Origin of the sequence: Escherichia sp. MOD1-EC6819 (assembly GCF_002965765.1) — a bacterium.
Lineage (GTDB): Bacteria > Pseudomonadota > Gammaproteobacteria > Enterobacterales > Enterobacteriaceae > Escherichia > Escherichia ruysiae.
Genome location: NZ_PTRG01000012.1, coordinates 56696 through 114366, shown reverse-complemented (window position 1 = coordinate 114366; position 57671 = coordinate 56696). Strand labels below are relative to the sequence as shown.

53 protein-coding genes (2 of these 53 running past the window's edge) are annotated in these 57671 nt (G+C 51.1%); 27 read left to right on the top strand and 26 right to left on the bottom strand.

The features are described from left to right. Together bcr and A7Z06_RS17845 are read left to right on the top strand one after the other, a co-directional pair. A protein-coding gene (gene bcr, locus A7Z06_RS17855) for a multidrug efflux MFS transporter Bcr (RefSeq protein WP_000213383.1) crosses the window boundary here: on the top strand, positions 1-763 show its 3' portion. The gene continues 428 nt to the left of window position 1, outside the view; 763 of the gene's 1191 nt are visible here — the last part of the coding sequence; the start codon falls outside the window, past its left edge; the stop codon is at positions 761-763. A gap of 333 nt (positions 764-1096) precedes the next feature. Next, complete coding sequence (locus A7Z06_RS17845; protein ID WP_000202796.1) at positions 1097-1441, top strand: YejG family protein; 345 nt, start codon at positions 1097-1099, stop codon at positions 1439-1441. Positions 1442-1444: 3 nt separating this feature from the next. On the opposite strand, the gene yejF is transcribed toward A7Z06_RS17845, so the two are convergent. From yejF to yeiP, 10 genes are all read right to left on the bottom strand, one after another. Beyond that, positions 1445-3034, bottom strand: coding sequence for a microcin C ABC transporter ATP-binding protein YejF (gene yejF / locus A7Z06_RS17840; RefSeq protein ID WP_000194902.1), 1590 nt, complete (start codon positions 3032-3034; stop codon positions 1445-1447). A 1-nt stretch (position 3035) separates the two neighbouring features. Then, positions 3036-4061, bottom strand: a complete 1026-nt coding sequence (locus A7Z06_RS17835; RefSeq protein WP_105279519.1) for a microcin C ABC transporter permease — start codon at positions 4059-4061, stop codon at positions 3036-3038. Next, a complete protein-coding gene (locus A7Z06_RS17830; protein WP_000501604.1) occupies positions 4061-5155 on the bottom strand; it encodes a microcin C ABC transporter permease YejB in 1095 nt (364 codons plus the stop codon). The genes A7Z06_RS17835 and A7Z06_RS17830 overlap by 1 nt, the downstream gene beginning before the upstream one ends. Then, positions 5156-6970, bottom strand: coding sequence for an extracellular solute-binding protein (locus A7Z06_RS17825; RefSeq protein WP_010347235.1), 1815 nt, complete (start codon positions 6968-6970; stop codon positions 5156-5158). 81 nt (positions 6971-7051) lie between these two features. Next, complete coding sequence (locus A7Z06_RS17820) at positions 7052-8608, bottom strand: cyclic di-GMP phosphodiesterase (protein WP_000470616.1); 1557 nt, start codon at positions 8606-8608, stop codon at positions 7052-7054. 178 nt (positions 8609-8786) lie between these two features. Continuing rightward, a complete protein-coding gene (mepS, locus tag A7Z06_RS17815; protein WP_000241011.1) occupies positions 8787-9353 on the bottom strand; it encodes a bifunctional murein DD-endopeptidase/murein LD-carboxypeptidase in 567 nt (188 codons plus the stop codon). 411 nt (positions 9354-9764) lie between these two features. Continuing rightward, positions 9765-10478, bottom strand: a complete 714-nt coding sequence (gene lpxT, locus A7Z06_RS17810) for a Kdo(2)-lipid A phosphotransferase (RefSeq protein ID WP_010347233.1) — start codon at positions 10476-10478, stop codon at positions 9765-9767. 38 nt (positions 10479-10516) lie between these two features. Beyond that, positions 10517-11503 (bottom strand): zinc-binding GTPase YeiR, encoded by a 987-nt coding sequence (gene yeiR, locus A7Z06_RS17805; protein ID WP_000198832.1) that lies wholly within the window; start codon positions 11501-11503, stop codon positions 10517-10519. 117 nt (positions 11504-11620) lie between these two features. Continuing rightward, a complete protein-coding gene (locus A7Z06_RS17800; RefSeq protein ID WP_001091945.1) occupies positions 11621-13087 on the bottom strand; it encodes a mannitol dehydrogenase family protein in 1467 nt (488 codons plus the stop codon). Positions 13088-13310: 223 nt separating this feature from the next. Then, positions 13311-13883 (bottom strand): elongation factor P-like protein YeiP, encoded by a 573-nt coding sequence (yeiP, locus tag A7Z06_RS17795; RefSeq protein ID WP_001136827.1) that lies wholly within the window; start codon positions 13881-13883, stop codon positions 13311-13313. Positions 13884-14037: 154 nt separating this feature from the next. Here yeiP and A7Z06_RS17790 point away from each other — a divergent pair, with 154 nt between their 5' ends. Beyond that, positions 14038-14292: a YkgJ family cysteine cluster protein gene (locus A7Z06_RS17790; RefSeq protein ID WP_024165195.1), complete on the top strand. Its 255-nt coding sequence runs from the start codon at positions 14038-14040 to the stop codon at positions 14290-14292. Here A7Z06_RS17790 and setB read toward each other — a convergent pair. Continuing rightward, on the bottom strand, positions 14289-15470 hold the full coding sequence (gene setB / locus A7Z06_RS17785) for a sugar efflux transporter SetB (protein WP_032225709.1): 1182 nt from the start codon (positions 15468-15470) through the stop codon (positions 14289-14291). The two genes, A7Z06_RS17790 and setB, sit on opposite strands and share 4 nt — an antisense overlap. Before the next feature lie 367 nt (positions 15471-15837). Between setB and fruB the strand changes: the two genes are divergently transcribed. The 6 genes from fruB (at position 15838) to A7Z06_RS17755 (ending at position 23250) form a co-directional block, all read left to right on the top strand. After that, positions 15838-16968, top strand: a complete 1131-nt coding sequence (gene fruB / locus A7Z06_RS17780; protein ID WP_000487271.1) for a fused PTS fructose transporter subunit IIA/HPr protein — start codon at positions 15838-15840, stop codon at positions 16966-16968. Further along, entirely contained in the window at positions 16968-17906 is a 939-nt protein-coding gene (gene fruK / locus A7Z06_RS17775) for a 1-phosphofructokinase (protein WP_000091270.1), read from the top strand. Before fruB ends, fruK begins: the two co-directional genes overlap by 1 nt. A 16-nt stretch (positions 17907-17922) precedes the next feature. Next, on the top strand, positions 17923-19614 hold the full coding sequence (fruA, locus tag A7Z06_RS17770) for a PTS fructose transporter subunit IIBC (protein ID WP_000854460.1): 1692 nt from the start codon (positions 17923-17925) through the stop codon (positions 19612-19614). Positions 19615-20038: 424 nt separating this feature from the next. Then, the gene (locus tag A7Z06_RS17765) at positions 20039-20980 is read left to right on the top strand and encodes a pseudouridine kinase (protein ID WP_001207111.1); all 942 of its coding nucleotides are present in this window, start codon (positions 20039-20041) and stop codon (positions 20978-20980) included. After that, positions 20968-21906, top strand: a complete 939-nt coding sequence (gene psuG, locus A7Z06_RS17760) for a pseudouridine-5'-phosphate glycosidase (RefSeq protein WP_001292473.1) — start codon at positions 20968-20970, stop codon at positions 21904-21906. Before A7Z06_RS17765 ends, psuG begins: the two co-directional genes overlap by 13 nt. Positions 21907-21999: 93 nt before the next feature. After that, a complete protein-coding gene (locus tag A7Z06_RS17755; RefSeq protein WP_000353890.1) occupies positions 22000-23250 on the top strand; it encodes a NupC/NupG family nucleoside CNT transporter in 1251 nt (416 codons plus the stop codon). Between the two features lie 70 nt (positions 23251-23320). Here A7Z06_RS17755 and A7Z06_RS17750 read toward each other — a convergent pair whose 3' ends face one another. Continuing rightward, the gene (locus A7Z06_RS17750) at positions 23321-24019 is read right to left on the bottom strand and encodes a transcriptional regulator YeiL (protein ID WP_000658562.1); all 699 of its coding nucleotides are present in this window, start codon (positions 24017-24019) and stop codon (positions 23321-23323) included. 130 nt (positions 24020-24149) lie between these two features. Between A7Z06_RS17750 and rihB the strand changes: the two genes are divergently transcribed. Next, the gene (rihB, locus tag A7Z06_RS17745) at positions 24150-25091 is read left to right on the top strand and encodes a ribosylpyrimidine nucleosidase (protein WP_000415410.1); all 942 of its coding nucleotides are present in this window, start codon (positions 24150-24152) and stop codon (positions 25089-25091) included. Positions 25092-25145: 54 nt separating this feature from the next. Here the strand turns inward: rihB and A7Z06_RS17740 are convergent, their stop codons facing one another. The 3 genes from A7Z06_RS17740 to A7Z06_RS17730 form a co-directional block, all read right to left on the bottom strand. Then, positions 25146-26234 carry a sugar kinase gene (locus A7Z06_RS17740; RefSeq protein ID WP_001065007.1) on the bottom strand — a complete coding sequence of 363 codons (1089 nt, stop codon included), beginning with the start codon at positions 26232-26234 and terminating at the stop codon, positions 25146-25148. A 2-nt stretch (positions 26235-26236) separates the two neighbouring features. Beyond that, positions 26237-27094, bottom strand: a complete 858-nt coding sequence (gene nfo / locus A7Z06_RS17735) for a deoxyribonuclease IV (protein WP_000873880.1) — start codon at positions 27092-27094, stop codon at positions 26237-26239. Between the two features lie 73 nt (positions 27095-27167). Next, entirely contained in the window at positions 27168-28217 is a 1050-nt protein-coding gene (locus A7Z06_RS17730; protein ID WP_000182060.1) for a YeiH family protein, read from the bottom strand. A 98-nt stretch (positions 28218-28315) separates the two neighbouring features. On the opposite strand from A7Z06_RS17730, the gene yieE reads away from it, so the two are divergent. The 3 genes from yieE to cirA all read left to right on the top strand — a co-directional run bounded on the left by yieE (position 28316) and on the right by cirA (position 33155). Continuing rightward, a complete protein-coding gene (yieE, locus tag A7Z06_RS17725; RefSeq protein ID WP_000548303.1) occupies positions 28316-29197 on the top strand; it encodes a DNA-binding transcriptional regulator YeiE in 882 nt (293 codons plus the stop codon). Positions 29198-29401: 204 nt separating this feature from the next. After that, positions 29402-30871, top strand: a complete 1470-nt coding sequence (lysP, locus tag A7Z06_RS17715; protein ID WP_000253268.1) for a lysine-specific permease — start codon at positions 29402-29404, stop codon at positions 30869-30871. A 292-nt stretch (positions 30872-31163) separates the two neighbouring features. Beyond that, on the top strand, positions 31164-33155 hold the full coding sequence (cirA, locus tag A7Z06_RS17705; protein ID WP_000489215.1) for a catecholate siderophore receptor CirA: 1992 nt from the start codon (positions 31164-31166) through the stop codon (positions 33153-33155). Positions 33156-33186: 31 nt separating this feature from the next. On the opposite strand, the gene yeiG is transcribed toward cirA, so the two are convergent. After that, complete coding sequence (yeiG, locus tag A7Z06_RS17700) at positions 33187-34023, bottom strand: S-formylglutathione hydrolase (RefSeq protein WP_000425474.1); 837 nt, start codon at positions 34021-34023, stop codon at positions 33187-33189. Positions 34024-34280: 257 nt separating this feature from the next. On the opposite strand from yeiG, the gene folE reads away from it, so the two are divergent. The 6 genes from folE (at position 34281) to mglC (ending at position 41190) form a co-directional block, all read left to right on the top strand. Continuing rightward, positions 34281-34949 (top strand): GTP cyclohydrolase I FolE, encoded by a 669-nt coding sequence (folE, locus tag A7Z06_RS17685; protein WP_105279518.1) that lies wholly within the window; start codon positions 34281-34283, stop codon positions 34947-34949. A 16-nt stretch (positions 34950-34965) separates the two neighbouring features. Further along, positions 34966-36123 carry a DUF418 domain-containing protein YeiB gene (yeiB, locus tag A7Z06_RS17680; RefSeq protein ID WP_000440929.1) on the top strand — a complete coding sequence of 386 codons (1158 nt, stop codon included), beginning with the start codon at positions 34966-34968 and terminating at the stop codon, positions 36121-36123. 141 nt (positions 36124-36264) lie between these two features. Further along, on the top strand, positions 36265-37305 hold the full coding sequence (gene galS / locus A7Z06_RS17670; protein WP_000628680.1) for an HTH-type transcriptional regulator GalS: 1041 nt from the start codon (positions 36265-36267) through the stop codon (positions 37303-37305). Between the two features lie 279 nt (positions 37306-37584). Then, entirely contained in the window at positions 37585-38583 is a 999-nt protein-coding gene (mglB, locus tag A7Z06_RS17665) for a galactose/glucose ABC transporter substrate-binding protein MglB (RefSeq protein WP_001036964.1), read from the top strand. Positions 38584-38643: 60 nt separating this feature from the next. Continuing rightward, positions 38644-40164, top strand: coding sequence for a galactose/methyl galactoside ABC transporter ATP-binding protein MglA (gene mglA, locus A7Z06_RS17660; protein ID WP_000255048.1), 1521 nt, complete (start codon positions 38644-38646; stop codon positions 40162-40164). 15 nt (positions 40165-40179) lie between these two features. Continuing rightward, on the top strand, positions 40180-41190 hold the full coding sequence (mglC, locus tag A7Z06_RS17655) for a galactose/methyl galactoside ABC transporter permease MglC (protein WP_001275122.1): 1011 nt from the start codon (positions 40180-40182) through the stop codon (positions 41188-41190). A 152-nt stretch (positions 41191-41342) separates the two neighbouring features. Here mglC and preA read toward each other — a convergent pair whose 3' ends face one another. The 8 genes from preA to A7Z06_RS17615 form a co-directional block, all read right to left on the bottom strand. Next, positions 41343-42578, bottom strand: a complete 1236-nt coding sequence (gene preA, locus A7Z06_RS17650) for an NAD-dependent dihydropyrimidine dehydrogenase subunit PreA (protein WP_000956051.1) — start codon at positions 42576-42578, stop codon at positions 41343-41345. Continuing rightward, positions 42572-43810, bottom strand: a complete 1239-nt coding sequence (locus tag A7Z06_RS17645; protein WP_001136353.1) for an NAD(P)-dependent oxidoreductase — start codon at positions 43808-43810, stop codon at positions 42572-42574. The genes preA and A7Z06_RS17645 overlap by 7 nt, the downstream gene beginning before the upstream one ends. Before the next feature lie 264 nt (positions 43811-44074). Next, positions 44075-44314 (bottom strand): DUF2542 family protein, encoded by a 240-nt coding sequence (locus A7Z06_RS17640; RefSeq protein ID WP_000383083.1) that lies wholly within the window; start codon positions 44312-44314, stop codon positions 44075-44077. A 2-nt stretch (positions 44315-44316) separates the two neighbouring features. Next, positions 44317-45036, bottom strand: a complete 720-nt coding sequence (gene sanA / locus A7Z06_RS17635) for an outer membrane permeability protein SanA (RefSeq protein ID WP_000920075.1) — start codon at positions 45034-45036, stop codon at positions 44317-44319. A gap of 184 nt (positions 45037-45220) precedes the next feature. Further along, on the bottom strand, positions 45221-46105 hold the full coding sequence (gene cdd / locus A7Z06_RS17630; protein ID WP_000553573.1) for a cytidine deaminase: 885 nt from the start codon (positions 46103-46105) through the stop codon (positions 45221-45223). 130 nt (positions 46106-46235) lie between these two features. Beyond that, a complete protein-coding gene (locus A7Z06_RS17625) occupies positions 46236-46931 on the bottom strand; it encodes a CidB/LrgB family autolysis modulator (protein WP_000968197.1) in 696 nt (231 codons plus the stop codon). Further along, the gene (locus A7Z06_RS17620; protein WP_001516704.1) at positions 46928-47326 is read right to left on the bottom strand and encodes a CidA/LrgA family protein; all 399 of its coding nucleotides are present in this window, start codon (positions 47324-47326) and stop codon (positions 46928-46930) included. The genes A7Z06_RS17625 and A7Z06_RS17620 overlap by 4 nt, the downstream gene beginning before the upstream one ends. Before the next feature lie 130 nt (positions 47327-47456). Then, a complete protein-coding gene (locus A7Z06_RS17615; protein ID WP_000024642.1) occupies positions 47457-48365 on the bottom strand; it encodes a LysR substrate-binding domain-containing protein in 909 nt (302 codons plus the stop codon). Positions 48366-48491: 126 nt separating this feature from the next. On the opposite strand from A7Z06_RS17615, the gene mhbT reads away from it, so the two are divergent. The 6 genes from mhbT to dusC all read left to right on the top strand — a co-directional run bounded on the left by mhbT (position 48492) and on the right by dusC (position 54477). Next, a complete protein-coding gene (mhbT, locus tag A7Z06_RS17610; RefSeq protein WP_000194207.1) occupies positions 48492-49850 on the top strand; it encodes a 3-hydroxybenzoate transporter MhbT in 1359 nt (452 codons plus the stop codon). 11 nt (positions 49851-49861) lie between these two features. Next, positions 49862-50890, top strand: a complete 1029-nt coding sequence (gene gtdA / locus A7Z06_RS17605) for a gentisate 1,2-dioxygenase (RefSeq protein WP_000131692.1) — start codon at positions 49862-49864, stop codon at positions 50888-50890. Between the two features lie 15 nt (positions 50891-50905). Further along, on the top strand, positions 50906-51607 hold the full coding sequence (locus tag A7Z06_RS17600; protein ID WP_000196042.1) for a fumarylacetoacetate hydrolase family protein: 702 nt from the start codon (positions 50906-50908) through the stop codon (positions 51605-51607). An 8-nt stretch (positions 51608-51615) separates the two neighbouring features. Next, positions 51616-52260: a maleylacetoacetate isomerase gene (maiA, locus tag A7Z06_RS17595; RefSeq protein ID WP_000781175.1), complete on the top strand. Its 645-nt coding sequence runs from the start codon at positions 51616-51618 to the stop codon at positions 52258-52260. Between the two features lie 14 nt (positions 52261-52274). After that, positions 52275-53468 carry a 3-hydroxybenzoate 6-monooxygenase gene (locus tag A7Z06_RS17590; RefSeq protein ID WP_000170146.1) on the top strand — a complete coding sequence of 398 codons (1194 nt, stop codon included), beginning with the start codon at positions 52275-52277 and terminating at the stop codon, positions 53466-53468. Between the two features lie 61 nt (positions 53469-53529). After that, a complete protein-coding gene (gene dusC, locus A7Z06_RS17585) occupies positions 53530-54477 on the top strand; it encodes a tRNA dihydrouridine(16) synthase DusC (protein WP_001264860.1) in 948 nt (315 codons plus the stop codon). Positions 54478-54848: 371 nt separating this feature from the next. Here dusC and yohP read toward each other — a convergent pair whose 3' ends face one another. After that, complete coding sequence (yohP, locus tag A7Z06_RS22120) at positions 54849-54932, bottom strand: small membrane protein YohP (RefSeq protein WP_000691708.1); 84 nt, start codon at positions 54930-54932, stop codon at positions 54849-54851. Positions 54933-55154: 222 nt separating this feature from the next. Here yohP and mdtQ point away from each other — a divergent pair, with 222 nt between their 5' ends. Both mdtQ and A7Z06_RS17560 read left to right on the top strand, forming a co-directional pair. After that, the gene (gene mdtQ, locus A7Z06_RS17565) at positions 55155-56591 is read left to right on the top strand and encodes a multidrug resistance outer membrane protein MdtQ (RefSeq protein ID WP_001078082.1); all 1437 of its coding nucleotides are present in this window, start codon (positions 55155-55157) and stop codon (positions 56589-56591) included. Positions 56592-56643: 52 nt separating this feature from the next. Then, the gene (locus A7Z06_RS17560; protein WP_000079566.1) at positions 56644-57405 is read left to right on the top strand and encodes an SDR family oxidoreductase; all 762 of its coding nucleotides are present in this window, start codon (positions 56644-56646) and stop codon (positions 57403-57405) included. A 125-nt stretch (positions 57406-57530) separates the two neighbouring features. Here A7Z06_RS17560 and A7Z06_RS17555 read toward each other — a convergent pair whose 3' ends face one another. After that, on the bottom strand, positions 57531-57671 hold the 3' portion of the coding sequence (locus A7Z06_RS17555) for a DedA family protein (protein ID WP_024212410.1). Its footprint extends 438 nt past the window's final position; the window shows 141 of its 579 coding nt (coding positions 439-579); its start codon lies beyond the right edge, outside the window; it ends in the stop codon at positions 57531-57533.

The window sequence follows — 57671 nt, the reverse complement described above, 5'->3', positions numbered from 1 at the left end:
GACCATCGCGCCTCTGATGGCGCCGATTGTTGGCGGCTGGGTGCTGGTGTGGCTGAGCTGGCATTACATTTTCTGGATCCTCGCCGTGGCGGCGATTCTGGCTTCGGCGATGATCTTCTTCCTGATCAAAGAAACGTTACCGCCGGAGCGTCGTCAGCCGTTTCACATCCGTACCACCATTGGCAACTTCGCCGCACTGTTCCGCCATAAGCGCGTCCTGAGTTATATGCTGGCCAGCGGTTTCAGCTTTGCCGGGATGTTCTCATTCTTAAGCGCCGGACCGTTTGTCTACATTGAAATTAACCACGTCGCGCCGGAAAACTTTGGTTATTACTTTGCGCTGAATATTGTTTTCTTGTTCGTGATGACCATCTTTAACAGTCGCTTTGTTCGCCGCATTGGCGCGCTGAATATGTTCCGGTCGGGGCTGTGGATTCAATTTATTATGGCAGCGTGGATGGTCATCAGTGCGCTGCTGGGGTTGGGGTTCTGGTCGCTGGTGGTTGGTGTGGCGGCGTTTGTGGGCTGCGTGTCGATGGTGTCATCCAATGCGATGGCGGTCATTCTGGATGAGTTTCCCCATATGGCGGGAACGGCATCATCGCTGGCAGGAACCTTCCGCTTTGGTATTGGCGCCATTGTCGGTGCATTGCTCTCCCTTGCGACCTTTAACTCCGCATGGCCGATGATCTGGTCGATTGCGTTCTGTGCGACCTGCTCCATTCTCTTCTGTCTGTACGCCAGTCGGCCGAAAAAACGGTGATCTATTGCACAACGGGGAAGCTAAAAGGCTTCCTTTGTTGATGCATGTCAACCACAAATCCATCATTCCCCCCGATATATGTTTATTTTATGTAAAATCAATTTATGTAAAAAGTCACATCATTGTAGTTAAAAAGGTTGAGTTAGATCGCAGAAACGGGTACATATAGCCCCGCAAACGTGACCACGCCCGCAGATATTATTTAAATCAGAGCCATAGAGGCCACGCAGGCGAGGCATCAATCTTTACGATCTGTTTAAAGACGGGTTGTTGTTGATGTGTTAAAATTGATGTAAACAAATTGTGAAGTAAATGTGCTTCCGGGGAAAATAAGTGACTTCATTACAACTCTCAATCGTCCATCGACTGCCGCAGAACTATCGCTGGTCTGCTGGTTTCGCAGGTTCGAAGGTTGAACCGATTCCGCAAAATGGACCGTGCGGTGACAACAGCCTGGTGGCGCTTAAATTGCTTAGCCCGGATGGTGATAATGCATGGTCGGTGATGTACAAACTAAGCCAGGCGTTAAGCGACATTGAAGTTCCATGCTCGGTACTGGAGTGTGAAGGTGAGCCGTGCCTGTTTGTAAATCGCCATGATGAGTTTGCGGCGACATGCCGATTGAAAAATTTTGGTGTGGCAATTGCCGAGCCCTTCTCAAATTACAATCCTTTTTAAGCGTCAGCTTAACGCCAGTAGCTGACGCGTATACTCCTGCTGTGGTGCGGCAAATACGCGCGCGCACGGTCCTTGTTCCACCACTTCCCCCTGTCGCAGTACGATAACCTGATGACATAGCGCGCGGACGACGTGTAAATCGTGGCTGATAAACAAATAGGCCAGTTGATGCTTTTGTTGCAATGATTTCAATAGCGTCAATATTTGCGCCTGTACCGTTTTGTCGAGCGACGATGTTGGTTCATCAAGAATGATCAGTGAAGGCTTAAGAATCAACGCCCTGGCAATCGCTATGCGTTGTCGTTGCCCCCCGGAAAACTCTGCAGGATAGCGGTGGCGTGTTTCAGGATCTAACCCCACTTCATGCATCACGGCTATCACTTGTTGTTCGCGTTGTGCGGCAGAAAGCGTCGGCTGGTGAACCCGTAAGCCTTCCTCAATAATCTGCAAAACGTTGAGTCGTGGGTTGAGCGAGGAGTTTGGATCCTGAAATACCACCTGAATGCGATGACGAATAGGTAACAGCTGGCGGCGATTTAAATTTTGCAATGGCTGACCGTCAAAGACGATGCTGCCCTGAGAGTTAATCAGTCGCAGCAGCGCCAGTCCTGTCGTGCTTTTCCCGGAACCGGACTCGCCCACTAAACCCAGCGTTTCACCTGCTCGTAGCGTAAAACTGATGTCTTTCACTACCACGTTATGATCGACAACGCGTTTCAAAATCCCTTTGCGAATGGGGAAGGCAACCTGAAGCTGTTCAACATCAAGCAGCGTTGAGGCTGGTTCTGGCAACGGCACCGGGTCGCCTGACGGCTCGCTGTTGAGTAGCTTTTGCGTGTAAGGATGAACAGGAGAGGCAAATAGCGCAGTGGCGTTATTTTGCTCCACGCAGTGACCGTTTTGCATCACTGCCACGCGGTGAGCCAGTTTTCTGACGATGCTGAGGTTATGAGTAATAAACAGCATCCCCATATTCAGTTCATGTTGCAGTTCGCGCAACAACTGTAAAATCTGCGCCTGGACAGAGACGTCCAGTGCGGTAGTCGGTTCATCGGCAATTAATAATTCCGGGCGCGTTAATAGCGCCATTGCAATCATCACCCGCTGGCGTTCGCCGCCTGAGAGCTGATGAGGGTAATCTGCCAGTCGTTTTGCTGCCTGACGGATACCGACGCGATCAAGGCAATTTAATATCTCGCCACGTGCCGCTTCTCGTCGCATCCCGCGATGGAGTGAAAGCACTTCATAAAGCTGTTTTTCCAGAGTATGCAATGGATTTAACGACACCATTGGCTCCTGGAAGATCATGGCTACCTTATTACCGCGTACGCCGCGCAACGTTTGCTCGCTGGCATGAAGTAGCGATTCGCCATGAAAACGAATATCTCCAGCAAGATATTCTACCGGCGGGGAAGGGAGCAGACGTAAAATCGACAGCGCAGTAACGCTCTTGCCAGAACCTGACTCGCCCACCAGCGCCAGCGTTTCGCCAGCCTCAATCTGTAGTGAAACATCATTCACTACGGTACGGACAGTTTGCTGATGGCGAAAACCCACCGACAAGTTTTCAATCGCTAACAGAGTTTGCGTCATACTACACCGCCTTATTAGGATCAAATGCGTCGCGGACGGCTTCACCAATAAAAATCAGCAAAGACAATAATATCGCCACCGACAAGAAGGCGGTGATCCCAAGCCACGGGGCCTGGAGGTTATTTTTCCCTTGTAACAGCAGTTCGCCGAGCGACGGTGAACCGAGCGGCAGACCGAAGCCGAGGAAATCGAGCGAGGTCAGGGTAGTTATTGAACTGCATAAAATAAACGGTAAAAAGGTAAGGGTAGCGACCATGGCATTTGGCAACATATGACGCAGAATGATACTGCGATCGCTGACGCCAAGCGCCTGCGCCGCGCGGATGTAGTCGAAATTACGGGTACGTAAAAACTCCGCCCGCACCACACCGACCAGACTCATCCAGCCAAACAAGACAGTAATTGCCAGCAGCCACCAGAAGTTAGGCTGTACGACGCTGGAAAGTAAAATGATCAAAAACAGCGTCGGCATTCCCGACCATACTTCAATAAAGCGTTGTCCCCAAAGAGCGACTTTACCGCCGTAATAGCCTTGTAGCGCCCCCGCCAGCACGCCCATCACGCTGGAGCAGAGGGTCAGCATCAGGCCAAACAGAACTGAGATCCGCGTGCCATAGAGAATACGTGCCAGCACATCGCCGCCGTTGGCATCCGTTCCCAGCCAGTTTTGCCGGGAGGGGGGAGAAGGGAAGGGCTTATCGGTAGCAAAGTTGATACTGGTAGCACCAAAGCGAATCGGTGCCCACAGTACCCAGCCGTTATTTTCCAGCCGTTGCTTCAGCCACGGGTCCTGATAATCTGCCTGGCTTGCCAGCGGACCGCCAAAATCGCTTTCGCTGTAGTTTTTCAGCAACGGGAAATACCAGCTGCCGTCATAACGCACCAGCAACGGTTTATCGTTGGCAATAAGTTCAGAACACAAACTCAAACCAAACAAGACGAGGAAAATCCATAACGACCAGTAGCCGCGACGGTTATGGCGAAAACGCGCCCAACGGGCCTGATTGACGGGGCTGAGTCGCGACATTAACGTCCCTCAAAATCAATACGCGGATCGACCAGCGTATAGCTGATATCACTGACGATATTCAGCAGCAGGCCAATTAGGGTGAAAATATACAAGGTGCCAAACATCACCGGATAATCGCGCGAGACGGTCGCTTCGTAGCCCAGTAAGCCGAGGCCATTGAGCGAAAACATCACCTCAATCAACAGCGAACCGGTGAAAAACATGCTGATAAACGTCGCCGGAAAACCGGCAATCACCAGCAGCATGGCGTTACGAAACACATGTTTCCAGAGAATATTTTTCTCACTGACCCCTTTCGCACGCGCGGTAACCACGTATTGCTTGCGCACTTCATCAAGGAATGAGTTTTTGGTCAGCATCGTAAGTGCCGCAAAGCCGCCAATCACTGTCGCCAGCACGGGTAACGTGATATGCCACAGATAATCAGTGATTTTCTGATACCACGGCAGCGAATCAAAGTTAGCGGAAACCAGGCCGCGTAGAGGGAACAGGTCGAAATAGCTGCCGCCTGCGAAGAAGACAATCAGCAAGATGGCAAATAAAAAGGCCGGAATGGCGTAACCGATGATGATAAATGCGCTACTCCAGACGTCAAAGCGGCTCCCATTATAAACAGCTTTGCGAATGCCTAACGGAATCGACACCAGATAGATAATCAGCGTGCTCCATAATCCGAGGGTGATGGAAACCGGCAGACTGTCTTTAATCAGCGTCAGCACCGAGGCGCTGCGAAACAAGCTGTCGCCAAAATCAAAGCGGATGTAGTCCCAGAGCATTTTGAAGTAACGTTCGTGGATCGGCTTATCGAAACCGTAGCGATGAGTGATCTCGGCGATCACTTCTGGATCTAATCCGCGTCCGCCACGGTAATTACTGTCGCTGATATTGCCGACGCCCGTTTGCGCATGGCTGGCACGAACACCTTCACCGCCTGCGCCGGGTAATACTCCGGCATTACCAAACTCAATGGCGGCGATGGCCTGGTCGACCGGACCGCCAGGCGCAATTTGCACGATGAAAAAGTTGATGGTGATAATCGCCCATAACGTTGGGATCACCAGCAACAGACGGCGAATCAGATAAGCGCCCATCTACTCTCCCTGTTGTCTGGCTGACGGCAGTTTGGCCGCTTTATTGACGTCATACCACCAGGTATCGATACCGAGGCTGTAAATAGGGCGCACAGCGGGTTGGGAGAATTTATCCCACCAGGCGAGACGGTCTTCCGCCATGTACCACATTGGCAGCATGTAATAATTCCACGTTAATACGCGATCCAGTGCGCGCCCTAACGGCAGCAATTTTTCTTTATTTCCCTGCGCGGCAATAATCTGGTTGATCAGCGAGTCGATAACCGGACTTTGCACGCCGGGTGCATTATAAGTGGAATTGATATATTCCGATGACCAGGAAATCTGTAAATCGGAACTGGGCCACGGCATTGCTCGCCACACGCGCGGCATCATGTCATAGTCGCGACTGCGCATTCGGTTGGTAATTTGCGAGTTATCCACCTTGCGAATGTCCATACTGATACCCAGCCGTTGCAGGCTGTGCTGGAACGGCAATACCCACTGACTATTGCTGCTTGAAGGCAGCAATAACTCAAAGCTGAGCGGTTGACCCGTTGTGGCATTTACGCGTTGCTGCCCCTTCAGCACCCAGCCCGCTTCGTTGAGAAGTTTGTCGGCTTTTAACAGGTTGTCACGATCGTAGCCATCGCCTTTGGATACCGGCGGCTGGTAGATTTGCGTGAAGACTTCTGGCGGTAACTCTTTTTTCATCGGCGCCAGAAGCACCAGTTCAGCTGCGTCCGGGTAATTTCTGGCCGCGTATTCGGTATTCTGAAAATAACTGTTCGTGCGACTCCAGGCATTGTAAAACAACGCCTTGTTCATCCATTCAAAGTCAAAGGCGAGAGTGATCGCTTCCCGCACCCGGCGATCGCTGAATACCGGACGCTGAATGTTAAACGCCAGCCAGCGCGTATCCTGTGCCGACTCGTTCTTTTGTTCGTCTTTGATAATGTATTTTTTGTCGAAATTTTTACCGGTATAGCGCGTTGCCCAGTTTTTGGCGTCGTTTTCCATACGCAAATCAAAAGCACCGGCTTTAAATGCTTCAAAAGCGACATTATCATCGAGGTAATAATCGTAGCGAATGGTGTCGAAATTCCAGCGCCCACGGTTTACCGGTAAGTTTGCCGCCCAGTAATCTTTCACGCGGGAATAAACAATATTCTGCCCCATTTTCCAGGACGTAATTCGGTACGGACCACTGGCAAGCGGAGGCGTGGCGAGCGGGTCGCTAAGTTTGTGATCCTTCCAGTATTTTTCTGGAAATACCGGCAGCGAAAACAGACTCAGCATATCTTCTTTACCGGGTTTGGCTAATTCAATGCGCACGGTTAACGGCGCAATGGCTTTAACGGTAGTGCCTTTATAAACCAGACGAAATTGCGGCACGCCTTCGGTCATAAATTTTTGAAAAGTGAATTCAACATCGCGGGCAGTAATAGGCGAACCGTCATGAAAACGGGCGCGCGGATTAATGGCGACTTCCACCCAGGAATAATCGTCAGCATAGCGCGCGCTTTCGGCAATCAGTGGGTAATAACTGCCTGGCTCGTCATCGGAGGTGGTAAATAGCGTGTCGTACAACTGCTCGGTGCGTGCGCCGGGGTTGCCGCGCAATGCATAACGGTTGAAATTATCGAAGGTGCCGAGGGCTGACAACGTTATCTGCCCACCTTTTGGCGCGGCGGGGTTCACATAATCAAAATGGTTGAAATTAAACGCGTACCGGGGTTCTCCCAGCACTGCAAAGGCATAGCTTTCCTTGATAGCCTGCGCCTGCGCACCAAAGGTGAACAGAGCGATAAACAGCAGCAGTATGCGCACAATCATCTGCAACGGATTTCCTTTTACTCATCATTAGCCGCAATCCGGCATACTTTCACTATGAATAATAAGGGACGCACGCACACCTTACCACTGTGGCGTATACGGTTTCTTCAGCCAGCGGATAAAATCATCCAGCGGCAGGGGGCGACTAATCCAGTAACCTTGCAGGAAATTAACGCCACGTTCGCGCAGCCAGCGCGCCTGTTCCGGTGTTTCGACCCCTTCAGCAACTGTCAGCATATTGAGACGTTTCGCCAGCGTCAGCACCGCGTCAAGTACGGGTGAGGTGACCGTTTCCGTACCTATGGCGTTGATAAAGCCACGGTCAATTTTCAGGTAATCGAGCGTGAAACGTTCCAGATAAATAAGCGCGCTGTGCCCGGTGCCGAAGTCATCAATAGCAATTTCTACGCCGACTGAATGCAGCCAGGCGAAGAGTTGCGTGGCTTCTTGCTCTTTCAGCATATCGCGCTCGGTAATTTCCAGCACAATCTGGAAATGGTGTGCGGGCAGGGAAGTGAGCAGTTTTTGGATATCTGCTTTAAAGCTCTCGCTGTGCAGATGATCCGGCGCGATGTTAATGCCAAATTTCACGCCCACCGGCAGTATGTTTTCTAATTCTGCGGCATCACGAGCAATCAGCTCAAACAGATGCTGGGTGAGAGGTACAATCATCTTTTGCGATTCGGCATAGTGAATGAAGGCGTCCGGGGGAATTTCACCCACTACCGGGTGACGCCAGCGTAGCAGTACTTCCAGGCCAGTTACCCGCAGTGTTTGCGTATCAACCACCGGTTGATACACCACGTAAAATTGCTCACGTTTGATGGCCATCATAATTTCTCTGCCTGGGCGCATACGCACGCTCATCAGGTAATAGCAGAGCAGGCCAACGACAGTTCCACTCATACCACCCAGTAGAAACGCGTACCACACATCGTTCCATGTCCAGTCATCAGCATAAAGCCGAACGGTCAGCGGAAGGCCTGCAATTTTGGTTTCACGTACCGGCGTGCCGGTTAACTCACGGACGTTCATCAAATGCGACGTAAAAGTCGATAGCGCAGTATCACCAATAATGAGCGCGATACCGTTGAAATCTTGCTGGTGATAGCTATAGAAAATATACGGCGTCAGGTTCAGATTCAATGCTGCAAAAACGCCGCTATTTTTTAATAAAGGGTTACGATACCAGATGACGATCGTTGGTTTATTGGGCACCATCGGTGTGCCTGGCAATATTGCCATATCAATATCTTTGCCGATGTTTAGTGCCGGAATCAGTTCACTGAGTGGGATGTCCATCTCACCAGTTGCAGAAGAACAGAAGCTCTTTTTATCCTTTACCAGCACAAACGTTCGCACGTTCATGCTAAATGCTGCGCGTGCAGTCAGCTCCGGGTTAGCTTGCTGGCAGGTATCTAAGGTAAGCGGCTGGAGCCTGTCAGTGGTGGATTTCAGGTCGGCAAAATAGGTATTGAGATATTTTTGTACGTCGCTAATCAAGGTGTCGTATTTGACTTCGTGTTTATGCCAGGCCACTAAAAACTGAAGGCAGCTGACCAGTATCGCAATCATCACGCCCGCAATAATGCAGGTGAGCAGGATCTTACGTCCAGAAGAGGGAGCTCGTATGAACATGGTTCCGATAATATCCTGAAAATACGACAACACTAAAAGGAAAGAATGACGGGACTATAGCCTGGTTCAAGATGTGGAAACATCATTTTCTCGGATGAGAAAAACCAAAAAGCACTGCCTAAGCAGTGCTTTTCGTTAACTCGTCAGGATAGCCAAGGGATTGCATCCAAACGATTTATTAGCTACGGCTGAGAACCCGACGTGCTTCGTTGTAACGCTTCTTCCAGTACGGCTCATTCATGCTGGAAATAATTACACCACTGCTGGTGGATGCGTGAACAAACTGATTATTACCGATATAAATACCGACATGGCGTCCGGTTGAACCCGCGCGGAACAGGACTAAGTCGCCTGTACGCAAATTACTACGGGAAACTGATTTCCCCATTTCCTGCTGTTCATACGTTGAACGCGGAAGCTCTAAGCCAAATTGTTCACGGAATGTACGTTGTACGAAACCAGAACAATCGATACCTTTTTTGGTGCTGCCGCCCAGACGATAACGAACGCCTTTCCAGTCAGCATACTGATCCATAATTCGCGATTTCACGTCGACATTACGAACCAGGTTTTCAAATTCATCCTGAGAAGCTTGCAGTGATGATGTTTCACTACCCACTGCACGTGTCTCAGGATGCATATTCTTTGCGGTGTTGTTTGCACTACATGCAGAAAGCAGAACCGCTACTGCAATCGCGGGAATGCCGCGCAAGATATATCTCAAAATCGGTTGAGATTTGACCATGTTGTTTGTTTTCCCTTGAAGTCCTTAACGATAAATATCGTTATAAAAAATGCCAAGCGACACGAGACTAATTACCTGGGCATGTTGAAACAATTCCTTAAGGCCAAATCTGTGGACTAACGCACAAAATTATATGCTGTGAGGATAATTTAACGCCGAGGCAAAACGAGTCCGAGATTACCCGATTGGCGCGGTCTTGGCGAGCGGTTTTACATGATTTTTTATAAGAAAAAGTGATACAGAAAGTTAATAAGTGGGATTGGTCAATTAAAGAACGATTGTGCGAAAAACATGCAACCTATTCATTTGCTTAAAGAATGAGCATTGTATTCGATGAATGAAAGCAATCGTGCGCATCATCAGGATTATCCTTACTATAAAAATAAACCTGATGATGTTAATTACTGTGAGTTATTTGTTTTGGAAATGTTTGCTTTTTCCAGGTAGTGATTTGTCAAAAAAGGTGATTAATCGATCACTTAATGGCGTCAACAGCACCCAGGGTAAACCGATCAATATCACGGTCATGGAGCCGACAATGATATCGGTAAACCAGTGCGCGCCAATCATTACTCTGGGAAATGCAAAAACCACAAAAATAATAATGCCGATAAGACCTGCGACTTTTCCGAAATAGCGCCACATAAAGGCGGAAAAAATAAGTAACATCATGCCGTGATCGCCGGGAAAGCTATCTCGTGATGCATCTTTCGTGGGTACAGGTAGCAGTTCGCTGACGCGGTTAATATCTGTAAAGGTTAATGTCGGGCTGGCCCGTTTTACCGGAATTAATGCCTGACCCAGCTGGTTTAATACCACTGCGGTTAACAGCATGACCAGACCAATAATTACGATACGTCGTCTGCCAGGGGCATTTTCTTTCAGCCAGAAACTCAGCATCAACATTCCCATCGTCAGCAGTGAACAACCGTCGAAAGCGCGATTGTTGGTCAATGCAACCAGCCACAAAAAGGCCTTACTTTCGACCAGTTTCTGATTAAAGAAATAAAAAATATTCGTATCAATCGATAACCAGAATCCATGATTAACGGGTATGTACCAGGAAAGAAACAGCACGAGGCCGACAATGTTCAACAACACTATTTGCGGCAAATTTTTAATCATATTTTCTCTAATTATCTTACTGAAAAACGCAGGCAACCTTACGCGGTGGTCGCTAAACGAAGCTTCAACAGCGCGCTTTGTAAGGCGTTCCAGTCAGTTTCGCTACTGGAAATCAGCTCAATACGGCTATCCGGTGGTGCAACGTTTTGCGTTTCAATGTGCAGGTCATCGCCCTGACGGTTGATTCGCACAAGGCCTTCCGGAATGCGCATAACGCCTTTCACTCGCTCTACTGGTGCAAGTCGTGCCCATTCCAGAATGCCGATGGTGTCGAACACCGTATCAGCGTCGAATATCCAGCCACAGGCCTGATGTCCTTGTCCGCTGTTCAGACTGCGACGCCAGCGTTGATGTTCTGGCAGGCTTAACGCCGCTAACCCTTTTTTCACGCCATGCTGATGTGAATGGGCGGCGCTGGCAGGCAACTCAGTTAAATTGCGACGGGGTAAATCCAGAAGATGACCTTCAATTTGCCCATGTTCGCTGTGAATTAATTGCCGATCGCCACCATTTTGTTGCCACCAGCGTTGCAACGCTTGCTCGCTTTCGGGCGTCGCGCGGTCGGATTTATTGGCGACAATGATGTCTGCGGCAGCCAACTGGTCACGGAAGTTTTCATTATTGACACTTTTTTCATCCAACAGCAGGCGTGGATCGAGAATACACAACGTGGCGCGCAAGTCGATCCACGGTTCATAAACTGGTGCGGTTAACAGATCGAGGATCTGTTTCGGATGGCCCAGCCCGGTTGGCTCTATCAACAAGCGGTCTGGTTTTCCCTGACGCAGTAAGGTATTCAGACCTACCTGCATGGGTAAACCATTAACGCAGCACATGCAGCCGCCGGGGATCTCTTTCAGCAATGCGCCGCTATCGGCGAGCAAAGCGCCATCAATTCCGACTTCTCCAAATTCATTAACCAGCACCGCCCATTTTTCGTTGGGATCTTTATGGGCTAATAGATGAAGAATCGACGTGGTTTTCCCGCTGCCGAGAAAACCGGTGATGAGGTTGGTCCTGGTCACAGCGGCTCCGCAATACTCTGATAAGTTAACTGTGCGTTAATCCTGGCTAAAAAAGGCAGAAAAGAGAAGGGGAGAGCGGACGAAGACGGGCTTCATCCGCTTTAACCGCAGAAATCGTTAAATTTTGAGAGTGTTTAATAGCGCCTGATGCGCCCCAAACTGCGCGATTTGTTGCCAGGCTTGTTCGATAGCCTGCACAAAATGCGGGTTATTTGGCAGGTCATCACCGAAAACTTCACGCAGGGAAAGCAGGGCGGTTACGCGTTGTTCATTGCTGCTGCCCGCGACCAGGTCGCGAATTTTATCGCTAAGCGGATCGCGAACATCAATAGCATTTCCGGCATCATCAACACCGCTCACATAGCGCATCCAGCCAGCAACGCCTAATGCCAACAATGACCAGTTCGTTCCGCGCGCCAGATGTATGCGAATGCCTGCCAGCATACGCTGCGGTAATTTCTGGCTGCCATCCATCGCGATTTGCCAGGTCTTATGTTTCAGCGCCGGGTTAGCAAAACGTGCAATTAACTTATCCGCATATTGTGTTAAATCGACATCTTTGATCCGCAGCGTCGGCGCTTGCTCATCCAGCATTAATGTTCTGGCGGCATGGAGAAATGCGCGATCCTGCATACAATCACTGATATGGGCGAATCCTGCGAGATAACCCAGATAAGCGAGAAAAGAGTGACTACCATTAAGCATACGCAGTTTCATCTCCTCCCACGGCAGAACATCATTGACCATCTGCACGCCAGCGACTTCCCAGGCAGGGCGCCCCGCGACGAAGTTATCTTCCACCACCCATTGGATAAACGGCTCGCAGCTAATCGCACAGGGATCATTCACGCCCAGATGCTGGCTAATTTCCGCCAGTGATTCGTCTGTTGCTGCCGGGACAATGCGGTCTACCATGGTTCCCGGAAAGCTGACGTGATCTTTTATCCATTCCGCAAGTTCTGGCGAACGTTTTTCCGCCATCCCCAGCACCGCGTTTTTCACCACATGGCCATTATCGGGAATGTTGTCGCAGGAGAGCACGGTAAACGGGGCAAGGCCGCGTTCACGGCGGCGCTTTAGTGCTTCGACGAGAATGCCTGGCGCGGAGTGAGGATCTTCGGGACTTTGTAGATCGTGAACGATACGTGGATTGCTGATGTCGAGTGTGCCGGTAGCCGGGTCGATGCAATAGCCTTTTTCGGTAATTGTCAGGGAAACAATCGCCACCTGCGGCTCGCAAAACTTCTCAATAATCGCCGCTAAGGAATCCAGTTTTGCATTCAGGCACTCGCGAACGGCTCCAATAATAATAGCCTGGTTGCCGTCTGCGCCTTTTTCTAATACGGTGTATAAATGATCCTGCGCGCGAAGCTGGCTCATCAACTGATCGCCACTGAACAGGCTGATTTCACAGATCCCCCAGTCGCCGCCCTGGGCATTCAGCACACGGTCGGTTAATAGCGCCTGATGCGCACGGTGGAAGGCTCCAAATCCAAAATGAACGATACGAGATTTCAATTGTTGCCGATCGTAGCGGGGCGAGTGTACATGCTGCGGGAGCGTAACGGAGGCGATTGTATTCATAGGAGTCACGTCTTAGTAACGATTAATTAACAACGACAGTGTAAAGTTATATGACAGCAATTGAAATTGGTCTGGATTGTTAATGCGATGAAGTGTGAGGGCGATCAATTTAGTGGTGAATATTGCGGGAGAACGATATTCAGGAAGCGCAAAATAGAAGATTGGTATAATAAATTAAAAAAGGGACAGTCTGAGCTATCCCTTTTCTGATATCTGGCTGAAGTTAGTCAGCACGACCCATATAGCGGCGTTCTTCGATATGGATACGAATTTTTTCGCCTGGGCTTAAGTATTCTGGTACTTGAATGACCAGACCGGTGCTCAATGTCGCCGGTTTGTTACGGGCGCTGGCAGACGCGCCTTTGATGCCCGGTGCGGTTTCAACAATTTCCAGATCAACGGTTTGCGGCAGTTCAAGCGCCAGAAGTTGACCGTCCCAGGTCAGAACCTGCATATCCGGCATACCGCCTTCCGGCATAAACAGCAGCTCTTCTTCGATCTGATCTTTAGTGAAGGTATACGGGGTATAGTCTTCTTTATCCATAAAGACATATTCGTTGCCATCGACGTAGGAGAAGTCAACGTAACGACGGGTCAGCGTTACGGTGTCAACGATATCATCGCCTTTGAAGCGTTCTTCCACTTTCAGCCCGGTACGGACATCAGAAAAACGCATTTTGTACAGCGTAGCGGCACCACGGGCGGTGGGAGACTGAATATCAATATCCTTAACCAGCAGCAATTTGCCGTTGTAATTCAGTACCATACCTTTTTTAATTTCGTTCGCTCTTGGCATCGAAAAATTCCTGTTATCGAAAATGTCAAAAATATCGCGTCAAACTACTCGCGACGAGCCTTTCAGGCAAGTGGTATTCGCACTTTTGCTGGTGCAAAAAAGGTGGTACTGTGCGCGCTCATCAATCCGGTGGTTAACCTTAAGAGAACAACGTATGGAATGCCGTCCGGGTTGCGGGGCGTGTTGCACTGCCCCTTCAATTTCCAGCCCTATACCTGGTATGCCAGATGGCAAGCCCGCCAATACGCCCTGCATTCAGCTTGATGAACAGCAACGTTGTAAAATTTTTACATCGCCGCTACGTCCGAAAGTTTGCGCAGGTTTACAAGCCAGTGCTGAAATGTGCGGTAACACGCGTCAGCAGGCGATGACCTGGCTTATCGATCTGGAAATACTGACCGCGCCTTAAACATCTTTAATCCGCAGTAAGCAGAACAGAGTGGCGATAATCATCACCATCGCAAACCAGAACACGGCGTGATAATTCCAGATTTCGGCGACTATGCCCGCCACTGACCCCGCGATGATCCAGCCCACACGCGAGGTATTGGTATAGAGCGTGGTTGCTGAACCCGCCTGACCGGGCATCAGATCCTGAAAATAGAGCATCCCGATGCCACCCAGAATGCCAATAAAAATAGCATTCAGCAGCTGCAAGCCCAACAGAATGACAGGTGAATGCGCCATCAGCATACCTGCGTAAAAACAGACGCCACCCACGGCGGCAACGCGCATTAAGAAACGCTTACCCAGACGTTTGGCAAAATAACCCGCGATCAACATGGTCGGGATTTCCAGGCCTGCGGCGGTTCCCATCATCACGCCCGCCAGTTTCTCGGGAAGATGCAATTCGTTGATAATAAACAGTGGCATGTTGATGATGTACAGGCTATTTGACCCCCACATCAACGTACAAATGACAAACAGCAGTAGCGTATCGCGACGATTACGGCGCGGCGCTTCAACCGTGCCGGTCGCCAGCGGAACCTCTTTTTGCATCGACGGTAAAAATAGCCACACCATCAGGCCGCAGACAATAAACGCCACTGCTGCGCTGAGATACATCACCGTAAAGCTGAACCCCATCGCCAGGGCATAAGCCAGCGGCGGACCAATGACCCATGCCAACGAAACCTGAGCGCGTAAAAAAGAGCTGAACATCACCGCTTCACGCCCGGTTTTGTCAGCGTGCTCACGGGCGAGAGCAAACATTTGCGGGTTGGCGGTAGAGCCAAAGCTACTAAGAAAGACACCAACGAACAGCAAAACAAAGTAGTTGCGGTTCCAGGCAAAAAGGGTGCAGGCCAACACGCCTAACAGGCAGCAAAAGACAATCAGTGATTTACGATCGCCGCGCTTATCAGAGCGTCCGGCGAGAAACTGACTCACCAGAATCCCGATGACAGCACTGCCGGTAAAGAAGAATCCCACCATCGCCGGACGGGCGTGCACTTCATCGGTAAGGAATATACTGAGCGTCGGGGTTTGCAGAGCGCCCGCAATACCGGTGAGAAAGGCAACGATTAAAAACGCCGTCGATGTCAGGTCAAACGATTTCGCACTGGAGACTGCGGGGGAGTTATGCATGCTGGTCGATCACTGAAAGATGGAGACGCGGAGTTTACGCTGCTTGTCAGAAAATAAACAGTCAGTGAAATCAAACTCGCCACGAATAATCAAAATGCCATTTCACTCTTGTTGATTGTCTGCTGACGCTGCTGAAATGAAATTGCTGGCAACGAGTTTTCCCGTCAGCAATTAGGAAAAATGACAAAAAATTGTGCAGCACATCAAAATTTTGGTCATAAGTTTACAGCTTCCCTTGCGTGCTGAAACAGAAGTATTATGCTTTATTGAAACGTTTCAGCGCGATCTTGTCTTTAACCGTAAGCCAGGTTGGCGCTTTTTTTCTCATAGAAGCTGAATCGTTTCAATTCAGCAAGAGAGGAGAACTATGTTCCAGTTATCCGTACAGGACATCCATCCGGGCGAAAAGGCCGGAGACAAAGAAGAGGCGATTCGCCAGGTCGCTGCGGCGCTGGTGCGGGCCGGTAATGTAGCTGAAGGCTACGTCAATGGCATGCTGGCGCGCGAGCAGCAAACCTCAACGTTCCTCGGCAATGGTATTGCTATTCCTCACGGCACCACCGACACCCGCGATCAGGTGCTGAAAACCGGCGTTCAGGTATTTCAGTTCCCGGAAGGCGTCACCTGGGGTGACGGTCAGGTAGCGTACGTGGCGATCGGTATTGCCGCCAGCTCGGACGAACACCTGGGCCTGCTGCGCCAGCTGACCCACGTGCTAAGCGATGATTCCGTTGCTGAACAACTGAAGTCAGCAACGACAGCAGAAGAACTTCGCGCATTGCTGATGGGCGAAAAGCAGAGTGAGCAGCTGAAACTCGATAACGAAATGCTGACGCTGGATATTGTCGCCAGCGATCTGCTGACTCTGCAGGCGCTGAACGCTGCACGTCTGAAAGAAGCGGGTGCCGTTGACGCCACCTTCGTCACTAAAGCCATCAATGAACAACCTCTGAATCTCGGACAGGGCATCTGGCTGAGCGATAGCGCCGAAGGCAACCTGCGTAGCGCGATTGCGGTAAGCCGCGCGGCAAATGCTTTTGATGTGGAGGGCGAAACGGCAGCCATGCTGGTGAGTGTGGCAATGAATGACGATCAGCCCGTCGCGGTTCTTAAGCGTCTCGCCGATCTGTTACTCGACAATAAAGCTGACCGTTTGCTGAAAGCGGATGCGGCAACATTGCTGGCACTGCTGACCAGCGATGATGCGCCGACTGACGACGTGTTAAGCGCGGAGTTTGTGGTGCGCAACGAACACGGCCTGCATGCTCGTCCAGGCACCATGCTGGTCAATACCATTAAACAATTTAACAGTGATATTACCGTGACAAACCTTGATGGCACCGGCAAACCGGCAAACGGACGTAGTCTGATGAAAGTTGTGGCACTTGGCGTTAAGAAAGGTCATCGCCTGCGCTTTACCGCCCAGGGGGCGGATGCTGAACAGGCACTGAAGGCAATTGGCGACGCCATCGCCGCAGGTCTTGGGGAGGGCGCGTAATGAGCAGACGTGTTGCTACGATCACCCTCAATCCGGCGTATGACCTTGTTGGTTTCTGCCCGGAAATTGAACGCGGCGAAGTGAACCTGGTGAAAACCACCGGTCTTCATGCGGCGGGTAAAGGTATCAACGTTGCCAAAGTTCTGAAAGATCTGGGTATTGATGTCACCGTTGGCGGCTTTCTGGGTAAAGACAATCAGGACGGATTTCAGCAACTGTTCAGCGAGCTGGGTATTGCCAACCGTTTCCAGGTTGTACAGGGGCGTACCCGCATTAACGTTAAGTTGACGGAAAAAGACGGCGAAGTTACTGACCTCAATTTCTCGGGTTTTGAAGTCACTCCAGCAGACTGGGAACGCTTTGTGACTGATTCTCTGAGCTGGCTCGGTCAGTTCGATATGGTCTGTGTCAGCGGCAGTTTACCGTCAGGCGTCAGCCCGGAAGCATTCACCGACTGGATGACTCGCCTGCGTAGTCAGTGTCCTTGCATTATCTTTGATAGTAGCCGCGAAGCATTAGTGGCAGGTTTGAAAGCGGCACCGTGGCTGGTGAAACCTAACCGCCGCGAGCTGGAAATCTGGGCTGGCCGTAAACTGCCTGAAATGAAAGATGTCATTGAAGCTGCACATGCGCTACGTGAACAAGGTATCGCGCATGTCGTCATTTCACTGGGTGCCGAAGGCGCGCTTTGGGTTAATGCCTCCGGCGAATGGATCGCCAAACCACCGTCAGTCGATGTCGTAAGCACTGTTGGCGCAGGGGATTCCATGGTTGGTGGCCTCATTTATGGCTTGCTGATGCGTGAATCCAGTGAACACACACTGCGTCTGGCAACGGCTGTTGCAGCCCTGGCGGTCAGTCAAAGCAATGTGGGTATTACCGATCGTCCGCAGTTGGCCGCAATGATGGCGCGCGTCGACTTACAACCTTTTAACTGACAGCAGGAGAGGCATAATGAAAACGCTGCTGATTATTGACGCTAATCTCGGTCAGGCACGCGCCTATATGGCGAAGACCCTGCTGGGCGCGGCGGCGCGAAAAGCAAAACTGGAAATCATCGACAATCCGAACGACGCTGAAATGGCGATTGTTCTGGGTGATTCCATCCCGAACGACAGCGCGCTGAACGGTAAAAATGTCTGGCTGGGCGATATTTCCCGCGCAGTCGCGCATCCTGAGCTATTCCTGAGTGAAGCCAAAGGCCATGCGAAGCCTTACACTGCGCCGGTCGCTGCGACAGCACCGGTTGTCGCCAGTGGCCCGAAACGCGTGGTTGCGGTGACAGCTTGCCCAACTGGCGTAGCGCACACCTTTATGGCGGCTGAAGCCATTGAAACCGAAGCGAAAAAACGTGGCTGGTGGGTGAAAGTTGAAACCCGTGGTTCTGTTGGCGCGGGTAATGCAATCACTCCCGAAGAAGTAGCCGCAGCGGATCTGGTGATTGTGGCGGCAGATATCGAAGTGGATCTGGCGAAATTTGCCGGTAAACCAATGTATCGCACCTCTACCGGTCTGGCGCTGAAGAAAACGGCTCAGGAGCTGGATAAAGCGGTTGCTGAAGCGACGCCTTACGAACCGGCGGGTAAAGCTCAAACGGCGACCACTGAAGGTAAGAAAGAGAGTGCAGGCGCGTATCGTCACCTGCTGACGGGCGTTTCCTACATGCTGCCAATGGTGGTTGCGGGTGGTCTGTGTATCGCGCTTTCCTTTGCTTTTGGTATCGAAGCGTTTAAAGAGCAGGGGACGCTGGCGGCGGCGCTGATGCAGATTGGCGGTGGTTCAGCCTTTGCGCTGATGGTGCCGGTACTGGCGGGTTACATTGCCTTCTCCATTGCCGATCGTCCGGGTCTCACGCCGGGTCTGATTGGCGGTATGCTGGCGGTCAGCACAGGTTCTGGCTTCATTGGCGGGATCATTGCGGGCTTCCTGGCGGGTTACATCGCGAAGTTAATCAGTACGCAACTGAAACTGCCACAGAGTATGGAGGCGCTGAAACCGATTCTGATCATTCCGCTGATTTCCAGTCTGGTGGTCGGTCTGGCGATGATCTACCTGATCGGTAAACCGGTTGCTGGCATCCTCGAAAGCCTGACTCACTGGCTGCAAACCATGGGTACTGCGAATGCGGTTCTGCTGGGCGCGATCCTCGGTGGCATGATGTGTACTGACATGGGCGGTCCGGTAAACAAAGCAGCGTATGCATTCGGTGTGGGTCTGCTGAGTACTCAAACCTATGGCCCGATGGCGGCGATTATGGCGGCAGGTATGGTGCCTCCGCTGGCAATGGGGCTGGCAACAATGGTGGCGCGTCGCAAATTCGACAAAGCGCAGCAAGAAGGCGGCAAAGCAGCTCTGGTTCTTGGTCTGTGCTTTATTTCAGAAGGTGCAATTCCGTTTGCTGCCCGTGATCCGATGCGAGTGCTGCCGTGCTGTATCGTTGGTGGGGCGCTGACTGGCGCAATCTCAATGGCGATTGGTGCGAAACTGATGGCACCGCACGGTGGTCTGTTTGTTCTGCTGATCCCTGGCGCCATTACGCCGGTACTGGGTTACCTGGTGGCAATTATCGCTGGTACGCTGGTGGCGGGTCTGGCCTATGCCTTCCTGAAACGTCCGGAAGCGGACGTTGTGGCGAAAGCAGCATAATAAAACGTGAACCACAGGGCAGAAATTTTCTGCCCTGTATCATTTGATGAGTGCAAGGTGAGTGATAAATTGTTGACGGCAATTCTATGATTTTGAATGGTTTTATTTTCCAATAGAAAGCTGACACTCTCATCAAACAGTAACGTCATTTCCTCAAGGGCAGATTAATTTCTGCCCTTTTTTATTGTTTCCATTCTGTGCATCACTTCACAATTTCTTCGCTTTTTCTAAAACCGCCAATAATAGCGTTTTGTGAGCTTGTTCAAATCTGCTCATTTTGCCCCTCTGGCGGTAATTTACTTTAAGTAAAACATGCATACTATGAGCACATGTTTAAATATGAACACATGTTTAAACCGTCTTTGCAGTTATCTCTATTCTTGTGGATTGAAAGGGTTGGTAATTTTTTACCAGAGGACGTGCTATGCGCGAAAAGGATTATGTCGTAATTATAGGTTCGGCGAATATTGATGTCGCCGGATATTCACATGAATCATTAAATTATGCGGATTCCAATCCAGGGAAAATAAAATTTACTCCCGGTGGAGTAGGGCGCAATATCGCACAAAATCTGGCGTTGCTGGGAAACAAAGCCTGGCTACTGAGCGCCGTAGGCAGTGATTTTTATGGTCAATCGCTCCTGACACAAACCAATCACTCCGGTGTTTATGTCGATAAATGCCTTATTGTGCCTGGGGAAAATACATCGAGCTATTTATCATTACTCGATAATACCGGTGAAATGCTGGTTGCTATAAATGACATGAATATTAGTAACTGTATTTCAGCGGAATATCTCGCACAGCACCGTGAATTTATTCAGGGGGCAAAGGTCATTGTCGCAGACTGTAATATCAGTGAAGAGACATTGGTCTGGATTCTGGATAATGCCGCTGGCGTACCGGTATTTGTCGATCCGGTTTCGGCCTGGAAATGCGTCAAAGTACGCGAGCGATTAAGTCAAATTCATACCCTGAAGCCAAACCGTCTTGAAGCGGAAACCCTGAGCGGGATTGCGCTTTCCGGGCGTGAAGATGTAGCAAAGGTTGCCGCCTGGTTCCATCAACATGGCCTGAACCGACTGGTTCTGAGCATGGGTGGTGATGGTGTTTATTATAGTGATATCAGCGGCGAAAGCGGCTGGTCTGCACCGATTAAAACCAATGTCATTAATGTTACCGGAGCGGGCGATGCCATGATGGCGGGACTTGCTTCGTGTTGGGTAGACGGGATGCCGTTTGCCGAATCTGTTCGTTTTGCACAGGGATGTTCGTCAATGGCGCTCTCCTGTGAATACACCAATAACCCTGATTTATCGATTGCCAACGTTATATCGTTAGTGGAGAACGCAGAATGTCTGAATTAAAAATTTCCCCTGAATTATTACAAATTTCCCCGGAAGTACAGGACGCTTTAAAAAACAAAAAACCGGTTGTGGCGCTGGAATCGACCATTATTTCTCACGGGATGCCGTTCCCGCAAAATGCCCAGACCGCAATTGAAGTTGAAGAAACAATTCGTAAGCAGGGCGCTGTACCAGCCACTATCGCTATTATTGGCGGCGTGATGAAAGTGGGCTTAAGCAAAGAAGAAATTGAATTGCTGGGTCGTGAAGGACATAACGTAACGAAAGTTAGCCGTCGCGATTTACCTTTTGTTGTTGCCGCCGGAAAAAATGGCGCAACCACCGTGGCTTCCACCATGATTATTGCGGCGCTTGCCGGAATTAAAGTATTTGCCACTGGCGGTATTGGCGGTGTTCATCGCGGGGCGGAAAATACCTTCGATATTTCCGCCGATTTACAGGAACTGGCGCACACTAATGTCACCGTAGTTTGTGCCGGAGCAAAATCTATTCTCGATTTAGGCTTAACCACCGAATATTTAGAAACTTTTGGTGTGCCGTTAATTGGCTATCAGACCAAAGCATTACCAGCGTTTTTCTGCCGCACCAGCCCGTTTGAAGTCAGCATCCGTCTCGACAGCGCCAGCGAAATTGCCCGTGCGATGGCGGTGAAATGGCAAAGCGGTCTGAACGGTGGCCTGGTGGTGGCAAACCCAATTCCGGAACAGTTTGCGATGCCGGAAGAAAGTATTAACGCTGCAATTGATCAGGCAGTTGCCGAAGCTGAAGAGCAAGGTGTAATCGGTAAAGAAAGCACGCCGTTCCTGCTGGCACGCGTTGCAGAACTGACCGGTGGCGACAGCCTGAAATCCAACATCCAGTTGGTGTTTAACAACGCCATTCTGGCGAGCGAAATTGCCAAAGAATACCAGCGTCTCGCGGGTTAATTTCTGACGGGCAGAAAGCCGTCGCCCGTACTCATCATACAAACCGAAACCTGGCGCTGGCGCCGGGTTTACGGGCATGAAGGGAAAATCATTATGGATATAATGAGAAGTGTTGTGGGGATGGTGGTGTTACTGGCAATAGCGTTTGTGTTGTCAGTGAATAAAAAGAGCATCAGTTTGCGCACGGTTGGAGCCGCGCTGCTGCTGCAAATCGCTATTGGCGGCATTATGCTCTACTTCCCACCGGGAAAATGGGCTGTAGAGCAGGCGGCATTGGGCGTACATAAAGTCATGTCCTACAGCGATGCGGGTAGCGCCTTTATTTTTGGCTCTCTGGTGGGGCCGAAAATGGATGTCCTGTTTGATGGCGCGGGCTTTATCTTCGCCTTTCGCGTACTTCCGGCGATTATTTTCGTTACTGCGCTCATCAGTCTGCTGTACTACATTGGCGTGATGGGACTCCTTATTCGCATTCTTGGCAGTATTTTCCAGAAAGCCCTCAACATCAGCAAAATAGAATCTTTTGTCGCGGTCACCACCATTTTCCTTGGGCAAAACGAGATCCCGGCGATCGTAAAACCGTTTATTGATCGTATGAATCGCAACGAGTTGTTTACCGCAATTTGTAGCGGCATGGCGTCTATTGCCGGTTCGATGATGATTGGTTACGCCGGAATGGGCGTGCCAATTGACTATCTGTTAGCGGCATCGCTGATGGCGATCCCTGGCGGTATTTTGTTTGCACGTATTCTTAGCCCGGCAACCGAGCCTTCGCAGGTGACATTTGAAAATCTGTCGTTCAGCGAAACGCCGCCAAAAAGCTTTATCGAAGCAGCGGCGAATGGTGCGATGACCGGACTGAAAATAGCCGCAGGTGTGGCGACGGTGGTGATGGCGTTTGTGGCGATTATTGCGCTGATCAACGGCATTATCGGTGGAATTGGCGGTTGGTTTGGTTTTGCCAATGCCTCTCTGGAAAGTATTTTTGGCTATGTACTGGCACCGCTGGCGTGGATCATGGGCGTGGACTGGAGTGATGCCAACCTTGCGGGTAGCCTGATTGGGCAGAAACTGGCGATTAACGAATTTGTCGCTTACCTGAGTTTCTCGCCATATTTGCAAACGGGCGGCACGCTGGACGTGAAAACTGTTGCCATTATCTCCTTTGCGCTTTGTGGTTTTGCTAACTTTGGTTCTATCGGTGTTGTCGTTGGGGCGTTCTCGGCTATTTCGCCAAAACGGGCGCCGGAAATCGCCCAGCTTGGTTTACGGGCGCTGGCAGCTGCGACGCTTTCCAACCTGATGAGTGCGACCATTGCCGGGTTCTTTATTGGGCTGGCGTAATGCTCGATTTGTAGGCCGGATAAGACGCATCAATCGTCGCATCCGGTAATCGCGCTATTGCAAATCATTTTTACTGCATCATCCCGGAGAATTTATTCTCCGGGTCCATCTCCAGCGCCAGTCCCAACAACTTCTTTCTATTTTTAATGAGATACCCTTTCTTATTTTTAATTAATAAACCGTCGTGAATGAATTGTGCGAGAACATATAAGAGGTGTCTATAAGAAACGCCTAAATACTCTGCCGCTTGCGTATGCTTTTCGTGATAAAGATCACCTTCCTGCGAGAGTAATATAAATGCTGCCAGGCGATTCACTAATGGAAATGATTGATTCTGAGTTAAAGAAACAATATTGCGATAATTTTTATGACTTAAGGTGACGCAGAGTTTTCGTAAAAATAGCGTGTCGTTTAATAACAACGGGCGGTAATGTTTCATGGGGAGTGCAATACACCAACACTCTTCAATAGCCTGCACCGCACGTGGTTCATGGTCTTTATCGATTAACTCAATCTCGCCAATAAAACAGGGCGCGGCAAAGAAATCAATCAGCGACACGCGCCCATTAGCTAGCGTGGCGTAAAGCCTGGCGCGGCCTCGCGTCAGGTAAAACAGCCAGGACGGCTGTTGCCCTTCCTGCACAATGTAGTCACGCGCTAAAAAATGAAACAGCCGCGTATCGGCTGAAACATCCGTTAAAAAGCAATCCTTAAACGCGGATTCACTCATCAATTGCAGCTTAAGATCATTATTGTGGATTTCTTTCACGATGTTTATCCGCTATGAGATTTCTCATATTTAGCATACGTACGCTGTTGTTAAGATTCAATCATCGGCCCGGTCGAATTTTCTTCGCTGTAGAAAAAAATAACGCAACTGGAAACAGAGGAAATAAACAATGGAAAAGAGAAAAATTATTCTGGATTGTGATCCGGGTCATGATGATGCTATTGCCATAATGATGGCCGCGAAACATCCGGCGATTGATTTATTAGGTATCACCATTGTGGCGGGTAATCAGACGCTTGATAAAACATTAATTAATGGTCTGAATGTTTGTCAGAAACTGGAGATTAATGTTCCGGTTTATGCGGGGATGCCGCAGCCAATTATGCGCAAACAAATCGTTGCCGATAATATTCATGGCGAAACCGGTCTGGATGGCCCGGTGTTCGAACCGCTGACCCGCCAGGCTGAAAGCACCCATGCGGTGAAATACATCATTGATACCCTGATGGCAAGCGAAGGCGATATCACTCTGGTGCCGGTGGGGCCGCTGTCAAACATCGCGGTGGCGATGCGTATGCAGCCCGCAATCCTGCCAAAAATCCGTGAAATTGTGCTGATGGGCGGCGCTTATGGTACAGGTAACTTCACGCCGTCTGCCGAGTTCAACATTTTTGCTGATCCAGAAGCGGCACGCGTGGTATTCACCTCCGGCGTTCCGTTGGTGATGATGGGCCTGGATCTCACTAACCAGACCGTGTGTACCCCGGATGTGATTGCGCGGATGGAAAGGGCCGGTGGCCCTGCCGGCGAACTGTTCCGCGACATCATGAATTTCACCCTCAAAACCCAGTTCGAAAACTACGGCCTGGCTGGCGGCCCGGTGCATGACGCCACCTGCATAGGTTATCTGATCAACTCTGATGGCATTAAAACCCAGGAAATGTATGTCGAAGTGGACGTTAATAGCGGCCCTTGCTACGGGCGTACCGTCTGCGACGAGCTGGGCGTTCTTGGCAAGCCCGCCAATACCAAAGTCGGCATCACTATTGATACCGACTGGTTCTGGGGATTAGTCGAAGAGTGCGTTCGCGGCTACATCAAAACCCACTAAGTGTTGATAATAAGACCGGATAAGACGCATCAAGCGTCGCATCCGGCAACATTGTTACACCATCGGCACTAATGAAAGCGCGTTATCAGCAGACAGGGTAGGGTTATTTATGCTGCCGCTGGCGCGCGAAATTGCCGCGCAGGCCATCGCAAAACGGGCGCTGTCGCGGAAACTGTATCCTTCAAGAAAGCTATATACCAGGCCCGCCATAAAACCATCGTCAGCACCAAAACTATCGACAGTCGTATGCGCTGGCGCGGTCAGCAAAAATTGTTCGCCATCCTTTTCGCTGCAATAAACGGATTCATCGGGCAAATAAACAAACAGTTGCTGAACACCTTGCTGATGCAACGCATTCACTGCGGCATGACGGTCAGCATCGCTGGTGATCGCCTTTTCCCACAAAATTTCCAGCTCCGGTAAAGTGGGTTTCAGGGTGTGAATATGCGCCAGCCAGTGTTTGATTTTGCCCGCTTTGAATTCTGAAACGGTATCGACAAATACCGGAATTTCATCGGCGAGGGTAAAGACCCACTCCAGCGCCTCGGCAGTCAGGTTGCAATCTGCCAGTACCACGCCCGCATGACGAAGTAAATCACGTGACCCGTTCAATAATTGCGGCGTTAACTGTTCCAGCAGATGGGTATCATTAATCGCCAATACGGTTTGTTCGTCTTGATTGGCAATTGCCAGATACGTTGATGTGCTTTGACCATGTAAACGAACGCAGCCAGAGACATTCACTCCAGCACGGCGCGTCTCTTCTAAGAGCATCTCGCCATAAAAATCATTGCCAATCACAGAGAGTAAATGGACGTCGCGGCCTAACAGCGCCAGATTGTGGGCGATATTGCGCCCAACGCCGCCTGCCGAACAATGAATCGTACCGGGATGAGAAGCCGCTTGTGGGTAACGGATATCCGCCATCCCGCGAATATCCATATTGATTGTCCCCACCACGACGCAGTATTCCTGCTCGGTGAGAATGTAACCTTTGCCTTTAATCCGCCCTTTGCGCATTAAATCCATAATATGCGCCGCAACGCGCGAACGGCTGATTTGCAGCATGTCCGCAATTTCATTCTGCTGAATCAGCGGGTTACGCCGTAAAATTGCAAGGATCTCCTTTTCCCGGTTATTCATCTTCAGGCTACCGCTTTTTCAGTTTGTTGCGCTTTTAGCCAGGCGATCTCTTCTGCCCAGATATCCGGGTTGATGGTTTCAAGGATCAGCGGAATGCCGTCGAAACGGTCGTCCTGCATGATCCAGCGGAACGCATCATGACCGATATTGCCTTCACCGAGGCTATGATGGCGGTCAACGCGGCTGCCAAAGGTGCTTTTCGCATCGTTAAGGTGCATCCCACGCAGATACTTAAAGCCAACAATACGGGCAAAATCAGCGAACGTTTTCTCGCATTCGGCTGGAGTACGCAAATCATACCCTGCAGCGAAAGCATGGCAGGTATCAATGCAGACGCCGACGCGGGATTTATCTTCCACGCCATCGATAATCGCCGCGAGATGTTCGAATTTAAACCCTAAGTTGCTGCCCTGACCGGCGGTGTTTTCAATCACCGCTGTCACGCCTTGTGTTTTATCCAGCGCAATATTGATGGATTCGGCAATGCGCGCCAGACAATCCTCTTCTGAAATCTGCATCAGATGGCTGCCTGGGTGGAAGTTGAGCAAAGAAAGTCCCAGTTGTTCGCAACGCTGCATTTCATCTATAAACGCATCGCGTGATTTTTCCAGAGCTTCAGCGACCGGATGACCGAGGTTAATCAGATAACTGTCGTGGGGAAGAATTTGCGCCGACGTGTAGTGATATTTTTCACAGGCGGCTTTGAATTCATCGATGGTTTGCGTCGTGAGCGGTGCGGCACGCCACTGACGTTGATTTTTGGTGAACAAGGCAAACGCGGTAGCGTCGATTTCGGCGGCGCGAATTGCGGCATTTGCCAGACCGCCAGCAGCACTAACGTGCGCTCCAATGTATTTCATATGTGGACTCCTGTTAAACCCGCTGGAGGAAAACGGTAATGATAGCGGGTTAACAGGAGCAAGATGTAGTGGTTTATGCGATGACGCTTTGAATTACATAGTTAATCGCAGCACCACCAACAATCAGCCAGGCAAACAGTACCAGTGCCATCAGCAGAGGTTTCGCCCCGGCTTTTTTCAGCGCGCTGACGTGAGTGGTCAGACCCAGCGCCGCCATCGCCATTGCCAGCAGGAAGGTATCCAGCGTTACCAGCATATCCACCACGCTCTGCGGTAACAGGTGGAACGAGTTAAAGATGGCAACCACGATGAACAGGATGGCAAACCACGGAATGGTGATTTTGCTTTTCTCGCCGCCATTAGCCGGAGACAGTTGTTTAACACGTGCCGCCAGCAGGATGAGGAACGGAGCCAGCATCATCACGCGCAGCATTTTGGAGATAACTGCTGCGTTCTCAGCTTCCGGGCTGATGGCATGACCAGCTGCCACTACCTGCGCCACTTCGTGCATGGTAGAACCAATGTAGATACCGAACGTTTCCGGGCTAAACCATTGGGTCATCAGCGGATACATTGCCGGGTAGAGGAAAATCGCGATGGTTCCGAAGATAACCACGGTTGCGACAGCCACAGTCACTTTACTGGCTTCTGCTTTCACTACCGGCTCAGTCGCCAGTACCGCCGCAGCACCACAAATACTGCTACCGGCACCGATCAACCAGCTGGTGTGCTTGTCCAGGCCAAACACTTTCTGCCCCAGGAAGCAGGCCAGCAGGAAGGTGCTGGACAGTGTCAACACGTCAATGATGATCCCACTAATACCGACATCGGCAATTTGTGAAAACGTCAAACGGAAACCGTAAAGAATAATACCCAGACGTAGTAAATGTTGCTTGGCAAACAGCACACCGCCGTCACAGCTTTTCCAGATATGCGGATATACTGTGTTGCCTAAAACCATCCCCAACAAGATTGCGAGAGTGAGGGCACTAAACCCGGCACCCGCAACAGCGGGAATGGAACCACCCCACAGGGCGACCCCGGTGATAACTGCACTCAGGGCTAACCCCGGAATGAAATGCCACAGTGTACGATGTTGTTTCTGTAAGGTGATATTCGTCATAACCCTCTCCTTTATCCGGGCATAAGGTTACGACTAACTGGTTTAAAAATAAAATTGATTATATATTTATAATTAATCTTTATAAGTGGTAAGCGACTATGCACATCACCCTCCGGCAGTTGGAAGTTTTTGCAGAAGTATTGAAAAGTGGATCCACCACCCAGGCGTCGGTGATGCTGGCGTTGTCGCAATCAGCAGTGAGCGCGGCGTTGACCGATCTGGAAGGGCAGCTAGGCGTGCAACTGTTTGATCGCGTGGGGAAAAGACTGGTTGTTAATGAACACGGGCGGCTGCTCTATCCGCGTGCGCTGGCGTTGCTGGAACAGGCCGTCGAAATCGAACAACTGTTTCGCGAAGACAACGGCGCGATTCGTGTCTATGCCAGTAGCACCATTGGTAATTACATACTGCCCGCCGTTATCGCCCGTTATCGCCATGATTACCCGCAGTTGCCGATTGAACTTAGCGTTGGTAACAGCCAGGACGTGATGCAGGCAGTGCTGGATTTCCGCGTTGATATTGGCTTTATTGAAGGGCCATGCCACAGCACTGAAATCATTTCTGAGCCGTGGCTGGAAGACGAGCTGGTGGTTTTTGCCGCGCCGACTTCGCCGTTGGCTCGTGGTCCGGTCACCTTAGAACAACTGGCCGCTGCGCCGTGGATCCTGCGCGAACGCGGTTCCGGCACGCGGGAAATTGTCGATTATCTGTTGCTGTCACATTTACCGAAATTTGAGATGGCGATGGAATTAGGTAACTCCGAGGCTATCAAACATGCGGTGCGTCATGGGTTGGGAATTAGTTGCCTGTCGCGACGGGTAATTGAAGATCAATTACAGGCTGGCACATTAAGTGAAGTTGCTGTCCCTCTACCGCGCCTGATGCGTACGTTGTGGCGTATCCATCATCGGCAAAAACACCTTTCCAACGCGCTACGGCGCTTTCTGGACTATTGCGATCCCGCTAATGTGCCGCGTTAAATTGCGGTACAGGAACATGCTGGTGCTGTGTCAATTTCGTGACGCAGCGCCAGCGTCATGCATTCGCCAGAAAAGAGATAGACTGCTTTACTTATAATTCCTGGGCGATCATGAAGGTCTCTTATAAAAGCGCATTTCTACCGGAAGGATTGCAAATCGTCTGCTACAATCGCGCCTCATTTTTAAGATGGATAGCATTTTTGTATGGTTTCCGAAACTAAAACAACAGAAGCGCCGGGCTTACGCCGTGAATTAAAGGCGCGTCACCTGACGATGATTGCCATTGGCGGCTCCATCGGTACGGGTCTTTTTGTTGCCTCTGGCGCAACGATTTCTCAGGCAGGTCCGGGCGGGGCGCTGCTCTCGTATATTTTGATTGGCCTGATGGTCTACTTCCTGATGACCAGTCTTGGCGAACTGGCGGCGTATATGCCGGTTTCTGGTTCGTTTGCGACTTACGGTCAGAACTATGTGGAAGAGGGCTTTGGCTTCGCGCTGGGCTGGAACTACTGGTACAACTGGGCGGTGACTATCGCCGTTGACCTGGTGGCTGCGCAGCTGGTCATGAGCTGGTGGTTCCCGGATGTTCCCGGTTGGATCTGGAGTGCGCTGTTCCTTGGCGTCATTTTCCTGCTGAACTACATTTCGGTCAGAGGCTTTGGTGAAGCGGAGTACTGGTTCTCACTGATCAAAGTCACGACAGTGATTATCTTTATCGTCGTCGGCGTGATGATGATTATCGGTATCTTCAAAGGTGCGCAGCCTGTGGGCTGGAGCAACTGGACGATAGGTGAAGCACCGTTTGCCGGTGGTTTTGCGGCGATGATCGGCGTGGCAATGATTGTTGGCTTCTCCTTCCAGGGAACCGAACTGATTGGTATTGCAGCGGGCGAATCTGAAGATCCTGGGAAAAATATTCCGCGTGCGGTGCGTCAGGTATTCTGGCGAATCCTGCTGTTCTATGTGTTTGCGATTCTGATCATCAGCCTGATCATTCCGTACACCGATCCCAGCCTGCTGCGTAACGATGTGAAAGACATCAGCGTCAGCCCGTTCACGCTGGTGTTCCAGCACGCGGGTCTGCTTTCTGCGGCAGCGGTAATGAATGCGGTCATTCTGACAGCCGTACTGTCGGCGGGTAACTCCGGTATGTACGCATCTACCCGTATGCTTTACACCCTGGCGTGTGACGGAAAAGCGCCGCGTATTTTCGCCAAACTGTCGCGTGGCGGTGTACCGCGTAACGCGCTGTATGCCACGACGGTGATTGCCGGTCTGTGTTTCCTGACCTCCATGTTTGGTAACCAGACAGTGTATTTGTGGCTGCTGAACACCTCCGGGATGACAGGCTTTATAGCCTGGCTGGGGATTGCTATCAGCCACTATCGTTTCCGTCGCGGCTATGTATTGCAGGGACACGATATTAACGACCTGCCGTACCGTTCGGGCTTCTTCCCGTTGGGACCGATCTTCGCTTTCATTCTGTGTCTGATCATCACCCTGGGCCAGAACTATGAGGCGTTCCTGAAAGATACCATTGACTGGGGCGGCGTAGCGGCAACGTATATTGGTATCCCACTGTTCCTGGCCATCTGGTTTGGTTACAAGTTGATTAAAGGAACCCACTTCGTGCGTTACAGCGAAATGAAGTTCCCGCAGAACGATAAGAAATAAGTTTTCTCCCTTCCTTGTTAAGCCCTCTCAACCGAGAGGGCTTTTTCAATTCTATTTCCCTGATAAAACACGAGGATATAAAATTTAACATTTGGATTGATAATTGTTATCGTTTGCATTATCGTTACGCCGAAATCAAAAAAGGCTGACAAATCAGAGACTGTTCAAGCTTTCTGGGATGATCACCTGCATACAAAAAAGTCCACCGCGATGCTGCCGTACGCAAGGGGACGTGAAGAAGATGTGAGCGATAACCCATTTTATTTTCGTAGTTACCTCATGGAGATATGGAATGTTTAGGTTGAACCCTTTCGTACGGGTCGGGCTGTGTTTGTCCGCAATTTCTTGTGCATGGCCTGTGTTGGCGGTTGATGATGATGGCGAGACGATGGTTGTCACAGCATCTTCTGTTGAACAAAACCTTAAAGATGCACCTGCAAGTATCAGCGTCATTACCCAGGAAGACCTGCAGCGTAAACCAGTACAGAATCTGAAGGATGTCCTCAAAGAAGTGCCGGGCGTACAACTGACTAACGAAGGGGATAACCGCAAGGGCGTCAGTATTCGTGGCCTGGACAGCAGCTACACGCTGATTCTCGTCGATGGTAAACGCGTTAACTCCCGCAATGCTGTCTTTCGTCACAATGACTTCGATCTGAACTGGATCCCGGTTGATTCCATTGAACGTATTGAAGTGGTACGTGGCCCGATGTCCTCGTTGTACGGTTCTGATGCGCTCGGCGGCGTGGTCAATATCATCACTAAAAAAATCGGTCAGAAATGGTCGGGCACTGTTACGATCGATACCACCATTCAGGAACATCGCGATCGTGGTGACACATACAATGGTCAGTTCTTCACCAGTGGGCCATTAATTGATGGTGTGCTGGGAATGAAAGCCTACGGCAGCCTGGCTAAACGTGAAAAGGATGACCCGCAAAACTCAACCACCACCGATACCGGAGAGACTCCGCGTATTGAAGGATTCTCCAGCCGCGACGGTAATGTCGAATTTGCCTGGACGCCGAATCAAAATCACGATTTTACCGCCGGTTACGGTTTCGACCGTCAGGATCGTGATTCCGACTCGCTGGACAAAAACCGCCTGGAACGCCAGAACTACTCTGTCAGCCATAATGGTCGCTGGGATTACGGCACCAGCGAACTGAAATACTACGGCGAGAAAGTCGAAAACAAAAACCCTGGCAACAGCAGCCCAATTACCTCTGAAAGCAATACCGTTGATGGCAAATACACGCTGCCGCTGACGGCGATTAATCAGTTTGTCACCGTTGGCGGTGAATGGCGTCACGACAAACTTAGTGATGCAGTAAACCTGACCGGTGGCACCAGTTCCAAAACGTCTGCCAGCCAGTACGCGCTGTTTGTGGAAAATGAATGGCGGATCTTTGAGCCGCTGGCGCTGACGACCGGCGTGCGTATGGACGATCACGAAACCTACGGCGATCACTGGAGCCCGCGTGCCTATCTGGTCTATAACGCTACCGACACCGTTACCGTGAAAGGTGGCTGGGCGACAGCTTTTAAAGCGCCTTCTCTGCTGCAACTTAGCCCTGACTGGACGAGCAATTCCTGCCGTGGCGCATGTAAGATTGTGGGTAGCCCGGATCTGAAACCAGAAACCAGCGAAAGTTGGGAGCTGGGGCTTTACTATATGGGTGAAGATGGTTGGCTGGAAGGGGTTGAATCCAGCGTTACCGTTTTCCGCAACGATGTGAAAGATCGTATTAGTATCAGCCGCACGTCTGACGTTAACGCTGCACCGGGTTACCAGAACTTTGTCGGTTTTGAAACGGGAGCGAACGGGCGACGCATACCGGTATTCAGCTACTACAACGTTAACAAAGCGCGGATTCAGGGCGTGGAGACTGAGTTGAAAATTCCGTTCGCCGATGAATGGAAACTGTCACTCAACTACACCTATAACGATGGTCGTGATGTCAGCAATGGCGAAAACAAACCACTTTCCGACCTGCCGTTCCATACCGCTAACGGTACGCTGGACTGGAAACCGCTGGCGCTCGAAGACTGGTCATTCTATGTTTCTGGCCACTATACCGGGCAGAAACGAGCCGACAGCGCGACGGCCAAAACGCCGGGCGGCTATACGATCTGGAATACCGGCGCAGCCTGGCAGTTGACCAAAGACGTCAAACTGCGTGCGGGCGTGCTGAACCTGACTGATAAAGATCTCAGCCGTGATGACTACAGCTATAACGAAGACGGTCGTCGTTACTTTATGGCGGTGGATTATCGCTTCTGATGAGAAGATGCCCGGCGAACCGGGCTAAGTTTTACTTCAGTAAATGCTGCGCATGGAAGCGCAGATGATCCTCTATAAAAGAGGCAATGAAGTAGTAACTGTGGTCATAACCCGGCTGAATACGTAACGTCATTGGCCACGCTTTCTGGCGTGCGGCCTCTGCCAGCACCGCAGGCTGGAGTTGGTCGGCAAGAAACTGATCGCTATCACCCTGATCAATAAGCGTCGGGATCGCATCCTGCGCATTACTGGCGTACATCAGCGCGCAACTGTCCCATTCCTCCCAGTCATTTTTATCCTCGCCCAGATAGGCGCTAAACGCTTTGATTCCCCACGGGACGCTGCACGGATTCACAATCGGCGCAAAGGCAGAAACGCTGATGTATTTACCTGGGTTTTTCAGCGCCATAATCAGCGCACCGTGACCGCCCATTGAATGACCGCTAATGGCGCAGCGATCGCTGACGTTAAATTGCGACTGAATCAGCGCAGGTAATTCATCACGCAGATAATCATACATCCGATAATGCGCCGACCACGGCGGTTGCGTAGCGTTAAGATAAAACCCTGCGCCCTGGCCTAAATCGTAGCCGTCATCATTGGCAACCTGTTCGCCGCGCGGGCTGGTGTCTGGCATTACCAGTACAATCCCCAGTTCCGCCGCTACGCGCTGGGCACCCGCTTTAGTGGTGAAATTTTCGTCATTACAGGTTAATCCCGAAAGCCAGTACAGCACCGGCGGCGGGGCGTTATCGCGGGGAGGCGGGAGAAAGATGCTGAACGTCATCGGACAGTTTAAGGTACTGGAGTCGTGCCGCCAGCGTTGTTGCCAGCCTTCAAAACAGCGGTGCTCTTCGAGCATTTCCATGCGTGGCTCCTTGTTATGTTGTTTGCAATTTTTTCATCATACCGTTTATTCAGTGTGTTGTGAGTAACTTTCACTTCCGCATATGCATAACGATGTTTTAACATCTACGGCTGAAAGGCAGCGGCAATTACAATAATTATCGCTGTGAATACTGGATTATGTGCGTCACCTCACGCACAATAATCAGGCTGCTAATCAGCTTAATAACTTTGCCCCCACGCAGGGCGGAGGCGTCACACCTGCAGGAGAAAATATAAATGCCATCACTCAGTAAAGAAGCGGCCCTGGTTCATGAAGCGTTGGTTGCGCGAGGACTGGAAACACCGCTACGCCCGCCCGTGCATGAAATGGATAACGAAACGCGCAAAAGCCTTATTGCCGGCCATATGACCGAAATCATGCAGCTACTGAATCTCGACCTGGCTGATGACAGTTTGATGGAAACGCCGCATCGCATCGCCAAAATGTATGTCGATGAAATTTTCTCCGGCCTGGATTACGCCAACTTCCCAAAAATCACCCTCATTGAAAATAAAATGAAGGTCGATGAAATGGTCACCGTGCGCGATATCACTCTGACCAGCACCTGTGAACACCATTTTGTCACTATTGATGGCAAAGCGACGGTGGCCTACATCCCGAAGGATTCGGTGATCGGTCTGTCAAAAATTAACCGTATTGTGCAGTTCTTTGCCCAGCGTCCGCAGGTGCAGGAACGTCTGACCCAGCAAATTCTCATTGCGCTACAAACGCTGCTGGGCACCAATAACGTGGCGGTCTCTATCGATGCGGTGCATTACTGCGTGAAAGCGCGTGGTATCCGCGATGCGACCAGCGCCACGACAACGACCTCCCTCGGTGGTTTGTTCAAATCCAGTCAGAATACACGCCACGAGTTTCTGTGCGCCGTGCGTCATCACAACTGATTAAAAGGCAGGAACCATGGAGCGCAACGTCACGCTCGATTTTGTTCGCGGCGTCGCCATTCTGGGGATCCTGCTTCTTAACATCAGCGCCTTTGGACTTCCAAAGGCGGCTTATCTCAACCCCGCCTGGTACGGTGCTATTACACCGTCTGACGCCTGGACATGGGCATTTCTCGATCTCATCGGGCAGGTGAAATTCCTCACGCTTTTTGCGTTGCTGTTTGGTGCGGGGCTGCAAATGCTGCTGCCGCGTGGCAGACGCTGGATCCAGTCACGGCTCACCCTGTTAGTCTTGTTGGGCTTTATTCACGGCTTGTTATTCTGGGACGGCGATATTCTGCTGGCTTACGGGCTGGTGGGCTTAATCAGCTGGCGGCTGGTGCGCGATGCGCCATCGGTAAAAAGCCTGTTTAATACCGGCGTCATGCTATATCTGGTAGGGCTTGGCGTTTTGCTGCTGCTGGGGTTGATTTCCGACAGCCAGACCAGTCGCGCCTGGACGCCGGATGCGTCCGCCATTTTGTATGAAAAATACTGGAAACTTCACGGCGGCGTGGAAGCCATCAGTAACCGTGCCGATGGCGTAGGGAACAGTTTACTGGCACTGGGTGCGCAGTATGGCTGGCAACTGGCGGGGATGATGTTAATTGGCGCGGCATTGATGCGTAGCGGTTGGCTGAAAGGGCAGTACAGCTTGCGCCACTATCGCCGTACCGGTTTTGTGCTGATGGCGATTGGGCTGATGATTAACCTTCCTGCTATCGCACTACAATGGCGGCTGGACTGGGCGTATCGCTGGTGCGCCTTCTTACTTCAGATGCCGCGTGAACTGAGTGCGCCATTTCAGGCGATGGGTTATGCGTCGTTGCTGTTCGGCTACTGGCCGCAATTAAGCCGTTTTAAGCTGGTGCTGGCGATCGCCTGCGTCGGACGGATGGCGCTGACCAACTACCTGTTACAAACGCTGATTTGTACCACACTATTTTACCACTTCGGTTTGTTTATGCAGTTTGACCGTCTGGAATTGCTGGCGTTTGTTATTCCGGTATGGCTGGCGAATATCCTTTTCTCTGTTATCTGGCTACGTTACTTCCGTCAGGGGCCGATAGAATGGCTCTGGCGTCAGCTCACCCTCCGTGCTGCGGGACCTGCATTGTCCAAAACATCAAGATAACGATCTTGATCACATTCATTAACAAAACGGCTGTAACCGTTTCCATTGCTGTGACTCGATTCACGAAGTCCTGTATTCAGTGCTGACAAAATAGCCGCCAGCAAGCAGTAACCTACTGCAATCTCACAACAGGTAGTGAATATGATCACCATTCGTGATGTAGCGCGTCAGGCTGGCGTCTCTGTGGCAACGGTTTCCCGAGTGCTCAATAACAGCACGCTGGTAAGTGCAGAAACGCGTGAAGCGGTAATGAAAGCCGTAAGCGAACTGGATTACCGACCAAACGCCAATGCCCAGGCGCTGGCAACTCAGGTGAGTGATACCGTTGGCGTGGTGGTGATGGACGTTTCTGATGCGTTTTTTGGCGCACTGGTGAAAGCCGTCGATCTCGTCGCCCAACAGCATCAGAAATATGTGTTGATTGGCAACAGCTATCATGAAGCGGAAAAAGAGCGTCACGCCATCGAGGTGTTAATTCGCCAGCGTTGTAATGCGTTGATTGTTCATTCGAAAGCGTTAAGCGACGACGAACTGGCGCAGTTTATGGACAACATTCCCGGTATGGTGCTGATCAATCGCGTTGTACCGGGTTACGCCCATCGTTGCGTTTGCCTGGATAATCTCAGCGGTGCCCGAATGGCGACGCGTATGTTGCTGAATAACGGTCATCAACGCATCGGTTATCTTTCTTCCAGCCACGGCATTGAAGATGATGCAATGCGCAAAGCCGGCTGGATGAGTGCGCTGAAAGAGCAGGATATTGTTCCGCCGGAAAGCTGGATTGGCACCGGCACGCCGGACATGCCCGGCGGTGAGACGGCAATGGTCGAGCTGCTGGGACGCAATCTGCAACTTACTGCTGTGTTTGCTTATAACGACAATATGGCCGCTGGCGCACTGACGGCATTAAAAGATAATGGCATTGCGATTCCGTTACATCTCTCCATCATCGGTTTCGATGATATCCCCATCGCCCGTTACACCGACCCGCAATTAACGACCGTGCGTTATCCCATTGCTTCGATGGCAAAATTAGCTACTGAACTGGCCTTGCAGGGCGCAGCAGGCAACATTGATCCGCGAGCCAGCCACTGTTTTATGCCGACGTTAGTGCGTCGGCATTCTGTCGCAACACGCCAGAATGCGGCGGCGATCACTAACTCAACAAATCAGGCGATGTAACCGCTTTCAATCTGTGAGTGATTTCACAGTATATTAACAATGCGATAGCTATGATTGCACCGTTTTAACGTTGTAACCTATATGTAACAGTGAATAATCACTTTTATCGAGGTTATAGCGTCATAACAACAATTAAAGCCGTTTTCTGGAGCGTTACCGGGCATGGAAGAACGAATTTTAAAACGTGAGCTTCGGCGTTCAGTAACACTTCATTAACTATACTGCCCCGCCGAGCATTTATCTCAAGCACTACCCTGCATAAGAAAAACCGGAGATACCATGAATAAGAAGGTGTTAACCCTGTCTGCTGTGATGGCCAGCATGTTATTCGGTGCCGCTGCACACGCTGCAGATACCCGTATTGGTGTGACGATTTATAAATACGACGATAACTTTATGTCCGTGGTGCGTAAGGCTATCGAACAAGATGCGAAAGCCGCGCCAGACGTCCAGCTGCTGATGAATGATTCACAGAATGACCAGTCCAAGCAGAACGATCAGATTGACGTGCTGTTGGCGAAAGGGGTGAAGGCGCTGGCAATCAACCTGGTTGACCCGGCTGCTGCGGGTACGGTGATTGAGAAAGCGCGTGGGCAAAACGTGCCGGTGGTTTTCTTTAACAAAGAACCTTCTCGTAAGGCGCTGGATAGCTATGACAAAGCCTACTACGTAGGCACTGACTCCAAAGAGTCCGGCATTATTCAGGGCGATTTGATTGCTAAACACTGGGCGGCGAATCAGGGTTGGGATCTTAACAAAGACGGTCAGATTCAGTTCGTACTGCTGAAAGGTGAACCGGGCCATCCGGATGCAGAAGCGCGTACTACCTACGTGATAAAAGAACTGAACGATAAAGGTATCAAAACCGAGCAGTTACAATTAGATACCGCTATGTGGGACACCGCTCAGGCGAAAGATAAGATGGATGCGTGGCTGTCTGGCCCGAACGCCAACAAAATCGAAGTGGTTATTGCCAACAACGATGCGATGGCAATGGGCGCGGTAGAAGCACTGAAAGCGCACAACAAGTCCAGCATTCCGGTGTTTGGCGTCGATGCGCTGCCAGAAGCTCTGGCACTGGTGAAATCCGGTGCACTGGCGGGCACGGTGCTGAACGATGCTAACAACCAGGCGAAAGCGACCTTTGATCTGGCGAAAAACCTGGCCGATGGCAAAGGTGCGGCTGATGGCACCAACTGGAAAATCGACAATAAAGTTGTCCGCGTTCCTTATGTCGGCGTAGATAAAGACAACCTGGCTGAATTCAGCAAGAAATAAGACTGATTGGGCGCAGTCGTTTACTGCGCCCTTATTGTATGGCCAACAAGGTAAAATTATATGGTCAGCTCAACGACTCCGTCTTCCGGGGAATACTTGTTGGAAATGAGCGGTATCAACAAGTCTTTTCCCGGTGTTAAGGCACTTGATAACGTTAATTTAAAAGTCCGGCCACATTCTATCCATGCATTAATGGGAGAAAATGGCGCAGGAAAATCAACATTATTAAAATGCCTGTTTGGTATTTATCAAAAAGACTCCGGCACCATTTTATTCCAGGGTAAAGAGATCGATTTTCATTCTGCCAAAGAAGCACTGGAAAATGGGATTTCGATGGTACACCAGGAGTTAAACCTGGTATTACAACGTTCGGTGATGGACAACATGTGGCTGGGGCGATATCCCACCAAAGGCATGTTTGTCGATCAGGACAAAATGTACCGTGAAACCAAAGCGATTTTTGATGAACTGGATATTGATATCGATCCGCGTGCGCGGGTCGGGACATTATCTGTTTCGCAAATGCAAATGATCGAAATCGCCAAAGCGTTTTCCTATAACGCAAAAATTGTGATTATGGATGAACCGACTTCTTCGTTAACCGAAAAAGAGGTCAATCATCTGTTCACTATTATTCGTAAATTAAAAGAGCGCGGCTGCGGTATTGTTTATATCTCGCATAAAATGGAAGAAATTTTCCAGTTATGTGATGAAGTCACCGTATTGCGCGACGGTCAGTGGATCGCCACCGAACCGCTGGCAGGGCTGACGATGGACAAGATCATCGCCATGATGGTTGGGCGTTCTCTTAACCAGCGTTTCCCGGACAAACAAAACACGCCAGGCGAAGTGATTCTGGAAGTGCGTAACCTGACGTCGCTGCGCCAGCCTTCCATCCGCGATGTCTCGTTTGATCTGCACAAAGGGGAGATCCTCGGTATTGCCGGTCTGGTGGGGGCGAAACGTACTGATATTGTTGAGACGTTATTTGGTATTCGCGAGAAATCGGCTGGCACCATTACGCTGCATGGCAAAAAGATCAATAACCATAACGCCAACGAAGCTATTAACCACGGATTTGCACTGGTCACTGAAGAGCGCCGCTCGACGGGAATTTATGCCTATCTGGATATTGGTTTTAACTCGTTAATTTCCAATATTCGCAACTACAAAAATAAAGTTGGTTTACTGGATAACTCGCGGATGAAAAGCGATACCCAGTGGGTTATTGATTCGATGCGGGTAAAAACTCCGGGGCATCGGACGCAAATTGGTTCACTTTCCGGCGGTAATCAGCAAAAGGTGATCATTGGTCGCTGGCTGCTAACGCAACCAGAAATATTAATGCTCGATGAACCGACGCGCGGTATTGATGTTGGGGCGAAGTTTGAAATTTATCAGTTAATTGCCGAACTGGCGAAGAAAGGCAAGGGGATTATTATTATCTCCTCCGAAATGCCAGAGTTGTTAGGGATAACAGACCGTATTCTGGTGATGAGCAATGGTCTCGTTTCTGGAATTGTCGATACAAAAACAACAACGCAAAACGAAATTCTGCGTCTTGCGTCTTTGCACCTTTAAGATTAGGGGCTTCCTATGAGTGCGTTAAATAAGAAAAGTTTTCTTACTTACCTGAAAGAGGGCGGTATTTACGTCGTTCTTTTAGTTTTGCTGGCGATTATAATTTTCCAGGATCCTACTTTTTTAAGTCTGTTGAACTTAAGTAATATTCTCACCCAGTCATCGGTACGTATTATTATCGCGCTCGGCGTGGCAGGGTTAATTGTCACTCAGGGGACTGATCTTTCTGCCGGGCGCCAGGTAGGGCTGGCAGCGGTGGTAGCCGCGACGTTATTGCAGTCGATGGAAAACGCCAACAAAGTGTTCCCGGAAATGGCGACGATGCCGATTGCACTGGTTATTCTGATTGTCTGTGCCATTGGCGCAGTTATCGGTTTAATCAACGGCCTGATTATCGCTTATCTCAACGTAACGCCGTTCATTACCACGCTCGGCACGATGATTATCGTCTACGGCATCAACTCGCTCTATTATGACTTTGTGGGTGCGTCGCCAATTTCTGGTTTTGACAGTGGCTTCTCTACCTTTGCTCAGGGCTTTGTCGCGCTGGGGAGTTTCCGTCTCTCTTACATCACCTTCTACGCGTTGATTGCGGTGGCGTTCGTCTGGGTGTTGTGGAACAAAACCCGCTTCGGTAAGAACATTTTTGCCATTGGCGGTAACCCGGAAGCGGCAAAAGTATCTGGTGTCAACGTCGGCCTGAACCTGCTGATGATTTATGCGCTGTCTGGCGTGTTCTATGCCTTCGGCGGGATGTTAGAAGCCGGACGTATCGGCTCTGCGACTAACAACCTTGGCTTTATGTATGAGCTGGACGCCATCGCGGCGTGCGTGGTGGGCGGCGTATCGTTCAGCGGCGGTGTGGGGACGGTCATTGGCGTGGTGACCGGGGTAATTATCTTTACGGTCATCAACTATGGCCTGACGTACATCGGCGTAAATCCGTACTGGCAGTACATCATCAAAGGGGCGATTATTATCTTCGCCGTGGCGCTGGATTCACTGAAATACGCGCGTAAGAAGTGATATGAATGTAGGGATTGCCGGATAAGACGTTGGCGCGTTTTATCCGGCCTACAATGGGCTCAATATACTGATTTGTATGGTTTTTGTAGGCCGGATAAGGCGTTTACGCCGCATCCGGTGACAGGAGCCAAATGCCGGATGCGATGCTGGTTCTACAACGTTACCGGATGTTCTTTCTCTCCTTTTTTAAACTTCACTTCCCCGAGATCAATACACCCCACCGGACAGACATGACCGCAAAGCAAACAACCGACGCATTTTTCGGTATTGCAGTGCGGCGTGCGCGATTTCTCATCCCATTCCATCGCCTGATGCCCACCGTCGTAGCAGGAAATATAACAGCGCCCACAGCCGACACATTTATCAAGATTAATATGGGGATAGACGATATAACTGCGGTCTAAATCTTCCGCCGGGACAATATTATGATTCGCCAGGCCAACCATCTCCTGCAACGAATCAAATCCCTGATCGGCAAGATAATGTGACAACCCGCTCGCCATATCTTCCACAATGCGATAACCGTACTGCATGATGCCAGTGGTCACCTGTAACGTTGCCGCACCGAGTAATAAAAATTCCGCTGCATCTTCCCAGGTCTCAATACCACCGATACCGCTAATCGGGAAATCACGCAGTTCCGGATGGGTGCGCATTTGCTGAATAAAGCGCAGGGCGATCGGTTTCACCGCTTTACCGGAATAACCTGAAATACTCGATTTACCGTTAACGATCGGCATACCAATTTTCTGATTAAGATCGATATTGGTGATGGATTTGACGGTGTTAATCGCCGCAATGCCATCTGCGCCACCACGCTTCGCCGCCAGCGCCACTTCGCACATATCACCGATATTCGGCGTCATCTTCGCCAGCATCGGCAAAGTGGAACCGCGTTTCACCGCACGACAATATTTTTCTACCAGTTCCGGACTTTGCCCGACATCGCTCCCCATCGCATGAGAGGTCATCTGCGGGCAGGAGAAATTACATTCGATCATATCGGCGCCTGCTTTTTGCACCAGACGCGCCAGATCCTCCCATTGTTGCTCATTTTCCCCCATGATCGAGGCGATCAGCACCTTGTCAGGGTAATCTTCTTTCAACCGACGCAAAGCGGCCAGATTCTCCTCCAGGGGATGTTCGGCAATCTGCTCCATATTTTTGAAGCCAATAAAACCGGTATCTTCTTTCACCAGATGATCAAAACGTGGCGAAACTTCGTTGGCGATAAAAAAACCGATCGTTTTAAACACCACGCCGCCCCAGCCTGTGTCGTAGGCTTTGGCGCACATCTCATAGCAGTTGCCTACCGGCGAAGAAGAAAGGCAGAACGGGTTGGGAAACTTCACGCCGCAAAAGGTAATCGAAAGATCTTTCGTTAACATGAGCAAGCTCCCTCTAAATAGTGATGAATCGCCTCGGCGGCTTCTTTCCCGGTCTTCACGGCATAAACCACGGTTTTGTCGCCCTCAACAATATCGCCAGCGGCAAACAGTTGTGGGTCGCGAGTCTGGTAATTTTTCGTTTCGATGATGTTGCGCTTCGGCTCCAGCGCCGCAAAAGCGGTAAGTTCGGCATGTTGACCGACGGCGAGAATAATTTTGTCCGCTGCCATTGTCAGTTCGCCCGGCAAACGAACATGTTTAAAGGTAACTTTATTGCCCTCTACCGCCACTGGCGTAAAGCCATCAATAATCGATACCCCCAATTTCTGGGTGCTGGTGAACTCTTTCTTGCTTGCCGGAAATTCATCTAACTCTTCGCGCGCCACACAGGTCACCGCCTGGCAGCCGAGAACTTTCAGCGTGCTGGCAACGTCCATCGCGACATCGCCGCCGCCAATAATTAATGCGCTTTGCGGGATGCGGATATCGCCTTGTGCCTGACGCGCGCGTTGCAGGAAATCGACGGCGATCTCAACGTCGCTATGCTCAAACAGCGGCAGCCGAGAACCGCTCGATAATCCCACGGTGACCAGCACTGCACGGTTTTCTGCTTTCAGTTGTTCCAGCGAAAGCGTTTTGCCAATTTCACAGTTGCACTTAATGGTCACCCCCATTTTTTCGATGCGAGCGATTTCCGCATCCAGCACCGACTGCGGCAAACGAAATTGCGGAATACCGTTACACAACCAGCCACCGGGTTGCGCTCCTTTTTCATAAATTGTGACGTCGTAACCCAGATTGATCAGCGTCACGCTGGCTTGTAATCCGGCTGGGCCTGCACCAATAATCGCGACTTTACCGCGCGTCTTGCTGCCCGGTTGATAAATCTCCATTCCGGTTTGTTGTTCAAAATCAGTAACAAAACGTTGTAAGCGACCAATATCAATGGGGTCATCGACACCCGCACGGGTACAACCGCTCTGGCATAATTTTTCCGTAGGGCACACTCTGGCGCAAACGGCACCGAGGGCATTATTTTCGCGAATTGTCTCGGCAGCGCCTTTAAAATTACGAAAATAGATTGAGCGAATAAATTTCCCCGGATCGGTTTGCGCCGGGCAAGCCTGGCTGCAGGGCGCGTCGTGACATAATAAACAGCGGGAGGCTTCTTTAATCGCCAGTAAAGGCGTAAAAGCCGGAGTGAGTTCATCCAGATAATTTTGTTGCGGCATGTGATCTTCCTTAATGCTATGGGTAATTAAGGCGAACGCCTGTTTTACCCGCAATACTTCAAGTTACATGTGCTGCGATGTCGCGCCTTTCTGCAACTCAAATTATTTTGGGTAAATATAACGTACTAATATTAAGGCTAAGCGTGCGGGGGAATTTAAACTGTGAAAAGATTCACAAATAGCTGCGGTTCAGAATGTTATATCCGCAGCCTGGTGGGTGAACTAATAATTATTCTCAATAATTAGCAAGAGGAAGAAATAATATTATCGGTAAAAAATAAGATAAATAATCATGCCGATGGATAAAAGTCCGAAGCCGCTATATGCAACTATATAAGCGAAGAAGAGTCCGGGATTTTTGTCACGCCAGACATACACTGGTTCCAGGGAATTTTTAACCCGTTTATCAATTGCGCCAGCACGCCAGCCTTTCCAGGCTTCGCGAAAACAAAATACAGGGATCAGGAAAAAAACGGCAATGACAAAAAACTGCTGAACATCCATAACTACTTTCCTTGTTTCTTTTCTAATTCAAGTAATTGTTCGGGGGTAACGGCCGGATACCCCTGCGCATCTTCCGGCACCTGGTGCATTGCCGGAATAGGAACCAGAGGACCTAAAAAGCGTGGCTCACGTTTAAAGATATAAAGATCAGCCAGAGCGCCGAAACGAGCGGCAAATTCACGAATACGTACCGACCACATATCTTTGGGTGATGGTACGGCATAACACTGCGCCTGAATACCCATGTGCAGAGCGATAAATAATGCCCGTTCACAGTGGAAACGCTGAGTGATAATAATGAAGTCGTTAGTATCGAAGACTTTGCGCGTGCGTACGATAGAGTCGAGGGTTCGAAAACCTGCGTAGTCGAGAACAATATCAGCTGGATCGACACCAGCGGCAATTAAATCTTTGCGCATGGTCATCGGTTCGTTATAACTCTGCAACGCGTTATCGCCGCTAAGTAATAGATAATTCACCTTACCGCTGTTATAGGCATTTATTGCCCCCTGAATACGGTAGCGGTAATACTGATTAATCACCCCGGTGCGATAATACTTCGCGGTGCCAAGTACCACGCCGACCTGGCGGTAGGGGAGATCCTGTAACTCGTCGTAGATATAAGGCGCAGTTTTCCAGCTCATCCAGCGATCGAGGCCGAGCACAGTCAACAGCAGCAAGCCGATCAGGACTAACAGGCTGTAAAACACGCGCTTTAACATGCAGAAAACTCGATCTTGGGGAATTTCAATCAGGCTACTTTACCTGCGGGCTTTGCGCAAGAAACGGCAAACTGTTTGCCGGGATTTTCGACACCAGGATAAGTTGGCAAGCCTGATGCGACGCTTATCAGTGTGCCAGACCTGTAGGCCGGATAAGGCGTTCACGCCGCATCCGGCACCAGGCTTAAGCGAGAAGAACGCGGTCGATATTGTTGCAGCCGAGAGCTTTCAGCGTTGCGGAGGTTGCATCCCACTGAATCAACGGCGCATCGGCTTTTTCTGCCAGAATCGCGCGCTGAATATCCGGGTAATCATACCCCTTGAGATTCAACAGAATTAACGCTCCTTGTAATGGCGGCAGAGTCGGGTTGAATGCCGCGTTTTCAGCGTAGCTACCGCTGAAAATACGACCGTCTTTACATTCCAGCGCCACGCCGCTTGGGGACTTGCTGTAAGGCATGTGTGAACGGTTTGCCGCTGCGATCGCCGCCTGAGAAAGCGCATCGCCGGTCAGTGCAAAGCCGTGATCCTGCTCGTCCATCAGCAGCGTTTTAATCTCCAGATCTTTCGGCCCAAAAGCATCCGGCAGATAGTCACGCAGCGCGTGCGCTTCGCGACCCGGTAGATGAATACGCAGATCCAGACCGCTATTCAGTTCATTCATAAACTGACGGCAGTGACCACAAGGCGTGTAGTTAACGGTGATAGCGGCGAGTGCTTTCTCACCGCTCAACCAGGCGTGGCTGATAGCACTTTGTTCGGCATGAACGGTTTGCTGCATTGTCGCGCCAATAAATTCCATATTGGCACCAAAATACCAGGTTCCACTCACGCCGCGCGCAATAGCGCCAACATTAAAATTCGACAATGGCGTGCGGGCACAGGCCGCCGCCAGCGGCAGCAGTGCGAAAGCCAGCGCGTCTTCGTCCAGCCCCGTTGCGCTCTTCAGCGAAGAGACCTGCTCTTTGGTCAACAACGCAGGAAAATACTTGTCTGCCAGAATGGGTTCCAGTGCAGATTGCAAGTTATCCGCAAGTTGGGCAAAAGCAGTTTGAAAACGTGGATGCATGGCGTTGCCTCATAATCATGTAATGGGATAACAGTTTACGAACCCGTTATGCCTTTATATGTGATCTGAATCTCATTAATTATGCAACGCGTGAAACTTACATCAAAAATGCGCGACGCATCGCAAAATTTTAGCCCATTACAGCCAGAATAATCGGGAAAAGGAACGGTGCGATCAGCGAGGTAATAATCCCGCACAGCACCAGTGCCAGCGAACTAAATGCGCCTTCCTGATAATCCAGCTCGGCACAGCGCGCCGTACCGAGGGCGTGAGAGGCCGTTCCCATCGCCAGACCGCGCGCCGCTTTGGTGCGAATACGCATCGCATTAAGCAACGTATGACCAAACACCGCGCCCAGAATACCGACGAAAATGACGCAAACTGCGCTAATTGCAGGGATACCGCCAATACTGCCGCCAACCGCCATCGCAATTGGCGTAGTCACCGACTTCGGCAAGATTGACGCGGCGATTTCTGGTGAAGCACCCATCAACAATGCCACGGAAGTCCCTGTCACCATCGCGACCACGCTACCGATAAAACAAATGGTGATGATCGATTTCCAGCGCGCGCGGATCTGATGCAGCTGTTCATATAAAGGATAGGCCAGCGCCACCACCGCCGGTTGCAGCAGATCGTTTAAAACCTCACTACCTTTAAAATAGTTGTCGTAAGAGATGCCGGTCAGCATTAAAAAAGGAATGATCACCACCATTGCCACCAGCAACGGATTGAGCAATGGAAATTTATACCGCGCTGCCAGTTTGCGGGCGGCAAAAAAGACAATCAATGTCAGCGGTAATGACCACCAGATATTCGCCATCATTTCTCTGATCCTTTCTGACCTATGACTTTACGTTCACCGTGTACCAGGTGCGAACTCCAGCTCACCACCAGAAAAACCACCAGCGTACTAATGGCACAGGAAACCACTACCGGGCCAAACTGTGCGCGCAGCAAATCAAAATATTGCATGACGCCTACGCCAATCGGCACAAACAATAGCGCCATATAGCGAATCAGTACGTAGCACCCCGGATTGACCCACTTCGCCGGAAGAATTTGCAAGGCCAGCAGGACAAACAGGATCAGCATCCCGATGATGCTGCCCGGAATGGTTACCGGTAGCAGGGAAGCAATGAAAATACCTGCATACAGGCAGGCATAAATCAGGACAAAAGCGCGTAAATATTGCCAGATAATGTTCAGTGTCTTACTCATGATCAACACCCCAGATGAGATGGATTCATCATACAATTAATCTGTAAAACGTGCTACCGATCACATCATGAAATCTGAGCATAGTTGAATTACAGGAGACGAATATCGGGCAAGCGCCCAATTCAGTGGTCTAATTCTGGTTCAAAAAGTGCAGGAACCGACTTAGCGCACGGGAGGGCGTTTCGTTATTACGCCAGAACACGCCGACGCTGCCTTTCTGTTCTATCTTCGGCAGGTTCAGGATCACCAGTTGCCCCTGACTGGCATAGCGTTGCGCCAGACGTAAAGAGAGTATAGAAATCATGTCGCTGCTTTGGAGCAGATTGGTGCTGACGTTCATTGACGCCGATTCAATGGTGTTTTCTGGCAGCATCACGCCATGTTCTACCAGCGCATTATCAATACTGAGACGAATAGGTGTCCCGGTTGGCCAGACTATCCAGCGCCAGTTAGCCAGATCATCCCAGCCAAGAGCGGCATATTTCGCCAGTGGATGGTTTGGGCGAGCGACAAAGCACACTGGCTCGGTGTAGAGCACCTGATAATTTAGCGGCAGTTGCAGTGCACGACCACCAATACGACCAACCACTACATCCACAGAACCTGCCAGCAGGTCTTGCAGTAATGGCGTCATCACCTTCTCTTCGATATTCAGGTGCAGCGTCGGCATCTCTTTTAGCAAATGCAAAATTGCCTGGGATACGCAGTCAGTGGCGACAGGAGAACAACCTATTTTCAGACTGCCGACCAGCCCGCCTTGTTTAAAGCGCGCCAGTTCATGTTGCGATCGCTCCATGTCATTGATTAATCGTTGGGCATGTTGCAATAACAATTTGCCACCTTCGGTCGGACGTAGCCCTTTGCTGTGCCGCTCAAAGAGTGTGAGGCCGATCTCATCTTCGAGTTGTGACAGCCATTTCGACAGCGCAGGCTGAGTGATATTCATCATCCGTGCCACATGGGTCAGATTACCCTGTTCGCCCAGCGCCACCAGCATTTGCAGGTGATGAAGTTTTAATTTCTGCGCCCAGTTTGCCATTTGCCATAACCTCCAGGTTATCTCTCTGCCGAAAATGCCATTGTACATTTCATCTCTTTAATCACAATATCGCAACATATACAAAACAATAGAAACATCTACCTTACCTGCACTGAGGCATTCACTATGACTCAACGACGTGATTTACAAGCACTGATCGATGCCGCTCCGGTCGGCAAGATGCAGTGGCGCGTTATCATCTGCTGTTTTCTGGTGGTAATGCTCGATGGTTTTGACACGGCGGCTATCGGCTTTATCGCTCCCGATATTCGTACTCACTGGCAACTCTCCGCAGGCGATCTCGCGCCGCTGTTTGGCGCGGGTCTGTTGGGATTAACCGCAGGCGCGCTGCTTTGCGGCCCGTTGTCCGATCGCTTTGGTCGTAAACGGGTCATTGAGTTGTGCGTCTTTTTATTTGGTGCGTTAAGTCTTGCCTCTGCTTTTTCACCAGATCTGCAAACACTGGTAATCCTGCGCTTTCTCACTGGGTTAGGTCTTGGCGGCGCAATGCCGAATACCATCACCATGACGTCGGAATATCTGCCAGCTCGTCGTCGAGGCGCGCTGGTAACGCTGATGTTTTGCGGTTTCACGCTGGGGTCAGCCTTTGGCGGGATTGTCAGCGCGCAACTGGTGCCGGTGATTGGCTGGCACGGCATTCTGGTGCTGGGAGGCGTATTACCGCTGATTTTATTTGTCGCGCTGGTGGTGGTTTTGCCGGAATCGCCACGCTGGCAGGTGCGTCGCCAGTTACCGCAGGCGGTAATTGCAAAAACCGTGAGTGCCATGACTCGCGAGCGTTATGTCGATACCCACTTTTATCTCAATGAACCAGCCGCTATTGCCAAAGGCAGCATTCGCCAGTTGTTTGCCGGGCGTCAGTTAACCATCACGTTGATGCTGTGGGTCGTTTTCTTCATGAGCCTGCTGATCATTTACCTGCTCTCAAGCTGGATGCCGACGTTGCTTAACCATCGTGGTATCGACCTGCAACATGCGTCCTGGGTTACCGCCGCATTCCAGATTGGCGGCACGTTGGGCGCGCTGGCGCTGGGCGTACTGATGGATAAATTCAATCCTTTCCGCGTGTTGGCGCTGAGCTATGCCATAGGCGTTGTATGCATCGTGATGATTGGCTTAAGTCAGGACGGATTATGGCTGATGGCACTGGCTGTCTTTGGCACTGGCATTGGTATCAGCGGATCGCAAGTGGGGCTGAACGCGCTGACCGCCACGCTCTACCCGACACAAAGTCGCGCCACGGGCGTGAGCTGGTCAAACGCCGTCGGCCGCTGCGGCGCGATTGTCGGTTCGCTTTCTGGCGGCGTGATGATGGCGATGAATTTCTCTTTCGACACTCTGTTTTTCATTATCGCTGTGCCTGCGGCGATCAGTGCGGTGATGTTAACGCTGCTGATTACCGTCGTTCGCCAGTCGACCTCTGTCCCTGACTCACTGCCTCGCGCAGGCGTTGTGAACGAATAAGGAGCATCTCAATGACTGATAACAATCAAAATAGCCGCGAGCAATTTTATCAACACATTTCCGGGCAAAACCTGACCCCGCTGTGGGAGTCGTTGCACCATCTGGTGCCGAAAACGCCCAACGCTAATTGCGCGCCAGCGTACTGGAATTATCAGGAGATCCGCCCGTTGTTGCTGGAAAGTGGCAGCCTGATTGGCGCGAAAGAGGCGGTGCGTCGCGTACTGGTGCTGGAAAACCCGGCGCTGCGCGGTCAGTCCTCTATTACCGCCACCTTGTATGCCGGTTTGCAACTGATCATGCCAGGCGAAGTGGCACCAAGCCATCGTCATAACCAGTCGGCGCTGCGTTTTATTGTTGAAGGTAAAGGCGCATTTACCGCCGTTGATGGCGAACGCACGCCAATGAATGAGGGCGATTTTATCCTGACCCCGCAGTGGCGCTGGCACGATCACGGTAATCCTGGCGACGAACCGGTTATCTGGCTGGATGGACTGGATCTGCCATTAGTGAACACTCTGGGCTGCGGTTTTGCCGAAGATTATCCGGAAGAGCAACAACCGGTAACGCGCAAAGAGGGGGATTATCTGCCGCGTTATGCCGCCAATATGTTGCCGCTGCGCCATCAGACGGGGAACTCCTCGCCGATCTTTAACTACCGTTATGACCGCAGCCGCGAAGTGCTGCACGATTTAACCCGGCTGGGCGATGCCGATGAGTGGGATGGCTACAAAATGCGCTACGTCAACCCGGTCACTGGCGGGTATCCGATGCCGTCGATGGGCGCTTTCCTGCAACTGTTGCCGAAAGGGTTCGCCTCCCGCGTGGCGCGCACAACTGACAGCACCATCTACCACGTGGTGGAAGGCGGCGGGCAGGTCACTATCGGCAATGAAACCTTCACCTTTAGTGCAAAAGATATCTTCGTGGTGCCGACCTGGCACGGCGTGTCATTCCAGACCACGCAAGATACCGTTTTATTTAGTTTTTCGGACAGACCGGTACAAGAAGCCCTGGGGCTGTTCCGCGAAGCGCGTTATTAATTTGGGAGAGAAAAAATGACTCAATATGTATTCGAACCGCAAGCGCCCGTTACCGTACCGGTTGTTGGCAGTGATGAACAATTCCCTGTGCGTCGCGTTTACTGCGTCGGACGTAACTATGCTGCCCACGCCCGCGAAATGGGCTTCGATCCGGATCGTGAACCGCCATTCTTCTTCTGCAAACCAGCGGATGCCGTTGTTCCGGTTGCCGCTGGCGAAACGCTGGCGCTGCCATATCCGGCGCAGACCGATAACTACCATTATGAAATTGAGCTGGTAGTGGCAATTGGTAAAAAGGGCAGCGATATCCCGCTGGAAAACGCCCATGAATATGTCTGGGGTTATGCCACGGGGCTTGATATGACCCGTCGCGATCGTCAAATGGAAATGCGCCAGATGGGACGCCCGTGGGAAATCGGCAAAGCGTTTGATCTCTCTGCGCCGATCGCGCCGCTGCACAAAGCCAGCGAAACCGGCGGTATTGAGAACGCGCCAATCTGGTTACAGGTTAACGGCGAAGATCATCAGCGCAGCGATATTCGTCATCTCATCTGGTCAGTGAATGAAACCATCAGCTACCTGTCCGGCTTCTTTGAACTGCAACCGGGCGATCTGATCTTCACCGGCACGCCGGAAGGTGTTGGCCCGGTGGTGAAAGGCGATGTGATCACGGGCAACGTCGAGGGTTTAACCCCTATCGCGGTGAAGATTGTCTGAGGTGCAAGATGAAGCTGTACAGTTTTTTTAATAGTTCAGCGTCGTACCGGGTGCGTATCGCGCTGGCGCTAAAGGGTATCGATTACCAGACCGAAGGGGTGAATATCCGCATTGGTCAGCAAAACGAACTGGCCTACCGGCGGATGAATCCGGTCGGGCTGGTGCCGACGCTGCTGACCGATGATGGCGAGTCACTCGGTCAATCGCTGGCGATAATTGACTGGCTGGATCGTCATTATCCACAAGTTCCGCTGATGCCGCAGGAAGAACCGGCTCGCAATAAAGTCCTGGAAATTGTTTATGCCATCGCTTGCGACATTCATCCTCTGAATAATTTGCGTGTGCTGCGCTACCTGACCGAAGAACTGAACGTCAGTGAAGAAGAGAAAAAACGCTGGTATGCGCACTGGATCCAGCAAGGGTTAAGCGCGGTGGAACAACTGCTGCGCCAGAGCCAGTCGGGGCAATTTTGTGTGGGCGAGACGCCGACGCTGGCAGACTGCTGCCTTGTCCCACAGTGGGCAAATGCGTTACGCATGAACTGTGACCTGAGTGCATATCCGCGCTGTAAAGTGGTGTACGACGCCTGCACGCAGCTGCCAGCATTTATAGCTGCCGCGCCAGAAAATCAACAAGATAAAATTTCAGCCTGACCAGGAGAAGCATAATGACGAAAGTGACACGCGCAGTAATTGTGGGAGGCGGGATCGGCGGTGCGGCAACTGCGCTGTCACTGGCCCGCCTGGGGATCAAAGTCGTGCTGCTGGAAAAGGCACATGAAATCGGTGAGATTGGCGCAGGCATCCAGTTGGGGCCAAACGCGTTTTCGGCGCTGGACAGTCTTGGCGTCGGGGAAATTGCCCGTCAGCGCGCGGTGTTTACCGATCACATCACCATGATGGACGCAGTAAACGCCGAAGAGGTGGTGCGCATTGAAACCGGGCAGGCCTTTCGTGACCATTTTGGCGGCCCTTACGCGGTGATCCATCGCGTTGATATCCATGCCTCGGTGTGGGAAGCGGTACTGACGCATCCGGACGTCGAATATCACACCTCCACACAGGTGGTGGATATTCGTGAGACGGAAGACGATGTCACCGTTTTTGACGATCGCGGCAATAGCTGGAGCGGCGATATTCTGATTGGCTGTGATGGCGTGAAGTCAGTGGTGCGTCAGAGCTTATTAGGCGATGTGCCGCGCGTTACCGGGCATGTGGTCTACCGTGCGGTTATCGATTGTGCCGATATGCCGGAAGATTTGCGTATTAACGCGCCGGTACTGTGGGCGGGGCCGCACTGTCACCTGGTGCATTACCCTTTGCGCGGCGGCAAGCAGTATAACCTGGTGGTGACATTCCACAGTCGCCAGCAGGAAGAGTGGGGCGTGAAGGATGGCAGCAAAGAGGAAGTGCTCTCCTATTTTGAAGGCATTCATCCACGCCCGCGCCAGATGCTGGATAAACCGACCTCATGGCGACGCTGGTCAACTGCCGACCGCGAACCGGTGGCGAAGTGGGGAACGAAGCGCATAACGCTGGTGGGCGATGCGGCGCATCCGGTGGCGCAATATATGGCGCAGGGTGCCTGTATGGCACTGGAAGACGCGGTGACGCTCGGTAAGGCACTGGCAGAATGTGACGGCGATGCGGCACAAGCCTTTGCGCTGTATGAGTCGGTACGTATTCCACGCACCGCGCGCATCGTCTGGTCAACCCGTGAAATGGGGCGGGTATACCACGCTGCGGGGGTAGAACGCCAGGTACGTAACCTGCTGTGGAAAGGGAAATCGCAGGCAGAGTTTTATCGTGGTATGGAGTGGCTGTACGGCTGGAAAGAAGATAACTGTCTGCAACCACGTTGAGCACTTTAATCCGCTGACCGGAGGCGCTACCATAGCGCCTCATTTTTTTGCGGGTGATGATATGCGTGTACTACTGGCGCCGATGGAGGGTGTGCTTGACTCTCTGGTGCGTGAATTGCTGACTGAAGTTAACGACTACGATCTGTGCATCACCGAATTTGTCCGCGTGGTCGATCAACTGCTGCCGGTAAAAGTCTTTCATCGCATTTGCCCTGAACTACAAAATGCCAGTCGAACGCCATCCGGTACGCTGGTGCGCGTACAACTGCTGGGGCAGTTCCCGCAATGGCTGGCGGAAAATGCCGCTCGTGCGGTGGAGTTAGGCTCCTGGGGCGTGGATCTCAATTGCGGTTGCCCATCGAAAACGGTTAACGGTAGCGGCGGCGGGGCGACGTTACTCAAAGATCCCGAGCTCATCTACCAGGGGGCAAAAGCGATGCGCGAAGCTGTGCCGGCGCATTTACCCGTCAGCGTGAAAGTGCGGCTTGGCTGGGACAGCGGCGATAAGAAGTTTGAAATTGCCGATGCTGTTCAACAGGCTGGCGCCACGGAACTGGTGGTGCATGGGCGGACAAAAGAGCAGGGCTACCGTGCGGAGCATATTGACTGGCAGGCGATTGGCGAGATTCGCCAGCGGCTGAATATTCCGGTGATTGCCAACGGTGAAATCTGGGACTGGCAGAGTGCGCAACAATGTATGGCGATGAGCGGCTGCGACGCGGTAATGATTGGTCGCGGGGCGCTGAATATTCCCAACCTGAGCCGGGTGGTAAAATATAACGAACCGCGAATGCCGTGGCCGGAGGTGGTTGCTTTGCTGCAAAAATATACCCGTCTGGAAAAGCAGGGCGATACCGGGCTATATCACGTCGCGCGAATTAAACAGTGGTTGAGTTATTTGCGTAAAGAATACGATGAAGCAACGGAATTATTTCAGCATGTTCGGGTGTTGAATAATTCCCCTGATATTGCAAGGGCTATTCAGGCAATTGATATCGAGAAACTCTAAAAACCATAGTGATGTTTTTTGACAATGTGTTAGCTCTTTATCAATAGGCCGCACGGTTGTTTGGTGGCGCCAAAATCGCCGAGGCGTTCCCTGGAGGCCGGGGCAGCCCACATGGATGTGGGCTGAGGGCGCGTTTTACAGGGATGTTACCTCGCGCCCGACCCGGTAGCCGCAAGGGATAAGCCGAGGGCACCGCGCAGCGGCGATTTTGTTCGCCAGAGCCCGGGGGTGCAGGGGGCGGCGGCGATTGGCCGCCCCCTGCGCGCTCCTTGCGCCAGTGATTATATGAAGCAATGCACATGACAGGAGCGCAACAGGATGAGAGACTGAAATATTCTTGTTATTTTCGGATCTGATGACATTAATTAATTTTAAAATATCATCTTAAATACGCCAGTCACCACCAGTAGCCCAATCAGGAAAATAATCAATACAGCCCAGAGTATAATTTTCATTGGCGTTCCTTTATTTGTGAGTGCTGAGTAAGTATAGGAAAAAATAAAACCCTTTGCCGTTATTCATAACCGATTAAGATAAATCGGAGAATATCATTTACTTACTGTATGTTTTTCTGGATATGTCGTTTTATTGCCAGTGATGTATTGCCACGCGAAACTAAAAAATATATCGCAACACACGGTAATCTCCGCGCACCATTTCTTACCTGATTATTCCCCATGAATCGTGATCCCTTTTATCCAGCCATCGCCTGTTTTCCGCTGTTGCTTATGCTGGCCGGATGTGCGCCTGTGCACGAAACCCGCCAGGCGTTAAGCCAGCAAACGCCCGCTGCACAAGTTGACACCGCATTACCCATGGCGCTGAAGAATGGTTGGCCAGACAGTCAGTGGTGGCTGGAATATCACGATAATCAACTCACTTCATTAATTAACAATGCACTACAGAACGCACCGGATATGCAGGTGGCTGAACAGCGCATTCAACTGGCTGAAGCTCAGGCGAAAGCTGTAGCCACTCAGGATGGTCCGCAGATCGACTTTTCTGCGGATATGGAGCGGCAAAAAATGTCGGCAGAAGGGTTAATGGGGCCGTTTGCTCTGAACGATCCTGCGGCAGGTACGACCGGTCCGTGGTACACCAACGGTACTTTTGGCTTAACGGCGGGCTGGCATCTTGATATCTGGGGAAAGAATCGGGCGGAGGTTACTGCTCGCCTGGGTACGGTTAAAGCACGGGTGGCGGAACGCGAGCAAACTCGCCAATTGCTGGCTGGCAGCGTGGCACGTCTGTACTGGGAGTGGCAAACCCAGGCGGCGTTAAATACTGTCTTGCAGCAAATCGAAAAAGAGCAGAACACCATTATCGCGACCGATCGCCAGTTGTATCAAAACGGAATTACCTCTTCGGTTGAAGGTGTGGAAACCGATATTAATGCCAGTAAAACCCGGCAGCAGCGCAACGATGCGGCGGGAAAAATGAAAATTATTGAGGCGCGGTTAAGTGCGCTGACTAACAGCCAGGCGAGCGCCTTAAAGCTGCATCCGGTCGTGCTGCCTGAAGTGGCAAGCCAGCTTCCTGATGAACTGGGTTATTCCTTGCTGGCACGCCGTGCCGATTTGCAGGCGGCGCACTGGTACGTTGAATCATCCTTAAGCAGCATCGACGCGGCAAAAGCGGCCTTTTACCCCGACATAAACCTGATGGCCTTCCTGCAACAAGATGCATTGCACTTAAGCGATCTGTTCCGTCATTCCGCGCAGCAAATGGGCGTTACGGCAGGTTTGACGCTACCTATTTTCGATAGCGGCCGTCTTAACGCCAACCTCGATATCGCGAAAGCCGAAAGCAACTTGTCGATCGCCAGCTATAACAAAGCGGTGGTTGAAGCGGTAAATGACGTGGCGCGGGCAGCCAGTCAGGTTCAGACACTGGCGGAGAAAAACCAGCATCAGGCGCAAATTGAGCGCGATGCCCTGCGAGTCGTTGGTCTGGCGCAGGCGCGTTTTAACGCGGGCATCATTGCTGGTTCCCGCGTCAGCGAGGCAAGAATCCCGGCGCTGCGTGAGCGGGCGAACGGTCTGCTCTTGCAGGGGCAGTGGCTGGATGCCTCCGTTCAACTCACCGGCGCACTGGGTGGGGGCTACAAACGCTGATGATATGCGCCTTCTATACTTAACGTTTATTCAGCGTTAAGTGGAGAACTCTATGGCACAGGTCGCGATAATTACCGCCTCCGATTCGGGGATCGGTAAAGAGTGCGCGTTATTACTGGCGCAACAGGGTTTTGATATAGGCGTTACCTGGCACTCAGATGAAGAAGGGGCAAAAGAAACCGCGCGTGAAGTGGTTAGCTACGGCGTCCGTGCGGAGATGGTGCAACTGGATCTCGGCAATCTACCAGAAGGTGCGCAGGCGCTGGAGAAACTCATTCAACGACTGGGGCGTATTGATGTGCTGGTGAATAACGCGGGAGCGATGACCAAAGCGCCGTTTCTTGATATGGCTTTTGATGAGTGGCGCAAGATTTTTACCGTTGATGTCGATGGTGCTTTTTTATGCTCGCAAATTGCCGCCCGCCAGATGGTGAAACAGGGGCAAGGTGGTCGCATCATCAACATTACATCGGTACATGAACATACGCCGCTGCCGGATGCCAGCGCCTACACCGCCGCTAAACATGCACTCGGCGGGTTAACCAAAGCGATGGCGCTCGAACTGGTCAGGCATAAGATTCTGGTGAATGCGGTCGCGCCAGGTGCCATCGCCACGCCGATGAACGGCATGGATGACGGCGACGTGAAGCCCGATGCAGAGCCATCAATTCCCCTGCGGCGTTTCGGCGCAACGCATGAGATTGCCAGTCTGGTGGCCTGGCTATGTTCCGAAGGCGCAAATTACACCACCGGGCAGTCGTTGATTGTCGATGGCGGTTTTATGCTGGCGAATCCGCAGTTTAAACCGGAGTAGCGCAATGGGATATGTGGATATTTCAATGGGTATGTTGTAGGCATGATAAGACGCGCCAGCGTCGCATCAGGCATGGTGCACCTGATGTCGGATGCGGCGCGAACGACTTATCTGTGGCAACTGCTTTACGCCTGATTATCCGGCTTTTTCTTCCCGCGCCGTTTCAGCCACCAGCGCACGCCAACCACCAGAACCACGGCCAGAATCAACCAGACCCAGTGTTTCAGATGCTGATCAAGACTGTGCAACCACGGCGCAATCACCTG

Coding starts and splice junctions, on each gene's coding strand:
- yejF (WP_000194902.1), bottom strand. CDS start 3,034: ATGACGCAAACTCTGTTAGCGATTGAAAACTTGTCGGTGGGTTTTCGC.
- A7Z06_RS17835 (WP_105279519.1), bottom strand. CDS start 4,061: ATGTCGCGACTCAGCCCCGTCAATCAGGCCCGTTGGGCGCGTTTTCGC.
- A7Z06_RS17830 (WP_000501604.1), bottom strand. CDS start 5,155: ATGGGCGCTTATCTGATTCGCCGTCTGTTGCTGGTGATCCCAACGTTA.
- A7Z06_RS17825 (WP_010347235.1), bottom strand. CDS start 6,970: ATGATTGTGCGCATACTGCTGCTGTTTATCGCTCTGTTCACCTTTGGT.
- A7Z06_RS17820 (WP_000470616.1), bottom strand. CDS start 8,608: ATGTTCATACGAGCTCCCTCTTCTGGACGTAAGATCCTGCTCACCTGC.
- mepS (WP_000241011.1), bottom strand. CDS start 9,353: ATGGTCAAATCTCAACCGATTTTGAGATATATCTTGCGCGGCATTCCC.
- lpxT (WP_010347233.1), bottom strand. CDS start 10,478: ATGATTAAAAATTTGCCGCAAATAGTGTTGTTGAACATTGTCGGCCTC.
- A7Z06_RS17800 (WP_001091945.1), bottom strand. CDS start 13,087: ATGAATACAATCGCCTCCGTTACGCTCCCGCAGCATGTACACTCGCCC.
- yeiP (WP_001136827.1), bottom strand. CDS start 13,883: ATGCCAAGAGCGAACGAAATTAAAAAAGGTATGGTACTGAATTACAAC.
- A7Z06_RS17790 (WP_024165195.1), top strand. CDS start 14,038: ATGGAATGCCGTCCGGGTTGCGGGGCGTGTTGCACTGCCCCTTCAATT.
- setB (WP_032225709.1), bottom strand. CDS start 15,470: ATGCATAACTCCCCCGCAGTCTCCAGTGCGAAATCGTTTGACCTGACA.
- fruB (WP_000487271.1), top strand. CDS start 15,838: ATGTTCCAGTTATCCGTACAGGACATCCATCCGGGCGAAAAGGCCGGA.
- fruK (WP_000091270.1), top strand. CDS start 16,968: ATGAGCAGACGTGTTGCTACGATCACCCTCAATCCGGCGTATGACCTT.
- fruA (WP_000854460.1), top strand. CDS start 17,923: ATGAAAACGCTGCTGATTATTGACGCTAATCTCGGTCAGGCACGCGCC.
- A7Z06_RS17765 (WP_001207111.1), top strand. CDS start 20,039: ATGCGCGAAAAGGATTATGTCGTAATTATAGGTTCGGCGAATATTGAT.
- psuG (WP_001292473.1), top strand. CDS start 20,968: ATGTCTGAATTAAAAATTTCCCCTGAATTATTACAAATTTCCCCGGAA.
- A7Z06_RS17755 (WP_000353890.1), top strand. CDS start 22,000: ATGGATATAATGAGAAGTGTTGTGGGGATGGTGGTGTTACTGGCAATA.
- rihB (WP_000415410.1), top strand. CDS start 24,150: ATGGAAAAGAGAAAAATTATTCTGGATTGTGATCCGGGTCATGATGAT.
- A7Z06_RS17740 (WP_001065007.1), bottom strand. CDS start 26,234: ATGAATAACCGGGAAAAGGAGATCCTTGCAATTTTACGGCGTAACCCG.
- nfo (WP_000873880.1), bottom strand. CDS start 27,094: ATGAAATACATTGGAGCGCACGTTAGTGCTGCTGGCGGTCTGGCAAAT.
- A7Z06_RS17730 (WP_000182060.1), bottom strand. CDS start 28,217: ATGACGAATATCACCTTACAGAAACAACATCGTACACTGTGGCATTTC.
- yieE (WP_000548303.1), top strand. CDS start 28,316: ATGCACATCACCCTCCGGCAGTTGGAAGTTTTTGCAGAAGTATTGAAA.
- lysP (WP_000253268.1), top strand. CDS start 29,402: ATGGTTTCCGAAACTAAAACAACAGAAGCGCCGGGCTTACGCCGTGAA.
- cirA (WP_000489215.1), top strand. CDS start 31,164: ATGTTTAGGTTGAACCCTTTCGTACGGGTCGGGCTGTGTTTGTCCGCA.
- yeiG (WP_000425474.1), bottom strand. CDS start 34,023: ATGGAAATGCTCGAAGAGCACCGCTGTTTTGAAGGCTGGCAACAACGC.
- folE (WP_105279518.1), top strand. CDS start 34,281: ATGCCATCACTCAGTAAAGAAGCGGCCCTGGTTCATGAAGCGTTGGTT.
- yeiB (WP_000440929.1), top strand. CDS start 34,966: ATGGAGCGCAACGTCACGCTCGATTTTGTTCGCGGCGTCGCCATTCTG.
- galS (WP_000628680.1), top strand. CDS start 36,265: ATGATCACCATTCGTGATGTAGCGCGTCAGGCTGGCGTCTCTGTGGCA.
- mglB (WP_001036964.1), top strand. CDS start 37,585: ATGAATAAGAAGGTGTTAACCCTGTCTGCTGTGATGGCCAGCATGTTA.
- mglA (WP_000255048.1), top strand. CDS start 38,644: ATGGTCAGCTCAACGACTCCGTCTTCCGGGGAATACTTGTTGGAAATG.
- mglC (WP_001275122.1), top strand. CDS start 40,180: ATGAGTGCGTTAAATAAGAAAAGTTTTCTTACTTACCTGAAAGAGGGC.
- preA (WP_000956051.1), bottom strand. CDS start 42,578: ATGTTAACGAAAGATCTTTCGATTACCTTTTGCGGCGTGAAGTTTCCC.
- A7Z06_RS17645 (WP_001136353.1), bottom strand. CDS start 43,810: ATGCCGCAACAAAATTATCTGGATGAACTCACTCCGGCTTTTACGCCT.
- A7Z06_RS17640 (WP_000383083.1), bottom strand. CDS start 44,314: ATGGATGTTCAGCAGTTTTTTGTCATTGCCGTTTTTTTCCTGATCCCT.
- sanA (WP_000920075.1), bottom strand. CDS start 45,036: ATGTTAAAGCGCGTGTTTTACAGCCTGTTAGTCCTGATCGGCTTGCTG.
- cdd (WP_000553573.1), bottom strand. CDS start 46,105: ATGCATCCACGTTTTCAAACTGCTTTTGCCCAACTTGCGGATAACTTG.
- A7Z06_RS17625 (WP_000968197.1), bottom strand. CDS start 46,931: ATGATGGCGAATATCTGGTGGTCATTACCGCTGACATTGATTGTCTTT.
- A7Z06_RS17620 (WP_001516704.1), bottom strand. CDS start 47,326: ATGAGTAAGACACTGAACATTATCTGGCAATATTTACGCGCTTTTGTC.
- A7Z06_RS17615 (WP_000024642.1), bottom strand. CDS start 48,365: ATGGCAAACTGGGCGCAGAAATTAAAACTTCATCACCTGCAAATGCTG.
- mhbT (WP_000194207.1), top strand. CDS start 48,492: ATGACTCAACGACGTGATTTACAAGCACTGATCGATGCCGCTCCGGTC.
- gtdA (WP_000131692.1), top strand. CDS start 49,862: ATGACTGATAACAATCAAAATAGCCGCGAGCAATTTTATCAACACATT.
- A7Z06_RS17600 (WP_000196042.1), top strand. CDS start 50,906: ATGACTCAATATGTATTCGAACCGCAAGCGCCCGTTACCGTACCGGTT.
- maiA (WP_000781175.1), top strand. CDS start 51,616: ATGAAGCTGTACAGTTTTTTTAATAGTTCAGCGTCGTACCGGGTGCGT.
- A7Z06_RS17590 (WP_000170146.1), top strand. CDS start 52,275: ATGACGAAAGTGACACGCGCAGTAATTGTGGGAGGCGGGATCGGCGGT.
- dusC (WP_001264860.1), top strand. CDS start 53,530: ATGCGTGTACTACTGGCGCCGATGGAGGGTGTGCTTGACTCTCTGGTG.
- yohP (WP_000691708.1), bottom strand. CDS start 54,932: ATGAAAATTATACTCTGGGCTGTATTGATTATTTTCCTGATTGGGCTA.
- mdtQ (WP_001078082.1), top strand. CDS start 55,155: ATGAATCGTGATCCCTTTTATCCAGCCATCGCCTGTTTTCCGCTGTTG.
- A7Z06_RS17560 (WP_000079566.1), top strand. CDS start 56,644: ATGGCACAGGTCGCGATAATTACCGCCTCCGATTCGGGGATCGGTAAA.